The organism is Asticcacaulis sp. P2_B1 (assembly GCF_056404915.1).
This window is the reverse complement of record NZ_JBFUDD010000017.1, coordinates 56,435-109,468: the sequence shown is the minus strand read 5'-3', so window position 1 is coordinate 109,468 and position 53,034 is coordinate 56,435. Positions and strand designations below refer to the sequence as shown.

Sequence of the window (53,034 nt, the reverse complement as noted above, 5' to 3'; positions counted from 1 at the left end):
GGCAATCGGCTGAACGGCTTGGCTGGCAACGACATTCTGATCGGTGGGCTGGGCGACGATACGCTCGATGGCGGAAAAGGTATCGACACTTTGAAGGGCGGCCTTGGCGACGACCGCTATTATCTCGACAGCGCGTCGGACAAGGTCACCGAATATTTCCAGCAGGGCAACGACACCGTCGTGATCAACGGCACCTATACCCTGGGCGCCAGCGTCGAGAATCTGATCATCACAGGCACGGCCGACCGTTTCGGCACCGGCAACAATCTCGACAACCACGTCACCGGCAATGCCGGCAACAACACCCTCGGCGGCGCCGATGGCAATGACACGATCGATGGTGGCCTGGGCGCCGACATCATGCGCGGCGGCACCGGCGACGACACCTTCATCGTCGACAACACAGGCGACACGGTCACCGAATATACCGGCCAGGGGACAGACAGCGTCCTTTCAAGCGTCAACTTCACGCTCGATGGCAATGTCGAGGTCCTGACCTTGACCGGCGCCGCCAACATCCATGCTACCGGCAACAGCCTTGCCAACAATCTCTTCGGCAATAGCGGAAACAACATCCTGGATGGCAAGGCCGGCGCCGACCTGATGGGCGGCGGCATGGGCAACGATACCTACTATATCGACAATTCCGGCGACGTCGTCTTCGAACTGCCCGGCAACGGCACCGACACGGTCATCTCCAGCATAAGCTATACCCTGGCCGACAATGTCGAACGCCTGACCCTGACAGGAATGGCCGATCTCAGCGGTGTCGGCAACGGGCTGGCCAATGTCCTCATCGGCAACGATGGCAACAATGTCCTGGACGGGGGACGCGGCAAGGACACCATGATGGGCGGCGCCGGCAATGACGTCTACTATGTTAATGCGGTGGGCGACGTCGTTATTGAAGCGGCCAATGAGGGTATCGACACCGTGCACTCCGCTGTCGACTTTGACCTGGGCGCCAATGTCGAAAATCTCATCCTCGGCGACAAGGCCCGTATAGCCAACGGCAATGCCCTCGATAACGTCATAACTGGTGCGAACGTCACCTTGCATGGCGGCGACGGCAACGACACCTTGACAGGCGTCACCCGCAGCACCCTGTACGGCGATGCCGGCGACGATGTTCTGCTGGCCGTCTATAACAGCGCCAGTGTGGACGGCAGCTATCTCGACGGCGGCGCGGGCGCCGACATCATGACCGGCGGCACAGCCAACGACTTCTATATTGTCGACAGCCTTCTCGATGTCGTCAACGACAATAGTGCCACCGACAAGGATTTGGTCATGAGCTCGGTCGGCTATGTCTTGGGGACCAACCTTGAAAACCTGACCCTGACCGGCACCGATGCGATCAACGCCACCGGCAATAGCGGCAACAATATCCTCATAGGCAATGCCGCCGACAATATCCTGACCGGCGGCGGTGGTTCCGACACGGTGAGTTACAAACTATCGACGGTCCGCGGCGTTCATGTCGACCTCGGCACCGGTACGGCCACGGGTGCGGATATCGGCCATGATACCTTGATCGGTTTTACAACCGTCATTGGCAGCGACGGCAACGACGTTCTGATCGGCTCGTCGGGCAGTGATCACCTTGCGGGGAACGGCGGTAACGACGTCATCGACGGCGGCCTGGGCGCCGACACGATGACTGGCGGGGGCGGAAACGACACATTCTATATCGACAATACGGGTGATGTCATCGGTAGCCACGCCGGCGGCATCGACATCCTTTATACCTCGATCGATTTTACCGTCCTCAACGGGCCATGGAGCGAAGTTCACCTGACCGGCTCGGCCGACCTGCGCCTTTTTGGTTCAGATGATCCGGATCATCTGTTCGGCAATGACGGTGACAATATCCTGGACGGCGAAAACCGCAGTGATGTCCTGACTGGCGGCGGTGGCGCCGACACCTTCCAATTTGTCGACACCAACATCTGGACAGAAGTGATCACCGATTTCTCGTTGACCGACAACGATCATATCAACGTCTACGCTAACGCCTCGATCTTTCCCGACGAACCGGTGATCGCGCAATTCGGTTCGGACGTTAGGATTACCCTTGCCGATAACCGCGTCATCACCGTGCAAAATGTCCAATACAGCGAGGACTTCCTCAGCCACGTCACGGTCTTCAGATAGCGCTTAGCTCACAGACACGGTGGGTTTGCGGTAACCGGCAACAACCCCCAAATGACGAAAGGCAGGCCCCCACGGCCTGCCTTTTTCGCGTTTCAGGTGGCATATCCCTTGCATAAACCGTTACCAAACGGGGAATTTGTCCGGAAAAGCGCCAGCCATTAACCGGAGCCTAAACTCGTTGCGTTAGCTTGTCTGCCAGCACAGAAAGTAGCCGTCACGGTCATGAACGCCGCCCTCTCCCCCGAACAGCTCGCGAAAGCGACCGCTATCATGGATCCGCGCGACCGCCGCGGCCCCTTCCGCCCGGAAAAACTGGTGTCGCGCCGCGAACGCAAGAGCGGCGACATGTTCGTCCGCCTGTTCCGCACAGTCGACCTGTTGGGCCTGATCTTTTTCGGTGGACTGGCTGCCCTGCCCGCCGCGCCTTCGGGCTTGCTCGACGCCCCACTCGGTAATATCGTGCCCTTTATCGTCGTCACGGCCCTTACCTATTATGTCCTCAATGCCTGCAGCCTGTACCGTTTCGGCCGCAACGAACACCTGGTCAAACACCTGATAAAGCTGTTCTGCGTCCTGGCCGGCGCCTATGCCTGCGCCCTCTTCCTGTCGCGCTTTGCACCGGACGCCATCGCCGTCGAAACCTCACTGCGTTTCTGGTTCTTTTCGACCTTAAGCTTCTTCGTCACCCTGCATATGTTGTGGTGGCTGGTCGTCGAACGCTGGCGCCGCCAGGGCAAGCTGACGCCCAATATCATCATCGTCGGCGCCACCCGCCACGCGCAAAAACTGATCGAAGCCGCCATCGACCAGCGCGACGTCAATATTCTCGGCGTCTTCGACGACCGCCTGGCGCGCAACCCGGACGCCCTGGCCGGCGTGCCGATCCTCGGCGACGTCAAGGCCTTGCTCGGCCACAAGGTGACCCCCTTCGTCGACCAGATCGTCGTCGCCATCGATACCTCGGCCAAGATGCGCGTCAAGGACATCATCGAAAAGCTGCGCAGCCTGCCCAACGAAGTCTCCCTGATGGTCGACGTCGAAAGCGAAAGCCAGCGCAAAGCCGCCCTGTCGCGCATGGCCGACATGCCGCTGGCCCGCGTTTCCGGCATTTCCGAAGACGAGCGCAAGGAGCTGTTCAAGCGCATCGAGGACCTGGTCATCGGCACAATCGCCCTCCTTATCTTCGCCCCGATCATGCTGGCGGTCGCCGTCGCCATCAAACTCGACAGCCCGGGCCCGGTCTTCTTCCGCCAGCGCCGCCACGGCTTCAACAACGAAGCCATCATGGTGTGGAAATTCCGCTCCATGTACACCCACATGACCGACCACACCGCCGCCCAACAGGTGACCAAGGGCGACCCGCGCGTCACGCGCATTGGCCGCTTCATCCGCAAGACCTCGCTGGATGAATTGCCGCAACTGTTCAACGTCCTGGCCGGCGAGATGTCCTTGGTCGGCCCGCGCCCCCACGCTATCGGCATGAAGACCGGCCTCGACGACAGCGCCGTCCTGGTCGCCGAATATGCCTGGCGCCACCGCATGAAGCCCGGCATGACCGGCTGGGCCGCCATCAAGGGCTCGCGCGGCGCCCTCGACTCCGCCGAAGACGTCCGCCGCCGCGTCGTGCTCGACGTCGACTATATCGAGCGCCATTCGCTGTGGTTCGACCTCTATATCATGGCCATGACCATTCCCTGCCTCCTCGGCGATGCGAAGACGGTACGCTGATGATCACTGCCGACGCTACCCTTCTTTCTTACACTCCCCCACCCGTGGGGGAGGTGGCTTTGCGCCCCTTCGCGCAGAGACGGAGGGGGGCCTTGCTTCGCCGCGCTCGCTCACCGGAGGCGCCTTATGTTCTTTAAAGGCCTCTGGGGCTACCTCCCCGCCAATATCCTGCAAGGCCTCATCGGGTTCGCCACCCTGTGGGCTTTCACCCGCATCCTGACACCGGAACAATACGGTATCTATGCCCTGACCTTCGGTATCTCGTCCCTCGCCCAGACCGTCTTCTTCACGTGGATCGAGTCGGCCATGGCGCGCTTCTATCCTGTTGAAGGCCGCGACACCCCCGAAGCCCCGGCGCTTTACGGTACCCTCTACCGTCTGTTCGCCATCGTCGCCGTCATTTTCACGCTGGTCTGCGCGCTTGGCCTATGGCTGTGGCCGGCCGGCGGACCGCTGAAAATGGCCATGGGATTGGGTCTCGGCTGCGTCGTCTTCCGCTCGCTTGGCAAACTGGTCCAGGAACAACGCAAGTCCGAAGGCCGCGTCGGCCAGGCCTCGTTGCTCGACATGCTGCAAACCGGCGGCGGTTTCGCGCTTGGCGTTCTGTGCGCGATCTTAGGCATGGGCGGCGCCTCGCCCGTCGTCGGCGCGGCCCTGATGGTCGCACTGTGCCTGCCCTTCTTCGCCCGCGAAGACTGGGGCCGTGCGGCGAAAGGCGTCTATGACAAGGTCCGTGCCAGCCAATACGCCCATTACGGCTTCCCTGTGTCGGCCAGCCTGATCCTGACTCTGGCCCTCTATACCGTCGACCGCTTCCTCATCGCCCACTATCTCAACGAGGCCGAGGCCGGCGCCTACCATGCCGGCTTTTCGCTGGCCTCGCGCGTCCTCGACGTCCTGTTCATCTGGTTCGGCGCCGCCGGCACCCCGGCCATGGTCAATGCGCTCGAATCCGGCGGCGAAGACGCCCTGAAACTGAGCGCGCGCCAACAGATCAACACCATGGCCTTCGTCCTGTTCCCCGCCGTCGGCGGCCTGATCATGGTCGCCCCAGCGCTCGGCGGCATCCTGATCGGCGAAGGTCTCCGCGCCGATGCCTTAAGCGTCACCCCGCTGATCAGCCTGGGCGCCCTACTCTCGGGCCTCAACACCTACTATTTCCTCCAGGCTTTCACCCTCGCCCGCCGTACCAAACTGCTGGTTGTCGCCATGGCCGTCCCCGCCGTCAGCAATATCGCCCTCAATGTCGCCCTGATCCCCATCATGGGCCTGACCGGCGCCGCGCTCGCCTCCTGCCTCAGCTTCGGCCTCGGCCTCGCCGCTTCCTATCTGCTCGGTCTGAAGACCCTCAGCCTGCCCGTCCCCGTCCTCGACCTCCTCAAGACCGCGGCTTGCGTCGCCGTCATGATGGTCGTCCTGGCCGTTATGCCCGCTACCGGCCTCCACGTCTTCGATCTCGCCGTCAAGGCCGTCAGCGGCGTCTTCATTTACGGCACCCTCGCCTGGCTGCTCGATCTCAACGGCATCCGCGCCCCGGCGCAACGCATTTTTCACCGCCTGCGCGCTAAGGTAACCGCCAAGGTAACAGCATGACGCAACATATCCCTTTCCGCAGTGCGGCCTTCACCACCGCCGAGCCCCGGCTGTCGGTGCTGATTCCGTTCTATAAGGAATCCCCGCTCGCCCTGCTGCGCGCCCTGGCTACCCGCGACCCGCACATGGTCGAGATCATCCTGATCGACGACGGTTCCGCGCGCCCCGACATCACCGCCGAGGTCGAAGCCTTTATCGCCACGACAAGCTTGGCCTGCGAACTGATCACACTCCAAGACAACGAAGGCCGGGCGCGCGGCCGCAATCGCCTGACCAGCGCGGCCCGCGGGACCTATTACCTCTTCCTCGATTCCGACATGCTGCCCGACGACACAGCCTTCCTCGACCGCTGGCTCGACACCGCCGCCCTGCACCCCGCCGTCGTCTTCGGCGGCTTTTCCCTGCTCCAGGCGCCCACCGACAAGGCTTTCATCGTCCACAAGCTGATGGCCGGCCACAGCGATTGCCTGAGCGCCTCCGTCCGCGCCGAACAGCCGGAAAAATACGTCTTCACATCGAACCTCCTCGTCCGCCGCGACGTCTTCGCCGCCGAAGGCTTCGATGCATCGTTCACCGGCTGGGGCTGGGAAGACACCGAATGGGGCATGCGCGTAGCTAGCGCCTATGGCGTCTCCCACATCGACAATACCGCCACCCATATGGGTCTCGACACCCCGGCTTCGCTCGCGCGCAAATACGAACAGTCGGTCGGCAATTTCGCCCGCGTCATCGCCAAGCACCCCACCGTCGTGGCGCAGTACCCCAGCTACAAGGTCGCCCGCCTGCTCAAAAAGGTACCGGGCCTCCCCCTCCTCCGCCCCATGATCAAGGCCGTCGGCACCACCGCCTTGCTCCCGGCCAAGCTCCGTGCCTTCGCCCTGCGCCTTTACCGCGCCGCCCTCTACGCACAGGTGGTCTGATGCCAGATAGTCTGACGCCAGGTAATCCGATGGAAGAGACGCCCTATTCGGCCGACAGTTCCATATTCGGCAAGCTGCGCCGGCGTCTGGCGCGCGTCATGATGACCAAGCCGGCGCGCCTCGACGGCCTGACGCGGCCCATGTTGACCGTTTCCTTCGACGACGCTCCGACCTCGGCCGCCAGCTTCGGCGCCAAGGTACTCGAAAAACACAATGCCCGCGGCACCTGGTTCATTGCCGCCGGCCTGATGGGGCAGGCCTGCCACCTGGGCGCCTATACCCGCGTGGACGAGGTCAAGGCCCTTGCCGCCGCCGGCCACGAAATCGCCTGCCATACCTATTCCCACATCGACTGCGGCAAGGCTTCGGCGGGCAAGATCGCCCGCGAACTGGACCGAAACCAGCAGTCCATGAAACTCATGGGCATAGCCCCGTCCCAGACCTTTGCCTATCCTTACGGCGACGTTTCGCCCCAGGCCAAGGCCGTACTCAACCACCGCTACCTCGCCTCACGCGCCCTGCACCACGGCCTGATCGAAACCGGCACCGACCTCAACCAGGCGCCGGCCGTCGGCATCGAGGGCGAAAACGGCGAGCAGACCGCCATGACCTGGCTGCGCAAGGCAGCGGCGGCCCCGGCCTGGCTGGTGCTCTACACTCACGATGTCCGCGAAAATCCGTCCCAATGGGGCTGCACGCCCGACGCCTTCGCCCGCGTCGTCGATGAGGCCGTCGCCACGGGCTTCGAGATCGTCACCTTCGCCGAAGGGGCTCGCCGAGCTTTGGGTTTGCCGGCCGCATCTGCGCGTGCGGATGCCGCCTGATCAAAACCTCATCAGCACCGCCGCCGGTCCCGGATCGCCCTGCCCCTGGCTGTCGAGATCGTCGGGCAGAGACAGTTTCACCGCCACGATGACCAGCAAGGCCCACCGCAGGTCGTTCCAGCCCAAGGCCATACTCTCGGTCAGGCTCGACAGCGAATAGATGGCCAGCATCGGCAAGGCGAAATAGCCGCCATCGCCCTTGAAGCTGCGATAGAACGCCTTCAACCACGTCCCGGCAAACGTCACCGCCCACACGCACAATCCGACCAGGCCGAGCGCCAGCCACACCTCGAACCAGCACGAGTGGGCGTGGTAGGCACGAAATCCCGCCACCTGGGTGATCTTGGCGAGCGGCGCATACGGCTCCTCATCCGTCCACACGACGCCATAGCCATAACCCAATAGCGGCCGTTTCTGCATCACCCGGGCGATGCCGTCCCAGATAAAGGTCCGCCCGGTCAGGGTCGGATCCTTGCCCAGCAACAGGAAGATGTGGTCCGGCGCATAGATCATGAAGGCCGCCAGACACATCAACAGCGTCACCCCGAGCCAACTCAGCGTGATGCCCCATACCGGCCCGCGCTTGGACAGGAAGACGAAGATGATGCCACACGACCCGAGGATGGCGGCGACCAGGGCGGTCTTCGAGGTCGACATCAGCAGGGTGCCGACCATGCACAAAGCCATGAAGCCCCAAAAATAGCGCCGCTGCGGGTTATGCAGGGCCGCCGCGGCACACGATACGAAGCCGATCGCCATATTGTTGCCGAGGCTGTTCTTCTCCAGCCACACGCCGCGCCAGGCCCCGACGAACAGTTCCTGCATCTTGCCGAGGTGGGGAAAAAGGATCGCCAGCATGACCGACAACGACATCATGATGATATAGGCTATGCCCAGAACCTCGGTCAGGCGGCGCCAGCTGAACCGTGCCGCGATGGCATAAGCACACAGGATAGTCATGAGGAGCGCGATCAGACGGCGCAGCGTGCCCGACGGATCGACCGACCACAGGTATGAGACCGCGCACAGGCTGATCAGGGTCACCATGGCCGGCGTCCGCCACGTCGCCGACCACAGCCGGCGCCAGGCCTGCCACGCGACAAACAGGCCGCACAGGTAAAACGGATAGTAGAACACGCGGATAATGGCGCCCCAGCGCAACTGGTCGGTGCTGTAGCCGAACAACGGCGCCTGCCAGGCCTGGGAAAAGGCGAACAGGACGGCGACGCTGCACAGCAGGGCCAGCCAGGCGCCCCGCCAGTCGTCCCGGAAGCGATCGACAAACCTGGCGACGGCGCCTGTCAAAGAGCGGCAAACCGCCCGAGCGGCCGCCTCGTCGCCGATCCGTTGATATGGCGCGCGCGATTATAGACGATGCCCATCAAACGGCCGCCGACCTGTTCGAGATCGTTTTTGAGATTGATGCGGCTTTGCACATCGCCCGCGCCTTCGCTGACGACCAGGATGACGCCGTCCATATGCCCGGCCAACTGCAGCGCCGTCTTGGCGCGATCCATGGCCGGCACGTCGACGATAATGGTCTGGGCGTGCTGCCGCAACGCCTTCCAATAGGTCGTCTGGTCGAACAGCTTGACCCTTTGGCCGGGCGCCAAGTTCTGCTGACGAAAGCGCGTCACCCACAGCCGGCTGTCGAGAAACGGCCGCGCCGTCAGATATTTGTCGTCGCCGATCGGGTTGCCGCGGGCATCGCGGCCATGCGGTGACAGCTTGAAAAAGACTGAGCCGTCGGGTGAGGCCTGGTTGAGCGAACCCGGCGGCCCGAACCGCCGCGCGTCCTGGCCCAGCGCCACCATCTGGGTTTGGTTGCGCAGGTCGGCGTCGATCAGCCATACCGGTTTCTTGGCGAAGGCCGCCTCGCAGCGGGCATATTCGCGCGCCACGGTCGACACGCCCTCGCCGGTCAGGGCCGAGACGAACATCAAGGCGCGTCCCTGCCGCGTCTGCGGCCGGCCGAGCGCCGACATCAGGTCGGCCATTTCGCGTGTGAGATCAACCATAAGGCTCAAACAACTCTGGCGTATTCCGGCCGGACAACCGCCGAATCGCTGCCTTCACTGTGACAAAGCCGGGTGACGGGATCAAGGCACGATTACCGCGTCTTGATCTTCCCTGCAGGCTTATCGAAGTGAAGGGAAGCGATCCACAGATTACACAGATTGCGCAGATTAGAGAGGCGTCGCCGCCTCGGAACTCCGGGCTGGTGAAGAGCATGAATGATTTTAGATTCGATCGCCATACATGTCCCCTCGCCGCGTCTCTTTACGGGGAGAGGGTGACAGGCTTTAGCCTGTCGGGTGAGGGGCCGCCGACATGGACAAGGTGTATGGCGCCGGCCTTGAGGCCACCCATCCTAGCTGAAGACATTTGGCTTTAACTCTGAAAACCGTCCCAGAAAAATCTGTGCAATCTGTGTAATCTGTGGATGTCTAAATCCTACGCCGCCTTGACCCCCGCCTGCGCCAAAACCGGCAAATCCAACGCCCGGCCGGCCATGGCTGCATTGACAAAGCCCTTGCGCGTAAACACCCGCAGCAGCCCGGCGCACAACGCGGTAAATCCACCGAACAAAAACGCCATGATCAGCACCAGCTTGCGCATGCTCTTGGGCTTGTCCGGCTGGGTCGCCTTTTCGACCACCCGCACGGTGTCATCCGAGCCCTTGGCCATGGCGTTGGCGGCGTCGTTCTGTTGTATCCGCTGGGTGAAGGTCTTGATATTGTCCTGCAAAGCGTTCCGCTCGGTCGACAGGTTCGTGTACTGCCCCTCAATGCCCTGCATGTCCTGCAGCTTGCGTGTCACCTGGTCGGCCTGGGCCTGAAGCTGCGCCCGCCTGCCTTCCTGTGACGCCATATCGGCTTCGAGATCGAATTTCTGCTGCAACACCGCCTGATAGATCGGATTGCTGCCCAATTTATGGGTGGCTTCGCCGACGCCCTGGCCGCTGGCCATCATCGCCTGATAGGAAGCGATCTGGGCGTCGATATCCTTGACCGGCTGGGCATCGGGCATATAGCGCGACAGCAAGTCGGCGCGCTGCTGCTGCAGGCTCAGTATCTTGGCCGGCACGGTCAGGTCGAGATCGCGCTCGATGCTCATTTCCGGCGACAGGGTCCGCAGATTGGCCTCGACCTCGTTCAGCTTGCTGCGGTCCTGCGACATCTGCGATTCCGCCGCATAAAGGTCGCTCTGCACCTGATCGTAGATCTTCGAATAGGTCGCCTTGGCGGCTTCGAAATCGCCGACGCCGTTTTGCGCCAGGAAGCTTTGATAGGCCTGGTCGGCGACCGCCAGCTGGGCATCGAAATCGGCCTTCTGCTTTTGCAGGGCCGGCCCGATCGCGTCATGATAGACCTCGCGGCGATAGGTCTGGTACTCGTCGATCAAGGTATTGAGGATCAATGACGCCGACTCGGCGTTCTCGTGCTTGAAACTGAGGCGGACAACGCCGTTGCCGGGCGCCGTCGCGGCGGCAAAGCCCCCGTTCAGGACCTTGAGCGCCGCGGTATCGGAATCGTATTTGTCGGAGGGCGTTTTCGGCGACCACAGTTCCGCATCGTCGGGCAGGATGACCTTGTAACCCAACTTGGCAATCACGCGCTTTTTGACGTCGGTCGAGTTGAGGATTTCAGTTTCCGACTGCACGACCTCATCGACCGTGGCGGTGGCGCCGGCGGCGGCGTCGCCGACGGTCGGTTGATAGACATAGTCCTTGCCGAGCGACATCAAGAGGCTGGCGCTGGCGGTATAGCTTTTCGGCATTTTCATCGCGACCGCGGCGCCAAGGCCGAAAATGACAATGAAGACGAGCGCCATCACCCACCATTCGCGCAGCAGCAGGCTCAAAATGTCGCCGACACCGAGGTTCATGACGGCGGGACGCGGCACGGCCATACCGGCGCGCAGAGGCACGACCTTCGGCTCTTCCTCATCCCATCGCTCAGGACGCATTCTGTCTCAATCCTCTACGCACGCCGCACATTCGCCGATTCTTAAGAAAACCGTAAGATTAACTTTAATGACCGCCCTGTTAACGAATGTTTACCACTTCGTGGTTTTAATCGCTCAAGCGCCGCGGGGCTCGCGCAAACGTGCGCGGCGGGCGGTCGCCCTTGCCGAAACTTGGCGTTTCGGAATCTTTGATTACGGTGCTCCCATGCTGTCCCGCAGAACCCTCTTCCTGACCGGTCTTGGCGTCGCTGCCGCTTACGCCAGCGGCGCCGTCGCTCATGAGAAAATGCCACTGGCCGGCAATATCGCCTTCGCCACCTGGCAGGACGACGAGCCGCTCTATGTCTTCTACCCGGGCGACAAGCTTGAGATCTCCGTCCCGGGCGCTCCGGAACTGAGCCGCCTAACCCAGGTCGGCCCGGACGGCCGTATCACCCTGGCCCTGGTCGGCCAGGTCATGGCCGCCTATAAAACCATCCCCGAGCTCCAGGCCGGGATCGTCCAGGCCTATACCGGCGTTTTGCGCAATCCCCAGGTCATGATCTATCCCGGCGACACCGCGCCGATGCGCGTCTTGGTCGGCGGTGAAGTGAAAAACCCCGGTTGGGTCGATATGGGCGGCGATATGGACGCCCTTCAGGCGACGATCGCCGCCGGCGGTTTTACCCACAGTTCCAAGGGTCATCAGGTGCTGTTGATCCGCCGCGGCCGCGACGGCCAAGCCATGCGCCGCATTATCGACTTACAAACGCCCCTGTCGGGCCGGGCCACCCAAATGGTCGCGCTCCGCCGCTTCGACATCATCTACGTTCCCCGCACCAATATCGGCGAAGCCGGCGTCTTTATGGAACAGTATGTCAACAACCTGATCCCGGGCGGCATCCTCAACTACTTTACGTATAAAGCTTTCCAGTAAACATTGGGCCAGTAAGCTGACGGGCCGCTCTTGACAGCCGGGCGGCAAGAAGCGCAATTTTCGTGAAAACGCTTACGCGGGAAGAAATCGCCATGATCGATCGCCGCCGTCTCCTGGCCTCCGCCGCCGCCCTGGCAGGCGCCACCGCCCTGCCCGCCCTGGGCCAAATCTCTCCCGACACCTCCGGCTTGCCCGAAACGTCCAGCCTGAAAGTCGCCCGCTTTATCGACGCCGACCACGTCGAGCTGCAAAACGGCAGCGACAAACAAACCACCGCGCGCGGCGCGACCTTCGGTCCGTGGACCCTGGTCGAAATCACTGACAACTTCGTCGTGCTTGAGGATTTCACCACGCCCGATGGCAACCTGCTCCTGGTCACCACGGACGGCGTGATGACGACCTTCGGAAAGTCGCGCGAGGACACTACACTCGACTACGCCAAGGGCTTCCTTGGCCACACTGAGGCCGAGGTTCGCGCCAGTCCCACCGACCTGTTGGGCGGCCTCATCCTCGCCAAGCCGGGCGACCCGGACTATGCCGAGGTCGCCGCCGTCTTTCCGCCCATCCGCAAGGTGTGGGGCGACACCTATAATTTCCTCAGCACACCGGAGAGCCAGGACAAGGTCTGGTTCGCCTATGGCGGCCGCTCGCCCAATTTCAATCCTGCCGTCTATCAGCCCTCGATCGAAGATATCCGGAAGGACGGCAAGGTCCAGGACGGCCTCGTCGGCGGCTACCTGCCCTGCCTGCGCTTCGTCTATCCCGAAAGCGACGGCGTCTGGACCGAGCTCCTGGCCTTCGCGCCATTCCGCATGATCAACGACAATCCACGCATGCAGCCCGTGTGGTATCGCATCAGCCGCATCGAAGGCGGCAAACTGGCCTGGACAAAGCACGTCGATTCCTACCTGCCCTACCCGCCGCGCACCGGCGACGATGCGCGCGACTTCTATAACGACCTGATCAAGTTCAAGGACGAATGGGACGCGCGCCTGGCCCCTGGTTTGCAACTCGACCTGCCCGATACCCGCATGATGAACCAGGCGCGTCACAGCCTGATCCGCGCCATGATGGGACGATCGGCCGGCTATCCCAAATACGGCACGGTCGACAAGAATTACGGCGGCAGCGAACACGACGGCTTCCCCGACACCTTCACCGTCGAAACCGCAGCCATGATCGAATGGGGTCTGATCGACCGCGCCGGCGCCTATATCGACAACTATTTCGGTCAATTCGTCCGCGACGACGGCGTCATTCTTTATCGCGGCCCGGAAACCGGCCAATTCGGCCGCATGCTGACCGTAGCGGCGCAATATGTCACCGCCGGCGGCGACCCGGGCCTGCTGGTCAAACACCGCAGCCGTATCGACGCCATCACCGATGTCCTGCTTTCCATGCGCGCCAAGGCCCTGCTGCTGCCGAAGGACGATCCGGCCTACGGCATGTTATCGGGCTGGAGCGAGGCCGACGCTGTCCTCGAAGCGGATCCGCAACGCTATATGCAGCCCTATTTTTCCAACAGCACGGAGGCGGCGCGCGGTTTCCGCGATCTCGGCCGGGTATGGGTATCGACCGGCGCAACCACGAACGACCCCGACCTCACCGCCTGGGGCCGGCAACTGATCGCGGAATCGGAGTCCTTGAATCAGGATGTCCAGACCGCCATTACCCGCTCGATCCTGCACGTCGATGGCCAGACCATCATCCCGACCATTGCCGGGGTGAAAGAGCCTTTCCACGTCGTCCTGCAACGCGACAAGTCCGACCCGCAATGGCGCAGCTACCGCTCTTACATGGAGATGCTCTATTCCGGCAATCTGACGAAAGACCAGGTCGACCTGATCGTCGACTACCGCACGAACAACCATGACATCGTCCTCGGCATGCCGATGGCCTATGGTTACAATACCGGTGAGATGGCGGGCTTCCTGTCCTACGGCCACGGTTATGGCCTAATCCGCAACGATCGCATCCGCGAAGCCCTGCTGATGACCTGGTCCGACATGGCGCACCAATATACCCGCGGCATGTGGCTCGCGCCGGAAACCCGGCGACCGCTATCGGACGACTGGGCCTCGGCCTATTGCAGCCCGGCGCAACTGGTGGCGCCCCTGATGACGCGCTGGCTGCTGGTGTTCGAGGATCCCGAATCGGACACTCTGTGGCTGGGCAAGGGCATGCCGCGCGCCTGGCTGAGGGATGGTGAGTCGGTAAAGGTCGCCAATGCCACGACGCACTGGGGCCAGGTGGCCTTTTCAACGCGGGCTGGGAAAAAAGTCATTCAGGCGACCGTAACCTTGCCGGCCGCGATGACGGCGGAAATCCGGTTACGTCTGCGGGCCGAATCGAAACTCAAGGCCGTGACGGTCAATGGCAAAAGGTGGCAAGCTTTCGACCCGGTCGGGGAGTTTATTTCTTTACCGGCGGGTATATCGGGCCAGGTCGAGATCGTCGCGCACTATGCCTGACAACACACCCAAGAGTCGCCAAACTCACATCTCCAAAGTCCGCAGGACTTTGGCAAGGGCGACCGCCCGCCGCGCACGTTTGCGCGAAATCTCTCACTAAAAAGCGCGGCTTAAAAAAGCCATCGGCTTTTTTAAGCCGCGCAGCCGATGCGGCCGGCATCGATCCATTGACGGGCCGCTTTCTGCGCCTCGGCAATGTCTTCGCGATCCATCTCGCGCGACAGCTCGCGGCGGTAGATGGTCGCTTCGACCGAACCGCGCATGGCGGCCAGGTTGAACATCATATGGGCCGAAATCAGGTCGAGCGGCGCGCCGCCCTGACCGGTCGAATACATCATGCCGAGGCGGAACAGGTCGTCGCCGCCCATTTCGGGGGTCGGCAGGGGCAGGCTGTTGGCTTCGAACGCGTTATCGGTATACATTTGTGTGCCGCGCTTTTTGCGCGTCTCCTCACGGGTTGATAGGACGAGTTCACCACCACGCGATAAAATTAGAGTTAACAACGAAGTTTACGCTAAATATTTTGTGTCAATGAGAGTTTAATATTAATAATGGTGTTAATAAATTTCTATACACAAATTAATATGGCGATAAAATCTCAGTAAAAATAGTTTCCAACTTGGTAATTACTCAATTCAATAGACACAGCATGAGCACAATAGACGTTAACACATGACAATTCGCTAAACAATTATCCAACACCACCTAAGCAGACTCACAAATTTAAACCCCTGCTTAATCGCCTTGGTCGCCCCGTACCGCGGGTTTCAACTGACAACTTCATTCAGCTTCAGTTCACACAGAACCTGTCATAAAGTGTCCCAAGGAGATAATTTTTATCGCCACGCGTGTCAGGTCCGCTCAAAACCCCCAACTGGGGTGACCTTTTTTGACTGTGAGGACATAGATGAACAGCAAACTTGCTAAAAAGGTGGTCCCCGGCCTGGCCCTGGGACTCATCCTGGGGCTGGCCGCGGCCCCAAATTTCGCGGCGGCCTACGCTCCGCCCACCCGCGACGATGACGGCAACAGCAATCGCACCATACCGCAACACGCCCGTGGTAATAACAATAACGGCGGTGGAGACCGTGGCGGCAACCGCGGCGGCGGCGGCGACCGAGGTGGTAATCGCGGCGGCGGTGGCGGTGGCTGGCAAGGCGGCGGCAATCGTGGCGGCAACACGCCCGCCCCCGCCCCGTCCCAACCGGCGCCTCAACCCCATCAAGGCGGCGGCAATAACGGCGGTCAGTTGAACGGCTGGCAAGGCGGACGCCACGACAATGGCGGCGGCGGTCGCGATCATGGTGGTGGCGGTAACGGCGGTGGTTGGCAAGGTGGCGGCAATGGCGGCGGCTGGCAAGGCGGCGGCGGTCGCGACCACAATCCACCCACGCCACAACCAACACCGACACCGCCCGTGACCAATGACCACGGTAATAATGGCGGCGGAGGCCGCGATCATGGCGGCGGCGGTGGCGGCTGGAACAATGGTGGCGGCGGCCGCGATCACGGTAATAACGGCGGCGGCGGACGCGACCACGGCGGCAATGGCGGCGGCTGGCAGGGTAACGGCGGCCGCGACCACAATGGCGGAGGCTGGCAAGGCAATGGCGGCCGTGACCACAACGGCGGCGGCTGGCAAGGCAATGGCGGCCGTGACCACAACGGCGGCGGCTGGCAAGGCAACGGCGGCCGTGACCACAACGGCGGCGGCTGGCAAGGCAATGGCGGCCGTGACCACAACGGCGGCGGCTGGCAAGGCAACGGCGGCCGTGACCACAATGGTGGCGGTTGGCAGGGCAATGGCGGTCGTGACCACAACGGCGGCGGCCGCGATCACGACGGCAATCGCGGCCATCATGGCGGCGGTGGCGACTGGGGTCACCATTATGACTGGCGCAACAGCCGTCACTTCCATGGCTACAGCGGCGTTCGCTTCGGCTTCTATTACGCACCGGACTACGGCTATTATCAGGTGCCGCAGCAATGGTACGGCCATCGCTGGATGGAAGGCGAGTATCTGCCGAGCTACTTCCTGACCTATCGTATCTCCAACTGGGACGATTACGGCCTGCCCTACCCGCCCTACGGCGCGGCCTGGTTCTTCGTGGGCCAGGACGCCGTGCTGGTCGACCTCAGCGACGATTACATTCTCGAGGTCATCTATAACGTCTACTAACGTAAATTTCGACCGATCCCGATACCCGCAGACCTCCAGGTCTGCGGGTATTTCTTTGCCTGGAGCGCATGGCCAGCCCAAATAAAAAACCCATAAACGATAATGTAAAAGACTATTTTTTCGCCCCCTCTAACTTATCGGCCCCTTATTTAAGCGACAAATTTCCGCCCGCATACAGCGCGAAGTTAACGACGTTGATCTCCGGCCACAATGGTCTGAACAATCTTTAGGCGTTTGAGTTTGTTCTTGAAATTGTAATGCCGAATGCGAGCGCCATCTCTCGCCTCCCCTTCCGGCATTCATAAAACAAAGAGGAATATCATGAAAAATGCTTTACACATGACGGCTGCTTTCGGCCTTATCCTTGCCCTCGGCACCGTCCCCGTCATCACCAATGCCCAGGTCCTGGGCGGCAGCCTCGGCGGCGGCGGATCGCTTGGCGGTTCTTTGGGCGGCGCCGGCGGCGGCCTGACCGGTAACGGCAGCCTGACCGGCCAGGCCGGCATCGACGGCGCCGATCGCCTGACCGACCAGGCGGCCCAGGAGGCCCGCGACAGTGCCGCGGCCGCCAGACGCGACGCCCGCATCGCCCGCCAACAAGCCAGGGACCTGAGCCGTGACGCCCAGGGTGCGGCCTCGGCGGACGTCAATGCCAACGCCAATGCCGACGGCTCCGCCAATACCAACCTGCGCAACATGATCGATGCCCAGTCTCGCACCGATGCCCAGGCCGACGCCTCCGTCAGGGTCGACCCCGGCGCGGCGACCGCGACGGCGCGCGACGGCGTATCGGCCGCCCGCCAGGACACCGCCCGCGTGGCGCGCCAGGCCGGTAATGCCGTACACGGCGCCGTCGATACCGCCGCCGACGCCGATGTCGGCGTCAATGCCGACGTTTCCGCCTCCGGCGACGCGTCAGCCACCGCCTCCCCGCATTAAGCGCTTCCACGCTTTAAGTCTTCCGGCTGTCGCGGCAAGAGGCGGCGGCCGGCTCCCTTGAAAGGAGACCACGATGAAATATACAGCCCTCATTCTGTCGACCGCCCTGGTTACGGCCGGCTTCGCGCCTTTCGCTCTGGCTCAGGACGCCACGGCGCCCGCGGCCAGCCAGCAGACCCCGCCGACGGCGACCGTGCCGGCCTCACCGGCCCAGTTGAAGCGTGAGCACGATCGCGCCGTCAAGGCTGGCGACACCGCCAACGATCCGTTCGACTCGTCCAGTTCCGACGCCCTTAACCGTCAACAGTTGGAGTCCGCCCAGGCTGCCCTGGCCGCCATGCCGGCCAATGGCACCGTCCTGCCGCCGGAACAGTCCGTGCCCGGCAATGCCGACGTCGAAGCCGTGCCCGCCCCTAACCCGGACATAACGCCCGACGCGACGGCGCCCGATACATCCCAGCCCGGCACGCCCGACACCGTCCCGCCGATACCGTCGACCGACACCCCCGACAGCGTCCCGCCGGCCCCCGACTCATCGCCACCGGCGACGGACGACTCGCTCAAACCAACCAGCCCTATCGAGCCTCACAGCAACTGATACAGGATAACTGTTACAGTAAGGGTGGCGGTTTAAAGCCGCCACCCCTCACGTTTAGAATAAAAATGTGTAGTCAAAGGCAGTCAATAAAAATAAAAAACCTGTAAATATTGACATATATGCCAATAAATTCCCCCCAAAATAGACCAAATCGACAAGATACGGCCAAAATTGCGCCCGATTCTTACGAAAGTTTCATGTTCGTCGCTATTTGCCGCCTTCCGCACAGGTGAATAGTCTTCGGATACTTGTACTGTCTTTGTGTCCTCCCCCAACCGAAAGAGAACTGACCATGACATCTTTTGCCCGTATCGCCGCCGCCGGCTGTTTCGTCGCCGCTCTCGGCATCGCTCCTGTGCTGACCATGGCGCAAACCACGACGGCCACCGATCCGGCCACTGATCCGGCCGCCGCCGCGACGACCTCCTCCAGCACCGATTGCTCGAGCACCTCGTCGTCCGAAAGCACCTCCGACTCCGCCGCCGCCAGCAGCAGCGTCTCGTGCTCGACCTCGACCAGCGACAGCTCGTCGTCCGACAGCAGCTCTCCGACAGCTGATGTCGTGGCGCCCGCCGCTCCGGACGCCGCCACCCCGGCTCCGGACGCCACCGCGCCCGCTCCGGATGCAACCGCTCCCGCGACGACTCCGGATGCTGGCGCCGCCACGTCCCCCCAGGCGCAATAACGACCGGCCCACAAGCCAATAAAAATCCCCGCATCGTCATCGATGCGGGGATTTTTTATCGTCCCGTCGCTAACCGGAACACCGTGCCCCAGGTCAGCTTGCCGCCGGTCAGCACCCCCTGCTTGAACGCCCTGCGCCCAAGATTGATCATCAGGGCCGCCACCAGCAGCATGTCGAACAGGGTCAGGGCAATTTCCCACAACGGCAGGGGATGCGCCAACCGCAGCGGCATGAGGAATGGCGTGAAGATCGGCACATAGGACAGGTACTGGATGATCGGCGTATCCGGCGCCACAAAGGCCGCCTGCATGCACAACATGGGAATCATCAACACGATCATCATCGGCCCCATGATCGCCTGGGCATCCTTCTGAGTTTCGCAGAAGGCGCCGATCGACGCAAACGTCACCCCGAACATCAGGTAGCCGCCGATAAAATAGGTCACGAGCAACGCGATCTGCGCCGGCGAGAACAGCCCCGACACCACCATCTGAATCTTACCGGCCCATTCGGGCGGCACCACCGCCATGCCGTAGGACATGACGCCGAACCCGGCCACGCTCCAGATCAGCCCCACCGTCGCCAGGACCGCCGCCACCCCCAGGACCTTGCCGACCAGCAGCGCCTCGGTCGAGGCCGAGGCCAGCAACACTTCCAGCACCTTGCTCGACTTCTCCTCGATCACCCCGCCCAGCAGGATCATCGACGACGAGAAGATGGTCATCCACGAGATATAGCCCATCACGGCGCCGATCAGCAAAGGCGCCTTGTCGCGAACACCGTCCATGAAGTCGTCGTGCGCCACGCCCGGGGGCACCGGCGTCAGGTTCTGGATGTCGGCGCGCGATTCACGCATGTCGTGAGCCAACCGGGCATCGATGCCGTGCACTTGCGCCACCTTGTAATATTGCAGGCCGTGCAGGTCCCACTGGATGAGGTCGGCGAGCTTGCCCTGTTGCTTGGGCGTCGACCAGATATGAAAATGCAGGACATCGTCCCGGTCATAGACCACGATAACGGTCGATGCCGTCGCATGAGGATCTTCGAGCAGGGCCGGCAGCTTCGCCTCGGCCTCTTCCACGGTCATCGCCGTCGTCAGGCCGGCCGGCACGGGCACCACGCGGATGTCGTCCTTCCGCACCAGGTTCCGCACCATATTGCCGGCCTCGCCACGCTGGCTGGCCGCCAGCCCCTGCTGTCGCACCGACGCCGCGACCTGCGACCCCAGGTTCTCGCCACTGAGGTCCAGAACCGCCACCGACATCACATCCTTGGGCGCCGTCGTGCGCAACAGGATCGGCACCGAGATAATGGCGCAGATCATCAGAGGCAGGGTGACCAGCGACAGCCAGAATCCGACCGTGCGGACAAAGGCGAGATATTCGCGTTTGGCGATGAGAAATGTCTTACGCATGTGAGTCACCCAATGGATCGCCGCCGGTCAGCACGATGAACGCCTCGTGCAGGCTGGGCTCGCGCGCCTCGAACCGGCGTACGTCCAGCCCCTTCAAAAACGCCGCCTTGAGCGCATCATTGGCCGTGTGCCCTTTGGCCAGGGCGCAGCGCCACATCGGCACGCCCTCCTCGCTCAAGCCCATATCCGTCGCACCCGCAATCCCCGGCAAGGCCAGCACGTCGGCCTCGCCGACCATGCCTTCTATATCGAGGAAGCGCGGCGCCGCTGCGCGTGCGGCCTTCAACGTCCCTTCGAACACCTTCTGCCCCTTGGTCAGCATGACGACGTTTTCGCACAGACGCTCGGCGTGCTGCATGACGTGGGTGGAAAATAGCACCGTGGCGCCGCGCTTCGCCAGGTCGCGGATGATGGTCTCCAGTCCCTGCTGGTTGACCGGATCGAGCCCGGAAAACGGCTCGTCGAGAATGACCAGGTCGGGCTCATGCACCAGGCACGAAATCAACTGGACCTTCTGCTGCATGCCCTTGGACAGGGTGCGGATCTGCTTGTCGAGAAAGCCGCCCAAGCCTTGCGCCTCCAGCATCGTCTTGGCGCGCGACCGCGCCACAGACGCCTTGACGCCCTTCAGTCCAGCCAGGAAGACGATGACGTCGACCGGCGTCATTTTGCGATAAAGCCCGCGCTCCTCGGGCAGGAAGCCGATCCGGTCCAATGCCTTGGCGCTGGTCCCGCCCAGGACGGTGATGCGGCCCGAGGTCGGCGCACTTAGTCCCAGGATCATGCGCACAGTCGACGTCTTGCCGGCGCCGTTCGGCCCCAGGAACCCGCAGATCGAACCGCGCTTGACCGCGAAGCTCAGATCCTTGACCGCCTGGAACTCGCCATAGCTCTTCGACACGTGGTCGAGGCTCAAGGCTAAATCACTCGTCATGCACATCCCCCATGGTTCGGCCTACCTATTGCCCGAAGACCGCTTAAGACATTCATAAGACCAGCGGCGAGTGAGCTTGGCTCTTCGCCGCTGTAGCGGGAGACCGCCCGCCCGAGCCGTTGCGAGGAGCCATGCGGCGTTTGAGCTCAAGGAATGGCTTATACCACGGGTCATACTTTATGACCCGTGGTATAAGCCATTGGGAGCCCGCAAACCAGCCGGAAGGGTCTTGTGATAGGGATTGGCCGGATCGGCCGCCGGCGACCGCGCTAAAAAGCCCGCCGCGGCCGGCTCGCGCTGGACCATCGCCGCCATGCCCAGCAGGAAATTGGCATAGGGCGCGTCCGGCCGCGCCGCCAGCTTGGCGATCGTCTTCATCAATGGCGCCATCTCGGCAATCCGCGCCTTGCCCTGCGGCAGCATGCGGTACAGTTCGCTGCTCGCCATGGCCCCGCGCGGCGGATAGCTGGTCTGGAACAAGCGTTCGATCTCGCCCTCCGCCATTTTCCACCGCCCGGCGGCAACAAATTCGCACGCCTTGGTGATGCGGTAAAAGGCGTTGTGGCGGTCGTAGTGGATAGCCCGCCCCAAACGGTGCAGCTTTTCGTCGCTCGACGCCGTTTTGGCGCCCAAACGATAGGCGGTGAAAAAAGCGAAGGCGCGCTGCAGATCGGGCAAGGCGACGGCCGGATCATCGATATCCTCGTCGCCCATGATCAGCTCGACAGTTTGCTCCGGCGGCAACAGGTTGGCGGGGTTGTCGTGCACGGCGCCGCTGAGGCCGGCCGCCAGCATGGCGAAGCCGCTATGGCCTGCCAGGATGCGCTCGCAGCGCGACATCAGCACGATATCGGCGATCGCCGCTTCCAGCGCGTCCGCGTCCTCCATACCCAGCCAATCCGCCGCCGTGCGCACGCCGAAGCGTTCCGCCAGCAGGTTGCACGTCACGGCGTCCTCGCCGAAGATCAGCGGATATTTGCCCTGCTCGACCAGGTAGCCGATCAGCCGCTTGGCCACCGGATAGGTCACCACCTTGTTGCTGTAGAGATTGCGGAAGCGATTCTCGCCGAAGACGATATCGCCGGCGCGCAAATGGATGGCGACGCAATGCTCCGGCATGTCGAGCCGGCGCGCATGCTTCTTCGCCGCCTCGGTGCCGGCGCAAAACGGCAGGCTGTCGAAGGCCCGGCGGAACCGCGACGGCCAATCCGGCTGCGCTTCCACATCCATGATCTCGCTCAAGTCACCGTGCTGGACCAGAAGACCGTGCCCCGACTGAGCCGCCAGGTCGCGCAGGGCGTCGGGCGTATAACGGGCTTTCGCCACTTCGGTAAAATCGGCGGCCGTCAGGGTTTCCACCTGGTGCGCGGCAATGAAATCGGGCGAAAAGGTCATATCCGCCGGACGCACGGCATGGACCTCGTCCGTCATCCCCGCCGCCCAGGAGAATTTGAAGCCGAGCCCGAGAAACTCCGCGATCGCCAGAGCGTTGCACAGGGCCAGCAGCCGCTCGCCGAGCTCATGCGTGGCATGACAAACCACATATTTACCGGTTCCGCCCGGCGCGACCCAACGCTCGGCGAAGCTTTTCCGCGCCTCTTGCCAAATCTCATCCATCCCGCGGAACGATTCCTTTCGAACTCTTGCGGCGACCCTACAAAATAGCGCAGGGCGTGTGAAGGCAAAACCGCGGGCTTACTTCGGCAGAACGCCCGCCGGCACAACCTTGCAATAGGTATTCTCCGCATCGACCAACGGCGAGCGCGCAAACCACGCCTTCGCCCCCTTCGCGTCGCGATTGCCATAGGCGATCATGCCCAGCAGGAAGTTGGCCCACGGCCGCCCGCTCCGCGCCGCGAACGCCTTGAGCGTCGCCATCAGCTCCGCCGCCTCCTCCAATCGCCCAGCCCCCTTCGGCAGCATCTTGTACAGCGGACTGTCAGCCATGGCCTGGGTCGGTCGCCATGTCGCTTCGAACATCCGCTCCAGCTCCAGTTCGGCGCTGCGGCCGCGGTTCTGCGCCATGAAGAGGGCGGCGCGCACCATGCGGTAATGGGCATTGCGCCGGTCATAGCGGATCGCCTTGGCGAGAATGGCGAGCAGCTCTTCCGGCGGCTTGACCTCCGCCGACAAGCGATAGGCGGCAAACCAGGCGAAGGCCCGCTGCAGATCCGGCACCGGCGTCGCCGGGTCGTCGATATCGTCGTCATTGACGATGATGTCCGCGGTCTCGGCCGGCGTGAACAAGGTATCCGGATCGATATGCGGCGCCATGTCCAGGGCTTCGGCCATCAGCGCGAAACCGCTATTGCCGGCCAGGATGCGCTCGCACCGCGACATCAGCACGATGTCGGCCAGCGCGGCCTGCAAGGCCGTCGCCTCACCCAGATCCAATATATCGACAGCCAGCTTCGCCCCGTACCGTTCCGCCAGATACCGGCACGTCACCAGGTCCTGGCCGAAAATCACCGGCGTCTTGCCCTCCGCGATCAGATCGACGATCAGCCGCTTGGCGACGGGATAGGTCACCACCTTGGCGCCGAAACGTCCGCGGAAGCGGTGCTCGCCGAAGACGATATCGCCGGCGCGCAGGTGCAGCGCCACCGGATGCGCCGGCAATGCCGCCGTCAGCGCCTTTTGCCGCGCCGCCTCGACCGGCGCCACGAACGGCAGGCTGTCGAACGCCTGCCGGAAACGCTGCGGCCAGTCCGGCTGGGCGCTCAGGTCCATAATATGGTGCAACCCGGTCTGCTGCATGATGATGCCCTTATAGGGCGCCTCCATCAGCGCGCACAGCTTGGCCGGCGTATAGCGCGGAAAGACCAGGGCGGCATATTCGTCCGACACCACCTTCGCCGCATGGTGATCGCGCACGAACCCGGCCTCGAACGTATCCTCGACCGGCTGGATGGCGTGCAGTTCGGGGTGAAAGGGAATCGCCTCCCATTCGAATTTGAAATCGGCGCCCAGGAAATTGGCGACGGCGATGGCGTTGCACAGGGCCCGCAGCCGTTCGCCCAGCCCGTCCTCACGGTTGCTGACGACGACCTTGTCGCCCCACGGTGAGTCGTAACGGGTAAATTGCTGATCGTGCATTAGCGGTTATCCGAAGTGATATCTGCGACCCTATAGTCTTCGTCAAACGACGGGAAGAGGCAAAGTCGCCGCCCTGCGTCAACCTGCCACAGGGGGCGGAAACGGCAATTGCGGCTTATGTCTGGCCGTTTGGCCGTTTAGCCACAAAGCCGCCGCGAAGGACGTTATTTCATAACAAATTGACACAAACACGGTCCCAATTCCACCAAAGGCCGGGCGCTACATCATCACCGTCACCAGGGAATAACCCCTTGATGTCGTTAATGAAAGGAACCCTCCACATGTCCAAGACCATCACCGCCGCCGCTATCGTTCTGTCCCTCAGCCTGGCCGCTGCCGGCGCCATGGCCGCCCCCGCGCCGGCCACCGCGACCGCTTCGACCACCGCCACGGCCAAGGTCGCCGCCAAGCCGCATCATCATCATCACTGGCTGAAGAAGGCCTCGGCCAAGACCACCGCCAAGGCCTCCACCGCCGCCAAGCCGGCCTGATACCTGGTACAGACCCGAACCAGTACGCCTTTGGGTGGGCTCCCTCCCATCCCCTCGCCCCTTTCAAGGGGAGAGGGTGGCAGGCTTCAGCCTGCCGGGTGAGGGGTTCTTTCTTTCGGGCGCCACAAAACAGGCTTGAGTTGATAAAACACTCTCCGAAAATAAGCCCCTCGGATTCCCGGACCCGAGGGGTCTTTCTTTGCAGAATCCCAACACACCAGGCTGTGCTTACCGCTGTCATTTTTACAGCCACATCTCCTAAGGTTGTGCCGAGGGGAAAGCACCTGAGGAGTTTCACCCATGACTCGCACCGCCATTTCCATCGCCGCCCTTGCCGTCGCCCTGGCCGGTCTTTCGACCGCGACCATCGCCAAGCAAACCGTCGGCCCCAAGACGGCCAAGGCCAACGCCGTCACCGCCCAGCTCAACCAGCAGCAAGTCCAGGGCCAGCCCCTGACCGCGACACCATCCGATCCCATGGCCACGCCGACACCATCGACCGTGCCCGACGGCAGCGCCGCCACGACCCCGCCGCCCCTCCTGCCCCCGGCCACAGCTGACACCGGCGCCAATGCCTATGTCAATCCGGACACCGGCGCCGCCGCCAATGACAGCACCAACACCACGACCGGCACCGATACCGACGATTCGACCGGCATGACGACCGAGCCGACTCCGGGCGCCACGACACCGACCCCAGACGCCTCCGCTTCGAGCAGCAGCTCCAGCGACGCCGCTTCGCCCCAACCCGACCCGGCGATTCAATAAGCTTCCCCACCCCCGCGTTACCCTGGCGCGGGGGCTTTTCTTTGCCGGATTCCAATAAAACCCGGCGGGCTTCCATCTGTCGCGCTTACACAACCGCCGATAACGTCGTGTCGGGGGTTCCGCAGGACATCCGATCATGAGCAAGACAGCCATTTTCCTCGCCGCCCTTACCGTGGTCGTCGCGGCCGCCGCGTCCGGCGCCTGTGCCCAGCAAACCGCCAACCAGATCACCGCCCAGCTCAACCAGCAACAGCTCCAGGGCGTCCCCGCCCCGGCCACCCCGCCGGCGCCCCAGCCCGCGGTCACCACCGAGCCCGACCCGAAAACCACCACCGACGTCGTCATCGCCGCGCCTCAGCCCGACACCAACGCCCAGGCGTCCGTGCCACCGGCAACCGATCAGCCCTATGTCGCGATCATCCCGGCCCCCAACGGCCAAACCGACGACGACCCCGCCCCACCGCAGTAATCCAATCCAGATACCACAAGACCCTCGACCTATGTGGTCGAGGGTCTTTTGATATCCGAAGAGCCTCCGGCGGCCAGGGTCCAAGGACCCTGGACCCATAAATATAAGTGCAGAGCACCTTTCTATCCCTTCTCCCCTTTCAAGGGGAGAAGGTCGGCCAACGGCCGGGATGAGGGGTCCTTTCTTTCCGCAAACTCGGACCTCGTCCCCCTACAACCCCAGCTTCGCCTTCAGCAATTCATTCACCGCCGCCGGATTAGCCTTCCCCCCGGTCGCCTTCATCACCTGCCCGACAAACCACCCGATCGCCTGAGGCTTGGTCGCCACCTCAGCCGCCTTATCCGGATTAGCCGCGATAATCTCATCCACAGCCTTCTCGATGGCGCCCGTATCGGTAACCTGCTTCAAACCATGCTTCTCGACGATCTCCGCCGGCGACATGATCCCCTTCTCGTCCCACATATGCTCGAACACCGTCTTGGCGATCTTGCTCGAAATCACTCCAGTCTCGATCAATTCCACCAAACCGGAAATATCAGCCGGCTTCAAAGGCGACTCAGCAATCTCCTGCCCCGACTCAGCCAACCGCGACAACAACCCGTTGGTCGTCCAGTTGGCCACCAGCTTGGCATCCCGGCCTTTCGCCGCTGCTTCATAATAATCCGCCCGCGCCTGTTCCGAAATCAGAACCTGCGCATCATACGACGACAAGCCGTATTGCGAAATAAACCGCGCCTTCTTGTCGTCGGGCAGCTCGACCAAAGACCGCCGGATATCCTCGATCCACGCTTCCTCCAGCTCGACCGGCAAAAGATCCGGATCGGGGAAATAGCGATAATCGTGCGCCTCTTCCTTCGACCGCATCGACCGCGTCTCGACCTTCACCGCGTCGAACAAACGCGTCTCCTGGTCGATCTTCCCGCCGTCTTCCAAAATCTCGATCTGCCGCCGCGCCTCGAACTCGATCGCCTGCTGCATGAAGCGGAACGAATTGACGTTCTTGATCTCGCACCGCGTCCCCAGCTTCTCGCCCGGCCGCCGCACGGAGACATTACAGTCGGCGCGCATATTGCCCTTTTCCATGTCGCCGTCGCACGTCCCGAGATAGATCAGGATAGTTCGCAATTTCTTGAAATAAGACACGGCCTCGTCCGACGACCGCATATCCGGCATCGACACGATTTCCATCAAAGCCGTCCCAGCCCGGTTCAAATCGACATAGGTCGCATTCGGATCGAGATCGTGGATCGACTTGCCGGCGTCCTGCTCCAGATGCAGCCGCTCGATACGTACGTCAAAAGACGTCCCGTCATCGCGCTCGACCAACACCACGCCCTCACCGACGATCGGATGGAAAAGCTGGCTGATCTGATAGCCCTGCGGCAAGTCGGGATAGAAGTAGTTCTTGCGGTCGAAGCGCGAGAACTTATTGATCTCGGCCTTCAGCCCCAGACCCGTCTTCACCGCCTGCTCGACGCAGAACCGGTTGAGCACCGGCAACATGCCGGGCATGGCCGCGTCGACCAGGCTGACCTGCTCGTTCGGCCCGGCCCCGAAGCCGACCTTGGCCCCGGAAAACAGCTTGGTGTTCGACGCCACCTGGGCGTGGACTTCCAAACCGATGATGATTTCCCACGGACCGGTCCGGCCCTGAATGAACTTCGCCGGCTCAGCGGCGCGAATATCGAGATTTGCCATAAGGGGGATATAGCGGGAGCGAGTGCGCGGGGGAAGAGGGCGGATCATGTTTTCGCAACTTCGTCAATTTGGAGATAGCGATCCAGCATTCAACGTATTATGAGATATTTATCATCGGCACAACTAGCGCGCTAATGCCTTCCTAAACGACCACTTGCAATACAATCAAACAGTTAGATTCCGAAACGCAAAAAAGCACCGCTTTTAACAAGAAAATCACGATCTATTAGCCTGCTAATCACCATGCAAAGCATGCATGTATAATAATATATAGGAGTGTATATTTTGGCTGGAATGACAGATATGGAAGAACTCCTTGCTTTAGTGCCGGATAAAGATATTTCCGATTACCTTAAAGAGGCTTTCAGATGCTACGGAACCGGCGCGTACAGAGCGTGCATCGTCCTTACAAATATTGCGTTGTTCGAGGATTTGCGGCGCAAGGTTAAGAAACTCGCGCCCGTAAACTCCGTTGCAAAGAGCGTGTCAGAAGAAATTGAGCCATTGGCTGAGRCCCAAAAGGTCTTTGAAACCCCTTTAATCCAGAGAATGAGGAAAGCATCATTACTTACTGAGCTTGAGGCTCAAATATTGACGGAAATAAACAGTCATAGGAATAAGGCAGCACATCCGTCTGGCCATGAAGTCTCAGCTGAGGAAGCTAGATACGTATTTTCCGAGTCTATTCGGAAATTTGCGAGCCAACCAGTTCGTGAGACATCTTACGTCATTGACCAAATTCTGAGCAGGATTGAAGACAAGAATTTTTTTCCGAGTCGGATTTTGTCCCAGATGGAAAATATTGTTTCGGATGAAATGTCTAACCTAGATGACTTGGCTATACCCTTTTTAATTGCACGGCTTACAAACGCCCGAATTGACGGCGTTAAATCGGCCCAAATTAATGCTCAAAGCTTCTTTTCTGTTTTGGCGTCGAAAAAGGATAAGGGAATTCGCTCATCACTGTTGAAAGAATTCATTGATAAATATGCCACTAACACAGACTACAATCAATCTATAACAGAACTAATAACATGCGATCCACTTCTTCTAAAAGAAGCAAAATTAGCTACTAGGCAAAGATTATTAGCGCTAGTTATAAGATTCTCAAAAGATGCAAAATTAACAAGCCCTTATAGATTATTTAAAAATCCCGCACATTTATTTTGCAGTTGCATGGCAGATTTGGGAGAAGAATTCATGCTTACTGAAATGAAGGATTTTACTGATTGGATAATATCTGAGACTCCCTATTACCACCAATTTGTCACTAACATTGGCCCGTATAAAAAAATATTGAAGCGAGTAATAACGAAATATGTAGAGAATGCCTCATCGCGAGATCACAATATATCGGATCGCTTCGCTAAAGCTGTTCCTGATTTAGATGTAGCTCTGTCAGACGTAATATCTGATGAAGAAGCTTTCAGACTCATCGCGGCCATTTGTAGCGGTGCGGAATGGAGAGGATTAGAAACATCGTCCTTAGTAAGCGATAAATTTAGCGCCATTCCACAGCTAAGAATAAAGGGTAAAGATTTTTCACATGAAAATGAAACTCTTGGCGCCAAAATATTAAAAGTTCAAAATTTGTCTATAGAATATGATAATTTTAATTCAGATTACTTAGAATAATATTTAGAGTTACGGTAAGGCAAACAAAGAGGCCAAACAAAGGGGGTGGAGTTATTTAGCGATCTCCGGGGCGCCTCATGAATTGTCGAATTCATTTCCCGGCGACAATCATCTTGTGCAAAAACGACCGCACCTCAACTCAACTCCCCCACCCGCCGTCCGAAACGTCAGACCGACTACGGAGACAACTTATGAACCCCGCCATGTCAAAAGCTTAGCTCCGCTCTCTCCACGCCATCGCTGACGCGGTCTCCAGGCTCATATTTAATCGATGTGATCCGATAACCAGCCGGCATGCTCTGGACTTGTCGATGCAATTGGCCCGCGATATGAACCTTAAGAACGAAGGACCACAATCACGCCCCCTCTAATGGACAAACACACCACTCGTGTAGGAGTGCCCCTATTACTATGAAACTCTCAAGAGTTTTATATTGACGGTTTTTCCTAGTACTACGTATCCGACCACTACACGTGGCCGGCCGGGCAAACCTTGATCCGCAAATGCGTGCAGACGAGCGCCGCGCGCAAGCCGCTCCTCTGGAGATCCAATTCTATGCGCAACAAATTTTAAGCGCTCAATTATGTCGCCCCAATACCGCTCAAACTCGGGGTTCTTCGATATTTCATTCTCGATTAACGCACGAACGTTAGCTGAAATTGATATTTCAAAACCGGTGGCTGGGCGAGCAATATTCATTAGTGCATCAACGATCGATGAGCCAATGCCCACTCGAAATCGTCGGGTTCCAATTCGCCGTCCGACACACTTGCCGCACGCACAGGCATCGCCTCCAAATTGTCTATTTCATCCCACAACACATCGTGAGTTTCATCGCTTGCTCTAGTGGCTGATAGCGCACAAATCTCTCTTATTGCTTCATGCAAAATTTCGACTTGCGTTGCAGAAAAGTGCTCCGCAGAAGCTTTTTCAAGCCACAAAAATTCACGCCTAGTTCCAACGAAAGTCTCAGATAACCGTTCAAGAATTTTATTCTCATTTTTAAGTTCTTGTATAGACCAATTTGAATCACGAGGCACTGGCCCACGATCCATCCGGATATAGGAATCCAAACCGGTTATTGTCTCGCCATAGCGCTTATAATGCTCAACGTCAGCTCGCCACATGACCTTATTTAATTTCACAGCACCTAGCTGCTCAACAGCAGCATGAGTAATTATATAATGCACCACGGCCTTAACTCTTGGGTCAGCTTTCATGATAACCACCTACCGGCTGCGACGGCTTCTCCCGCTTCCATTCGTTTCCCCTGTTTGAACATTCTTGCAAATAAATTGCATCAACAACACCTCCACACCGCATTGTGGCTTCTTCAGTTTGGTCGGTTGCAATGTGCGGTGTCTCAATGGTACGCGCTATTACGTAACCAGCACTCATTTTGCTGTTTGCGCCGTTTGGCATGGCGGCTGTGGATCCTCATTACAAAAACATTGAATAGTGTACGCGATTCAACGTTTGATTTTACGTTAAGATATACGGTCTCATGCAGGAAATGCAACATCAGTATCGCATTAGGATAATCAAAGGTCCATGTGAAACCTATGAGCCACATTCGGCGCGTTCGGTCGATACGGAAATGGCCACGGTGCATAGTTAACGGTGGGAATACATAATTGGCGGAATATCGCAATGGATGACACCATAGTTCGGCGTTCATCTCATTTGTGGCACAGGGCTCCGCCGTCAGACTTTTCGATTTACGGTGACATGATATCAATTGCGTTATTTGCTTTTTTGATTTCACCCATCCATGAGCCGCCGGTCAATGGCGCCCGACCGCCGACCAAACCATGCCCATATTGCCGAGTACCACCGCTGGTCAATCCGCGTACCAACCTATAATCTGACCATTTGGAAACGGCTATGACCCGATTGAGCCTTATGTTCGCATTCGCAATCCTGGCGGTGAGCGGGACGGTGCGCGCCGAAGAAAAGTCCCTCTACGTCGACTACGAAGTCCGCCAGCATATCCAGACGGCCGGCGACGATCGCGACATTACGACCACGATCTACTTGGCGGGCGCCAACGGTTTCGGCTATCGCCGCCAGGAGTGGATCCGCGGTGCCATTGATCCCGTGGTGACGAGCACCGCATTTTCCAACGAAGGCCTGATTATGTCTGAAAAGGACCAGGAGGCCTTCGGTCAGGCGCTGCTGGACGCTGGCGTGTTCAGCCTGACCTCAACGCCACCGGACAACGACCATAGGGACTATAGCTATCGGTTATATGTCAGGATCCATAACCGTGAAGGCGATGTCCACGGCTATAGCGCGCCGACGGCGGGTGTCGCCCAGGCCATTGATACCGTTATCCGCGATTTCGCTCACCGCATGAACGCCGACAAACCGCTCGAAGCCGCCAAAGTCTCCGAAGGCGACCGTCAGCCGGCGCGCGCCGTAACCCTGGCACAGGTGTTGGCGCACCCTGACGACTACGACGGCAAACGCGTTTCGCTAACAGGTTATTTTCACTGGGAATTTGAAGGGTCTACCTTTTGCCCCGATGAAAAAGCGGTTGCCGAGCACAGAGATGACGACTGCGTGTGGCTGGGCCAGGCATCGACGTTCGCGGAGCCTGAGGACGTACAGTTTGTGAACGACGCCTGGATCAAGGTCGAAGGCGTGTTCTTCAAAGGCCCCGGCGGCCATTTTGGTATGTGGCCCGGCGCACTTCGGCGCCTGACCGTGCTGCAACCGGCCTCGCCACCGCGCTAGGCGCCTCGTTATTGCGGCTACTCAGCTGCAATGAACACACCCAATTCAACATTGTGACCGTAAAAATACTTCACACCCTGCTGCCAAGGCATCTTCGCAATTCTTGAAACGTAATCAAGTATACTCTCAAATTTCGCGTCACTAACTAAATCGCCGTAATAAGCTGGACACTGCTCACCGCTCCATATTGATAGCAATGTCGGAATGTTTGCCATTGGAAACTTTATTTTCCTGTGCCTTGCATTGGCCGCAGCTTGAACGAGTGATTTACAAAGATTTTCGGGATGTGAGAGCATGCCCGCGTAGTAATAGGAGCCCGGATTTAACTTTATCGCAAACCCTGAAAAGCGTTCTGCTAACCAATCTGGATCGAGCTCGTTTCCATCGTAGCCCCATGGAAACAATCTGTTAATAGCCGTAAGAATGTCAATCTTTATTGACGTCTCAGCGTATTCCCCCAACAAAGCAAACAAAAACGGCACAATTTCCGGGGATAGCGTATCAGCAGCAGTGACAACGACAGTAAGTACGTCATCATGGTCCAATTGGTTTAATAACTTTCTAATGAATCCAATATCTTCGTGCCGACAGGTGTGACAGAAAAGGCGAATCGCCTGCTGCCTGACATCGGGCAACTTGCTGGATATGAGCAACTCTTGAAGGCTTGTACGAACGGAGAAATCGCCGGCCTTCATATGCATGCCAATTATCCGCAAAAGTTCAACTTCGCTTGAGACTCCTTCTAGCGAGTCGACCTCCGATAACAGAGGTCTGGGACCAAACCAAACTCCAGGATGAAGAACATCGAAACCATCCATCAGTTTAGCCTCCCAAACAGCTTTTTGAACATCGCCCGGCCTCCTATCAATCACCCCACTATTTCATAAAAAGAGGCGGCTGTCTTACCGACCCTTTGCCGCCGCCGTCACCCCCGACTGCGCCACCAGTTTGGAGACAATAAAAGCCTTCTCAAACCCGTGCGGTTTCGCTTACCCATAGCTTGGTCCCAATGGGCACCATCGCCTTGGTGAGACCATGGCCGAGCATAATCGGAATAAAATCGGGATGTGACGGGGAAGCCATTTCGATGCCACCGAGAACCGTTTCACGAATCGTACCGTCGGGCGCCTCAAGCGTGATGGCCATTCCAATTCTGAGGTTCCATTTTTGCGCATCACATCGCGGCAAGCCTGGGACAACCACAAGCGAACTTCTGCCCGACGGCGCGAAGACCTCTTCCACTGTGGATAAATGCAGCAGCAATTCGAACCTTCTTCCCCTAAGCATCAACGACGGATTTTGGGGACAGGATTTTGAGGACAGGTTATGAAATCCCTATTTCAAAAGCTCAATCCGCAGGCGGACCGGCAACCATATCCAGCGCAGCCTCATAGTCCCCACCAAAACCGACACGCGTTATCGACTTAAGCGCATAGCAGTCATACTAATAGTCCCAGGTCGCATCGGGCGCCACGGTCCGCATCAACACCTGGCCCTTGTGGATATCGCTCATCTTGCCGATCCAGCACGCATTCGTCTTTTTGCACTCGCGATGCTGCGTGATCAACGGATAGAGCTCTGAGGCCGTTCGCAATAGCCCTTCCACGGAACCGAGGTCGATAACCGGGTCCGGCGCCCTCTCGGGATATCGCAGGGCCAGAACCGCCGCCATGAAAGAAGCCGTCGGGGCCGGCTTCAGACCACGGACGTCCTTGATGCGAAAGCATTCGAAGCCATTGTACCGGATGTCGTCGCTGACCAGCCGCAACAGAAACAACTTCGGCCCGACATCACTGACATAACCATGAACATGGCCGTTTTCGAACCGGCTGCGAAATCGCACCAGCGTCCCATTCGCCTTGGCGTCCAGAAGCCGTTCGCGCCTGTCCTTGGTTGTTGTCTGCGCCATGATCGCTCCCCGAGAAGGCTTGAGCTCCCCCATGACGGCTTGATATCACACACCTGCCATATGGCAACCGACGCTAGCCAGCCTCTCAACGCCCCTTCGCCGCCGTCGTCACCGCGATCATCCCGACAAAGTCCCCATCCGTATCCGTCCGTCCCTCGCCCGGCGCGTACATCCGCGAAATCACCCCATCCAGGAACATGGCGTCCGCGCAGTGCAACTGATCGCGAAACTCAGTCGCGAATTCGTAAAACGTCACCTCGCCCGAACTGATCGCAAACACCACCTTGCCGTTCGCATCGACTCCGACACCGCTGCGCACCAATCGGTTCTTCGACACCTTCGAAAACTGGCTATTGATCACGCCATGGTCGACCAGCATCGGCCCCGACTGTGTCGCCATCTCGATACCTGGACCGGCCTTGAAAGCCTCCGTCCGCACCACATGGCCGCCCTTGTCGTCGACATAGAAGACCGCATTCGGCATCAGATAGAAATTGCCCCCGCCGGCGCCCGTATTCAACGCCCGCAAGGTTCGGCCGTTCTCGATGTAGAGCCCAAGCGGCGTATAGTTTTTCTCAAAAATCCCGCCATTGGTCGCAAACACCAGGGTCTGCCCCCGCGCCTTAATCTCCGCCGCCAACCGCCCGATCGAGCCGATCCGCTGACCGTTGGCCTCTTTCCAATGCAGGCTGATGTCATCCTTCGCCGGATCGACGACATGCACCGTGTAACCGCCCGGCCCAGCCATCGCCGGCGCCGCGCCCCCCACAAAAATCGACATCAAAATCGCGACGATCGCTCTTCGCATCCTGCTTTCCCCCAACATTTGATCGCCACGGCGACCTTGCTTTGCGCCGGCCTCAAGAATAACCTGACCGGACGGGCGCTACAATACTGGGAGTAAATAAATTCGGTTACATGATACCACTCTCGCATAATTAATCTTGGCGGAATATCGCAATGGATGACATTACAGTTCGGCATCCATCCTAATCCTGGCCTATAGCTCCGCCGTCAGCCGTTTCGACGCATAATCGCTTGGTCGCCCGTTCGAATCCGCCCGCCGCTGCGCCTTAGCAGATCAGATCATCGAGGGTCTTGTACATAAACGGCTTGCTCTTGCGCTTGGGCGGCTTGCTGACAATTTCGCTCGCTTTCTTCGGCGACAGCCACGCAATCATCCGGCACTGCACGTCGATCACCAGTTTGGCGGCTTCATTCAGCGCCTTGGTTTTCGCCGCCAACTGCGGATCGCTCGCATCGACCAGGACCTTGACATCCTTTTGGTAGTCTTCGGCGATCACCTGACACGCCGCCCATCGCGCCTCGGCCTGGGCTTCCCTGGCTGCATGATACTTGTCGTGGAAGTCGGGATAGAGCTGGACCCACAGATAGATGGTGCTTTCGCTCGGCAGCGTCATGTCGGCGGCCACCATGCGCTTCAGCCCGATTGTGCTGACCGCAATCAGCTGGCACACCCGCTCGGCCAGTTTTTCCGAATAGGTGCTGCGCGGACGCCGCTCTGTCTTTGTCTCTGTGGTCATGGAATTCCCTCCTCTGGCATAAAAAAGCCCCACCGGCCAAAGACCGTGGGGTTGATTTCGTTCGCAACACTGGATGCTGAGAAAAACCTACCAAGCTTGCCCTGCCATGTCAACGATAAAATACGAAGCATGATAATAAATTTCACAAATCATAATTATACGGCAATATAATACCTTTCAAAAGGCGCCACATTGAGATTCGGAGCGTCGGTTTTCCGCCAATCCGGACACAGCCAGTCCGAATCTGAATCTTTAGAGCGACCAACGGTAGGAAAACTTTTTCCGGCATCCCGGAACAAGGCCGCCGGGAATGGAGGCCGGGTCGACATGGGCGCCCTCCAGAAAGATTTTCACGGTCGCCGCGCCAAATCCATAATCCGCAGGCGTCTCGGAGACAATATCGCACGATATCAGCTTGCCGATTACGTCCACCAGGCAGTCGATCATCGCGATCCCACTCACCTCGTCCTGAAGGGCCTTTTCTGGATAGGCCCCCTCTCCCTGCTCAGCGCTTGGATAGGTCCAACTGCCGGCAATATAGGTACCCGCATGGTTGGGCGGCGAAGCTTGGGGTGGTCCGGACGGCACCGGCGGCACCAGTATAACGTCGTTCCTGTATGTGGTGGTCTGCAACAAGCCGACCGCTGCCGTGAGTGCTAGAATGATCATAACCCCTCCCAATATAGCCACGACTATGGCTCAGCCTGTGTTGCGCCACAAGGGCTGTTGCCGACAGCAATCAGCGCGCCCAATCATACCTCTCTGAAAATCTGCGTAATCTGCGTAATCTGTGGATAGTCCTTCCCTTGCGGTGTCGTCACAAAGTGCCCGGACGAACGGACAAGACAATCCGAGATGCAAGGAAGAGCGCCCTAATCATCCAGCCCCTTGCCGGCCATGATCAGCGGCACGCATTTGTCGATCCGGGCCTCACGCGTCTTGGCCTGCTTGGCGCCCGAAAAATACAGCAAATACCCGCGCTGCCGGCCTGGCGTCAGCCCCTCGAACGCCGCCTTCAGCGCCCCATCGCCCTCCAGCCTTGCCTTGAACTCATCCGCCACGGCGAACTCGGCCGTCGTCTTCTTCTCGACCTTGGCGCCAGACTTTTCGACCAGTATGGCTTCGTCGATATAGGCCTTGAGCAGATTGTCCATCCGCTTGATCTCGTCGACACTGGTAAAGCGGATCTGGCGCGCCGACTGCACATTCTCGGTCTGCTGGACCAGGACCTTATCCTCGTCCTTCAGAAGCGCCCCCTTCATGAACAGTAAGGCCGCATAGTCCTTGAAACCGTGCATCAGCACGACATTCTGCCCTTCCAGCGTATAGGTCGGCTTGCCCCATTTCATCTCTTCGCTGAGGCCGCTCGGCAGCACGACTTCCCGCAGCGCCTCGAATTCCGGCCGCCAGCGTTCCTCCTGCTCGAGAAACGCATCGACCGTGGGGTTCATCACGCATTCCATGTTTTCACTGCCTCTGTCTGCCGATCCTGGCCCAATTGTACGATATCCAGTCGAGCAAACAAGCACTCAGTCTCAACCAATCGCACGAATGACCCGCGCCGGATTGCCGCCGATTCCGCCGTCCGCCTGGGGCTAATCCTGGCGCCATCCTCACTCGACATGCGTGCCTTCCCGGGCAAAAAAGCCCTTGTCATTATTGCGATTCCAGGCAGGTTATCGCGAAGCCGTCGCTAGCGGCAATGGGGGGCATGATGGGTTTTGTCGAAGCTAGCCATTGCCGCAGCTGCTGGCAGCTCAGTCCGCCCACCGCAACCGGCTGGCATCGACCGCCTCCGCCCCCATATGCTCGACAAACAGACCTCGCAAGGCCCGGAGCTGCCGGAGCGGCGCCAGATCTTTCCGCAGCCCTTCCGCCAAAAACAGCCACTCGACAAATTGGTCGGCGGAGACCTGACCGGACTCAGGAATATAGTCCGTGACATGAACGGGCTTATCGTCCTGCACGCTGCCACAATACCCCCAACCAACACAGACCGCGTGCATGAGCGTATGGAAATTACGCATGGCGTCCCTCTATAGCCGGTCCTTGCGCCATACAGACACAGTCCCTACAAGGTCCATTTGTAGATGAATTTTTTCCGTGCGCCCGGCTGAATACCCCCCGGGACCGACGCCGGATCGACATGGCAGAACTTGACGAACGCATTGGCCGTCGCCTCGCCGAAGCCGTAACCTGCCGGCTCTTCCGACATAACATCGCACGCCGTCAGGGTACCGTCTGCGCTAACCAGGCAATCGATCGCCACCCTTCCCTCTATCCCGGCCTTGAGTGCCTCGGCCGGAAAGGCGGAGAACATTTGGTCCGAATCCGGATAGGTCCAGTTGCCACGGATATAAACCGCCGGATCGTCGGGAGGCGTGTTTCCGAACGGCACCGGAGGTACCGGTATAGTCTGTTGCGCGTAAGATGATGACGCGAGCGTCAGGCCGGCCAGCACGGCGATTGCATAATATTTCATAGTCCCCTCCCAAGTGAGCGGAAACTATGCCTCAGCCGCTCGCTTGCTACAAGGGCCGCCGAACACCACCTTGCCCGAGTTTCAATCGATCATGGCCGTCGGCATCAGCAGGGCGCCGGCCAAATCCATCAGATCCTCGGCGGTGAAGGGTTTCTTGATCTGGGCATCGGCGCCCAGGGTACGCGCCGCGTTCAGGGCCTCGTCTTCCGTGACCTTGTTTTCGATTCCGGCCGACATGGCGATGATTTTGACCTTGGGCCACACCTTCTTGATCATGCGCATGCCTTTGAAACCGGCCATGCCCGGCATGAAAATATCGCACAGGATCAGGTCGACCCGCGCAATGTCGACATTATCGAAGGCCTCTTCCATCATCCCGGCCTGGGAGACGCGATAGCCGGCCGTTTCGAACATCTTGCTGGCCACGCTGCGGATCGTCCGGCTGTCGTCGATGACCAGCACATGCTTGCGGCGTTCACCGCTGCCGAGATCGCGATAGGCGGAGTCGAAAACTTCCTTCAGCTGCGCCTCGCTGAACGGCTTGCGCAACACGTAGTCGGCATTGGCCTGGCGCGCATGTTTCAGCGTTTCCTCGATCGCTTCGCGGCCGGAACCTGCCGTCATGATGATGATCGGAATCCCGGGCGCCAGGGTACGGAACTGGTCGATATTGGTGATGGAATTGAACATGCCGACAAAGACATCGAGAAACAAGGCCTGGACGGCGCCGCGCTTCAAGGCCTCAGCGGCCTCGACCAGGGTAGCGCAATGCAGGGTCGACCACCCTTGCGCCTCGATCATCCTGGTGATGATACGCGCCTGGATGGGACTGTCTTCCAGGATCAGGGCGGTGGCGTCGGTCATGGGGCGGATCTCTGGGGCACGCTACTTAATCTCAAGCCCCCGATTCAACCACGGAAAGATGTATGACATGAAAACAGCGATATTTTCCGACCTATTGGCGTGCACATTCCCGTGAACGCCGCAAACGCGTCCTGGTGCGACGACCTTGCCAAATCTTACATTTTCCCGTTATCTATTTGCCAGGGCACGTTCAGGGGGAAAACATGAAACGCATAACCTTCCTGCTTATGGCGACACTGGTGCTCGGCGGTTGCGCCGCCATGGTTACACCCTACCAAAAGGCCGGCCTCCGCGGCGGTTACAAGGACACAAAGCTCGCCGACGACCGCTATCGCGTCGACTTCATGGGCAACGGTTTTTCGACCAACGACATGGCCCAGGCTTTCGGCATCATGCGCGGTGCCGAATTGTGCCAGACCGCCGGCTTTGCCTATGTCCAGGTGACGCACGCCGACGTCCAGACCGTGCAAACCTATGTCTATTCACAATATGGCGGCGGCACGACGATCCTGTCGCCCACAGCCCATGTCACGGTCCAATGCAGCCATGATGCCGGCCCGGACTCACGCGCCGCCGCCGACATCATGGCCCAAACTCACGCGGACTATCCGACCGCGACCTTCAAACCATCTAAAGACCAGCCGGAGACCTAAACCGCCACCTTGGCCCCGCCCTGGTCGGCGCTACGGTATATGGCCTGGATCACCCGTATATCGCGCAACCCCATCTCGCCCGGCGTCAGGTGCGGCTTGTTGGTCATGGCCGCCATTGAAAACGCGTCAACCTGGTTACCGAACTGATCGATCGGGTTACCGGAGCGAAGCTGCACCGGCCCCTGCCCGCTTTTTTGCATCATGATGCGTTGTTCGTAATAGTCCGACGCCGGGTCCATGGTGATGGCGCCGTCGGCCCCGAATATCTTCTGCCGCGTGCCGCCGGCATAGCAGTAGGACGACGAGCCCTGGGCGCTGATCCCCGATGGGAAGGTCATGCGCCAATCGACACCGCCCTCGACCTCGGCAAAGCGCGGATCGTCCTTGGGATAGGAATAGACGGCCGAAACGGATACCGGGTCTTCGCCCAGGCACATCATGGCGGCGTTCATGGCATAGATGCCGATATCGTACATCGACCCGCCGCCGGCCAAACCCTTCTGCAACCGCCATTTATGCGGCGGCCAAGCCGGATTGGCGCTGAACCCGGCATCGCCGGTGAAATAGCGCAGGGTACCCAGTTCACCAGTCTGGCAACGCTTGGCCACATCGACATTGTTGGGTTCGAAATGGACCCGGTAAGCGACGCCCAACTGCCGGTTGGCTGCCTTGGCCGCGGCGATCATGGCTTCGCATTCTTCCGGCGTCGAAGCCATCGGCTTTTCACACAGCACGTGCTTGCCGGCCTTCAGGGCGCGGATGGTGTATTCGGCATGCAGACCGACCGGCAGGGCGATATAGACACAGTCGATATCCGCATCCCCGGCGATCTTGTCGAAATTGCTGTAATCATAGAACTTGTCGACACCGTAACGCGCCCCCAGATCGCGCGCCTTTTGCGGATTGCCGGAAACGAAGGCCGTCATGCGCGACCGGTCCGAAGCCACGAACCCGGGCATGACCTGGCCGACGGCGAAAGTGCCCAAGCCCACAATCGCCCATTTGGTTTTCTCGCCGCCTGGCAAAGGCAGGTTGGGATTACCCAACAAGGGTTGCCCCTGCGCCGTGTTCGGGGCTTGCGGCGTGGCGGAAAACGCCGAGGTGGCGGTGATGGGTAGTAGGCCCGCAGCCATCAGCAGGCTGCGACGATCCATTCCGGATGTGGTCATGACGTTATCTTCCCTATTATGGTTATTCTGGTAACGCTAACAGAGATTTCGAAAACGTCAAATGCCGGTTGCCCGCCCTACAGGTTCGCATCCATCCAGGCGATGCGATGTGTCATCCAGTTGCGGAAGAAATCGACCTCGCCCTGATAGGATCCCGCCACTTCCGAGTTCGGCCAGACATAGGTGTTGAGGATCGGCCACTTGGTGAAATTGCGCTTTTGCGCCGTATCCATCAGAGCCGCCTGCTCGTCGATCCAGGCCGGCAGCGTATCGATCTGGCTGGCCTTGACGGCGTTCCAACGCGCCCGGATACGGGTCTTGATCGTCGGATCGATGGCCTCCATTTGGGCGATCCACACGCCGGTGGCGGTCTGGAAACCCTGTGGCGTGGCGTCGAAATAATCGGTATTGCCGGCGCCCAGGTCGAAGTCCCAGACCGGCCCGTACATCAGCTTGCCGCCCTTGTCCTTATAGAGATAGTTGCTCGAATAATCGGCGGAATCGACATTCTTGAACAGCTCCTCAACGATGTACCAGTTGATCATGCTGTCGACGTCGATATAGGTCTCATATCCCGTGGTCGCATTGGTCGGATCGGCGGAAAATAGCGCGTCCTCCGCTGCCTGGACATAGTTCTGGATATAGGTGTCCTGATCCGTCGTACCGGGATCGGGGTCTTTCAGGCAGTACGGGATGTTCTTGCCCGTATGCCAGCACACGGCCTCGTCGAAATGCTGATCCATCTCGATGAAATAGCCGCCGTCAGCAGGTGCGGTCGTGGCGTCGCTGGCAGTGATATTGATACGGTCCTTGCCGAGGCGCGGCTGCTCTACCAGGTCATATTCTCCAACATAAACGCCGTTCAACGTCACTTCCACCGGCACATCGCGCGGCGTCCACGCCATGCCGAGGCGCTGGCTGACTTCGAAGGCGGCGCGGTTACGCAGCAAGGTCTTATCGGAATAGTTGGCCAGCAGGATCCAGTTCTTGTCCTTTGGCATACCCAATAACGACGCCTTGTCACCCAGTTTGATGCGATAAGCCTTTTTGTCGAACATCAGTGTCGAATTGCCATGCAGCTTGATCGACATGGCGCCCGAAAAGGCCGGGTTGGCGCCGGATGCCGGAAGGCTTAACGTGCCGGTGACGTATGTGTCCTTGTCGGCAATGACAGCGCCACCATCGGTCGTCAGGGCCAGTTCCGGGAAGTCAGCGACCGCAACTGACGAGGAACTGGATGATGAAGAACTGGAACTGCTGCTGGAACTGGAAGACGATCCGCCTCCGCCCCCTGAATATCCGCCGCCGCTCCCACCGCCTCCGCAGCCGGCAATCAGCAACATGACACCACACACGGCGAGCACGCCCAAAGGACGCACCGGCAATACTTTCAACATGGATTCCCGCCCAGAGATAATTGCAATGGCAGCTTCTTGATCGGGCTGCCCTTTCGCGCAACTCTACACGGGTTTTCCGTCATGTCCATACCGTGCGGTGCGCCCCTATTGCGTTACCCCCGCGGCCTTGAGCTCGCCCCGGGCGGCCTCGAGATCGGCCTGGAACTTCGGCGCGTGCAGCAGTTCCTCACCGATCGCCGTACCAAGGACCTGGCCGGCGACGATATCGGCGCGATAGTGAACGCCACAGACGAGGCGATTTTCGGCATAGAGCTGGGCGCGCGCCAGGATGTCGCCGCCCCTGGCCGGCACAAGGTCGGCCAGCACCACCGCCATGGAGTAGCCCATGGTGGCATGGCCGCTGGGATAGCTCGACGGCTTGGTGGTGTTGTCGGACGGATCGCAGGTCACGATCGTCGTATCGACATTGTACGGACGGACGCGGGCGAAATACGTCTTGAAAATCTTGGCCTGGAGATCCTCGTCATTGCGCACCTCGTCGAACAGCTTCCTGGTCGCTGGCTGCTTGGTCAGGTCGAAACCCGGCACGGCGTCGGCGAAAAAGCCGGCGCTTTCATCCTTGCTGTCCGCGGTTGCCTGGGCCAGGCGGTCAGGCGTGGCGGCGGCCATGATCGCCTTGACCTCGGCCAGTTCCGCCTCGGCGCGGGGCGTACCATCGGCTGGTGGTGCCGGCAGGGTCAGGGCCGGCGGCAACGCGGCCGGGTCGATAAACAGGAAGGCCTTGTCCTCGGCATGCGCCGTGGCGACGGAAAAAGCGGTAACAGCGACCATGGCAAGCAACAGCTTTGAGCGAATCATGACTGGACCTTTCAAGGGAAACGGCACCGGCCATGATAACCGGCGCCGCTGAGTTCAGGACGTGGTTTAGTACTTGGCCGACAAGGTCAGCATGACATTGCGCGGCGCCTGCCAGTAATACTGGTCGTACGGCGCGCCATTGAGGGTGATCTTGGTGTTGTCGCGATGATCGAACAGGTTGTCGACGCCGATCTTGGCGGCGATGCGGCCGAAGTCATAGGACACGGCCAGATCGGTGACGTCATAGGCGTCGATCTTGTAAGCGGCGGTTTCCTTGTTGTCGGCAAACTGCTCACCGACCAGCTTGTAGGTCAGGGCGACCTTCAGCGGCCCGGAATGGTAGATGCCGCCCAGGCCGAGCGTCGATTTCGGCGCCTTGGCGAGGGTTTTGCCGGCCGTGGCGACGTTGTAAAACGCTGGTGACGTGTCGGTATTGGCATCCTTGGCCGAATTGAGCGAGCCATTGACGAAGGCCGTCAGACCGAAATCGAAGGCATAGGCCGCCTGGCCTTCGACGCCCTTATATTGGACCTTGCCGCCATTGGTGAAGAAGTCGCCGGTGGCGTCATCGAAGAACTTGTTGTCGACATCGATCTGATAGATGTCGCCGTCGATCGACAGGTGGCTGCCGTTATAGACCGTACCCAATTGATAATTGGTCGAGGTTTGCGGCTCGACCGTGTTCTTCGAGGTATCGAAAACATAGAGCGAGCTTAACGGCGGGATCAGGAAGCCGGTGGCATATTGGCCGTAGAGCGACCAATTCGGCATCAGCTTGTAATTGACCGTCAGGAATTGCAGTGTCTTGCTGTAGGAATTCTTCATCGGCGTCGCCATGAACAGTTCGTTCTTGACGTTGGCGGCCTTGACCTTGCCCTGGTCGCTGCGTTCGAAATCGACGACCTTCAGGCCCGGCGTGATGGTCAGCTTGTCGGTCGGCGTCCAGTAGAAGTCGGCAAAGAGCTGCGACTGGGTCCAGGACGAAATTTCCTCCAGCTGGATATGGCGGTCGTCGACCGCGCAGGCCGTCGCCGTGGCGGCGGTGACGCCCGGACCGGCGTTTTTACAAGCCTTTTCCTTAAAGTCGAAAATCGAGCTGTTATAGGGGTTGGTCGTGTCGATCTGATAATCGTAGCGATGGCGGCGAGTGTTGGAGCTCTCGACCAGGCCGCCCACCTTCAGTGTCCCGAAGTCCCAGGCCTTGTTCAGGCGCAGGATATCGCCGCGGACCGTATAGTGGTTAAGCTTGTCATAGCCCAGCATGCCCGACGGATTGCTGCCCGACGGCGAACCCGGATGGGTACCGTATTCGCCACCCAGATCTGAACCGGCCACCCCATAGGCGCCAAATGTCGTCGCGTCCGCGGCCGAGAAGGTGCTGTTGGAATAGAAGTAGGTGTAAAGCGTGTCTTCCAGCGTAAAGCCGTTGCCGAGGTCACCGTTCAAGCGGGCATAGGAAAAGTCGGTATGCTTACGCACACGGTTGTTCTTGTAATATTGTGGGCTGTTCGGGTCGTTGTTCATATAGTAATTTTTGCCGAAGGCCTCGACCTGGCGCAGAGTGGCGCCATCGTTGTCCGGCTGATAGGCGAAGTTGAAATTGTGCGTCGCCAGGACCGTCAGGTTCCAGTGATCGTTGATCGGCAATTCCGCCTTGATCGACTGGTTTTCGCTTTTCAGGCTGAAATAGCTGAGCGCGCCGTCGGTGTTGCGTTCCTGCAGGTTCACCAGGACCTTCAGGCCGTGCAGGGCCTCGATACGGCCGGTTTGCAGGATCGACACGGCTTGCCACGAATTGAAACTGCCGTAGCTGAGCTTTTGCGTGAAGCCGAAATCGTCAGAAACCTTGTTGGAGAACATGTGGATCGAACCACCGAAGTTTTCCTGACCCAGGTCGCCGGCCGCTCCCGGACCGCGGTCAACGACAACAGCGCCGATGGTCGAGGCCGGGAAGAAGGTGTTGGAATGGTGCGTCGGGTCATTGGTATCGCCATAGGCGACGCCGTCATAGGTGACATTGTATTCGCCGTCCTGGAAACCACGCATGACCAGCTTGGCGTCGCCATAGCCGGCGCCATTGCCCTGGGTACCCGAAATGCTGGGGGCGATATGGATGACATTGGTGAAGTCGCCGGTTTCCGGCACGGCAAGTTCGATATAGGGCCGCGAAATGATCGATTGCGGCTGAGTAGCATCGACAGAAGCCTTAGTCGGGGCATTGGCGGCAGCGCGGTTGCGCTCGGCCTTGATGATGACGGTCTTGATATCCTTATCGCCGACGTCGGTATTGTCCTGGCTTGCGGCGGGGACGACTGTGTCCTGGGCTCGGACGTGCGGCGCGGCGGCGCAGGCCATCACGGCCGTGGACAGCAAAAGCGCGGATTTAAGATGAAGGCGGTTAAGTAAAAACATGTGTAGCCCCTGGGGAGGGATCGCACCGTCCAATACGGCCGCGACCTTGACGCAGGGGCAAGTGGCAGGCTTTCATGACAGCCTGTTACAAGTTACGTGACGTATTTTTTACGCCATACTGTTACGCTATAACCGTGACATTTAGCGCGCAGTCGGAAGCTCAGCCATTGGATTGTCGTGCGTTGCTCCACACAATCTGAGCGACGCCGATCGCGGCTAGGATCGCCCCATAAAGGGTCCACTTCGGGTCGCCGACCATAAATCCAACCTTGAAGGCCAGGTTCAACCCCTGCAACATCCAGATGCCACCGATGGCGACCAAGGCCAGCCCGAGCAGGCTGCTGAAGATACGCATGACGATATTGAAAACTTTCCACATGGCCGCCTCCTTGTTTTCAACAATGTGACAGATGGACGGGCTCGCGTCATCCTCCCCTTTACAAATTCTCTTTTGTCCGACAATATGCAAAAAATGCAAATGTCCTACAAAAGGATACAGGGAAATAATGATGAAAAGGGTTCTTGCTTTCCTCTTTACGGTCTTAATCGGGGCCGGACCGACCACAGGCGCCGTTCAGGCCCAGACTTCCCCACAGCCGACGTCTCCACAACCGGCTTCCCCGCAACCGACCTCAGTCGGCTCGAAGTTCATTCAAAACTTCTGCCTCGAAGCCAGAGATGACGGCAGCGTGGTCGTCAACAAGTGCGATGCCCAACCGCATCAGGCCCTGAGTTTCGACGATATTACCGGCCAACTGGTACAGGGTGCCAACTGCCTGGCCGCTCCGACCAAGGGTCAGGGTCTGGTCGTGAAGACCTGCGCCGATATCCCGGAGCAAAAATGGAACTTCATGCCCGACGGCACGCTGAAAAGCGATGGCGGTCTGTGCGCCGATATCCTCAACTTCTGGCGCGATCCGGGCACCAGCGTCATTGCCTGGGATTGTACTGCCACCGATAACCAGAAATGGGGCCTGACCCGCGTCAAGCTGGCCCCCTCTTCTGGCACTGCCCCCGGTGCGCCTGCCCCTGCGGCGACGGCTCCGGCCGCGGCGCCCGCGAGCATTACCGGCGTGCCGTTGATCGCCAGCTATTTCGTGCAAGGCCTGTGCCTTGAGGCTTCCGACAAACACGCCTCCATCTCGATCGAGACCTGCGGCCGCAAAACCAGCCAGTCCTTCCACTTCGCCACCGGCAATAGCGGTCAAATCCGCCAGGACACCCAATGCCTGGCCTCGGCCAGCCAGGGCGCGCCGCTGGTCGTCACGACCTGCGACAACTCACCTTCGCAAGACTGGACCTTTACGGCCGACGGCTCGTTGCGTAACCGCGCCAATCTATGCGCCGACATCTTCAAGTTCGGCACCCGCGCCGGCACCGATGTCATTGCCTGGGAATGCACCGGCACGGATAACCAGAAATGGTACCCGGCCATTGCCGCCGCCGCCGGTTCCTTCGCAGTCGCGCCGCAAGTGGCGGAGATGCTGAACGATGGCAAGACGACGACCGTGTCGCTGACGCCCGGTTATTCCGTGCGTAACATGACCGGCGCCGGCGGTAAGGCCATGACGGCCGACGCCAATAATAATGTCACCGGCGGCGCCAATGACACCATCGTCGTCGGTGGCGCCGGCGTCAAAACGGTCAACTTCGTCAAGGGACTGGCCGCCGCCAGCGTCACCGCCGCGGCCAAGGGCAGCGGGGGTGACCTGCTGCCGACGGATTGGGCCTTCTTCTCGGGCGCGACCGCCGGTACCATCGCGCAATAATCTTAAACCGCCAGACAAGGCCCGGCCTCCCCCGTGGATGCCGGGCCTTTTTGCGTTCTCACCCCCCGCTTACAAATCGGTTATGGCTTCCCCATCGCTTTTTCGCCGCCGGCGATAGCAGTCTGTGGTCATGAAAACAGCCGCGCTTTTGTCTCCGGAGCCGTTCGAACCCCTGCCCCTCCCCGCCCAGGCGAAGGCGCAGGGTTTGCGTTATGTCAGCGATACCCGACCGGGTCTGACGCGCAAGAAACGCGGCAAGCATTTCCATTTCTTCTACCCAAATGGCGAACGAGTCACCGACGCCGGGGAGATCGCCCGCATCCGCAAGCTGGCTATTCCACCGGCCTATAGGCAAGTGTGGATCTGCCCCTACAAGAACGGCCATATCCAGGCGACCGGCTATGACGCCCGCGGTCGCAAGCAATACCGCTATCACAGCGATTGGCGCAGCTTTCGCGATTCCAATAAATTCAATCATATCCTGGCTTTCGGCGACCGCCTGCCCGACATTCGCGCCACCGTAAGACAGCATATGTCGCAGCGCGGCCTGACACGCGAAAAGGTGCTTGCCACCGTCGTGTCCCTGCTGGAAAAGACTCTGATTCGGGTCGGCAATGACGAATATGCCAAAAAGAACGAGTCCTTCGGGCTTACCACCTTGCGCGACGAACATGTCGATGTCACCGGCAACACCATCCGCTTCCGCTTCAAGGGCAAGTCGAACAAGATATGGAACCTGAAGCTGACCGACCGGCGCATCGCCGCGGTCGTGCGAGCCTGCGCCGATATCGAAGGCCAGGAGCTGTTCAAATATGTCGACGACAGCGGCGCGGTACGCGACGTTACCTCAGGCGACGTCAACGCCTACCTGCAAGAGATCACCGGCGAGGCCTTCACCGCAAAGGACTTCCGCACCTGGACGGGCACGATCCTGGCGGCCATCGCCCTGCAGGACTACACCCATTACGACTCCGAAGCCGAAGCCAAAAAGAATATCGTCTCCGCCATCGACCGCGTGTCGAAGTCGCTGGGCAATACGCCGACCGTCTGCCGCAAATCCTACGTCCACCCCGCGATCATCAGTTGCTATCTCGAAGGCAGCCTGATCGAGCAAATTACCGGCGAAATCGACAACTCCATGCAGGAACGCTATGCTGAATTAACGCCCGAGGAGATTCTTGTCCTCGCCTTTCTCAAACAGCGTTTGACCTGAGCGCGATCCCGTTCCAAGTTGCGCAACTTCAACCCCGCGCAACTTGGCAAGGCCGACGGCCGCCCGAGCATAGGCGAGGAGTCCGGCGGCCCTTGAGCCGAAAAAAGGAGCCAGCATGACCCTGTCCGTCGCCGTGATGATCGGCAGCCTGCGCGCCGAATCGATCAATCGCAAACTGGCCCATGCTGTCATGAAGCTGGAAGCGCCGGAGCTAAGCTTTCACGAGGTTCCTATCCGCGACCTGCCGCTTTACAATCAGGATTTCGAAGACGCGCCGCCCGCCGCCGTCAGCGACTTTCGTTCCGCGATCAAGCTGGCCGACGCGATCCTGATCATCTCACCGGAATATAACCGCTCGATCCCGGGGGTGCTGAAAAACGCGATCGACGTCGGCTCGCGGCCCATGGGTTTCAATGGCTGGAAGCACAAGCCAATCGGCCTGTTCGGTGCGTCAAACGGCGCCATCGGCACGGCCGCCATGCAGCAACATTTGCGTCCGGTCCTGGCCGCCGTCAGCGCCCAGGTCATGGCGGAAGGCGAGGTTTTCCTCACCGTCAAGGACGGCTTCTTTACTGAAGACGGCGACCTCAACGACGGTACGAAAAAATTCCTCCAGGGTTGGATGAATGATTTCAGTGCCTTCGTGAAACGGCAACTGGCCTGAGCCAAATCGGCCGGCAATACACGTTTACCTTGCGCAAAAACTGCGTTAGCTTACCGGCAACAAGACAAGTCCAGCATGATGGATATGTACGTACAGGGCGGCATTACCGAACAGCGTAAAGCCTGATCTCCGTTTCCCGTTCGAAACACCCTCACATACGGATTTGTCATGCCCTCAGCTCCCGTCTTTTCGGCGACCGGTTCGTCGATTCAGCAGATCGCCGCCGACGCCACCAACCCCGCCCTGTCACCGGACGGCACGAAGGTCGCCTATTACGTCCCTGTCGACGGTGGCTATCAGCTCTTGGTCACCAACCTGATCACCGGCGTCACGACCCTCTTGTCGAGCCGGTCCGACGGCACGCCTGGGAACGGCACTTCATTCGGTGCGTCCTTCTCAGCCGATGGCAATAAAGTTGCCTTTACATCGTGGGCCGACAATCTGGTCGCTGGCGACACCAACGGGTTGGGCGATATTTTCGTCAAGGACCTCACGACCGGTACTGTGTCCCTTGTATCGACGACATCGGGCGGGGCACAGGCCGACGTGGCGTCGTCGACCGCAAAGATTTCGGCGGACGGCACCCGGGTCGTCTTCGTGTCGGCGGCCGACAACCTGGTCGCCGGCGACACCAACAATTCCGCCGATATTTTCGTCAAGAACCTGACCACCGGCACGATCACACGCGCATCGACGACATCGTCGGGTGTCGAGGGCAATTATGATTCCGCTGTTTTCGCCGACATCTCCGACGACAATACCAAGGTGGTATTCGCGTCGAGCGCCACCAACCTGGTTGCCGGCGACAGCAATGGCGCCCAGGACATCTTCGTCAAGAACCTGACGACCGGGGCAACCACGCGGATATCGACCGACTCTGCCGGCCAGCAACTCAATATGGTGGCCGCCGCTCCGTCCTTTTCCGCCGACGGCACCAAGGTGGTCTTCGTCGGCACCCCGTTTGATACCGTGCCGGGAGACCACGGCTTTCGCAGCCAAATCTACGTCAAGGATCTGGTGACCGGAGCGCTGACCCTGGTGTCGACCAACGCGTCGGGCTTTGCTGGCGACAATTTGTCGGACCAACCCGCGATATCCGCCGATGGCACCAAGGTCATCTTCATGTCGGTGGCCGACAATCTGGTCGCCGGCGACGCCAATAATGTGTCGGACGTCTTCCTCAAGGACCTGGTGACGGGGAACATCACCTTGGTGTCGCAAAGTGGTGCCGGCGTCTACGGAAACCATGCGTCACAGGATCCGCAATTGTCCGACGACGGCACGCGTTTCGTCTTCACCTCATCGGCCGACAACCTGGTGCCCGGCTCAGGCGCCTACGGTATTGCCGTCTATGCCGGTACCCGCAGTCCCTACAGCAATAGCGGCGCGGTCAGCGAAGACCATGCCGTTACCGCGACCGGCAAGCTGGGTTTCAGCGACGCCGACCATGGCGACCACCACACCGTCACCGTGGCGCCGCCGGCGGCCGGGACGCTCGGGACCCTGACCGCCACGGTCAGCCACGATTCGACCGGGACCGGTTTGGGTGGCGAAGTCACCTGGACCTACGGCGTCAACAACGCCCTGCTCCAGGGCCTGAAACAGGACCAGACCAAGCTCGAGTCCTTCACCATCAACCTGAACGATGGCACGACCACCACGACTCAGACCGTCAATGTGACCATTGCCGGCGTCAATGACGCTCCGGTCGTGACCGGGGCACACGCCACCCTGGCCCACGGGGCGCAAGGCGTCGCCTATACCGTGACCGCGGCGCAATTGCTGACCGGCTTTACCGACGTCGATGGCGACACCCTGTACGTCAGTACGCGGACCTACAGTTCGGGCAGCGACGGCGACAATACCTATGTCGTCCCCGTGACCGCCAACCACGGCACGGTAACCGAAAATCAAAACGGCACCTACACCATCACGCCGGACGGTGGCTACAGCGGCACGATGACTCTGAGCTATGTCGTGAGCGACGGCTACGCCTTGGTGCGCAGTTCGATTACCTATGTCGTGGATTCCTCCAACAGCGTGTTCAATGGCACGGCCAATGCCGATTACCTGTTCGGCACCGCCGGCGGCGATACGCTGAAGGGCTTTGGCGGCAATGATTATCTCGACGGCAAGGCGGGTGCGGATCTGATGATCGGCAGCTCTGGCGACGATACCTATGTCGTCGACGACGTCCACGACGTGATCGTCGAGAATGCCAGCGAAGGCGCCGACATCGTCTATACCGGTCTCAGCTATACCCTGGGCGCCAACCTCGATAACCTGTGGCTGACGGGTACGGCCAACAGCAGCGGCACCGGCAACGCGCTCGCCAATGTCCTGTTCGGCAACAGCGGTAATAACAGCATCTGGGGCCTCGACGGTAACGACTTCCTCGACGGCAAGACCGGGGGCGACACCCTGTACGGCGGTTTCGGCGATGACGGCTATGTCGTTGACAGCTATGGCGACACCGTCATCGAAGACTCGCCCGCGGGCGGCACCGACAGCATCTATACGTCGGTCAGCTTCGTCCTCGGTTACAATCTCGAATATCTCTTCCTGACCGGAACCAACACCATAGACGGCACCGGCAATACGCTGGACAACCTTTTGTTCGGCAATGATGCCCAGAACCATTTGTCAGGTCTGGCGGGCAACGACTATATCGACGGCCACGGCGGCGCCGATATCATGACCGGCGGTACGGGTGACGACGGCTATTATGTCGACAACAGCGCCGATCTGGTCGTCGAAAATAGCGGCGAAGGCTATGACACGGTCTATGCCAGCGCCACCTTCGTCCTGGGCGCCAATGTCGAGAAGCTGTCGTTGCAGGGCGCAAACAACATCAACGGCACCGGCAACGGCCTCGCCAATGTTCTCAGCGGCAACAGCGGCAACAACACCTTGCGCGCCCTAACCGGCGACGATTACCTGCAAGGCGGAGCCGGCGCCGACAGCTTTGTTTTCGAGGCGGCGGCAACGAATGGCCACGACCTGATCGGCGACTTCACCAGCGGCCTCGACCATCTCGTCTTCACCGGCGCCAGCTACGGCTTTGCCGCCCATCACACTCTGACAGCGGCGGAATATAGCGAGACCGGTCTGGCGGTCGGGTCGTCGGCGCAATTTATCTTCGACCCGACGACCGGCGTGCTGTTCTGGGATACCAATGGAGACGGCGCCGGTGGCCAGTTTATCCTGGCGACGCTGAGAAACGTCCCCGACCTCGCCGTAACGGATTTTGACTTTACTTAGATATCGACTTAGATGTCGGCGCCCACATCCTTTACCGGACCGTCCTTGACCGGCACATGAGCCCAGAACTCGATCTCGACGGTCGCGTCATAGGCCAGGCCGATGACGCCGAAAGCCGTGCGCACCGGCAATTGCGCCGGATGGAAATAAGGCTTGTACAGCTTGTTGAACTCACCCCACTTGGTGATGTCCGACAACATGACCGTCGCCTTGAAGATATGCTCCATCCCGAGGCCATAGCGCTTGAGGATATCGGCCGTATTGCTCATGATATAGCGCACCTCGGCTTCGAAGCCTTCGGCCAGCTTGCCGTTTTCATCGAGACCGATCATGGCCGACAGGTATAGGACCTGACCGACCTGGACGGCCTCCGAAAAGGGCGAACGCGGATGCGGATGCAGGAAATAGGTGATGCCGTCGGCGGGGATCGGATTGACCAAGGGTCGGTTTTCAGTGTTGCTCATGAAACTATCTTAGCCCGATTTCAGGCCACCGCAACGCGTCGCACGTAATTTTTACCGATGGCTACTTACCGGTCTTGCCGCCGTCGCGGGCGAATATCACGCCCAGGATCGCGCTCGATTTTTTCTTGTCCTTACCGGCCAGGTCGTCCGGGCTCTGGCCGGGATTGGCGGCGGCAAAGCCCTTGGCCTTCAGCTT

Annotated in this window: 48 protein-coding genes (1 of these 48 running past the window's edge); 21 read left to right on the top strand and 27 right to left on the bottom strand. The window is 59.8% G+C overall.

The genetic code is table 11. From position 1 onward, the window contains the following. The 5 genes from AC1DX3_RS22670 to AC1DX3_RS22650 all read left to right on the top strand — a co-directional run. Window positions 1–2,154, top strand: a 2,154-nt coding sequence (locus AC1DX3_RS22670; protein ID WP_476991627.1) for a beta strand repeat-containing protein, incomplete at its 5' end; no start/stop codon positions are given. A gap of 222 nt (window positions 2,155–2,376) precedes the next feature. Further along, window positions 2,377–3,882: an exopolysaccharide biosynthesis polyprenyl glycosylphosphotransferase gene (locus tag AC1DX3_RS22665; RefSeq protein WP_476991626.1), complete on the top strand. Its 1,506-nt coding sequence runs from the start codon at window positions 2,377–2,379 to the stop codon at window positions 3,880–3,882. Between the two features lie 126 nt (window positions 3,883–4,008). After that, the gene (locus AC1DX3_RS22660) at window positions 4,009–5,475 is read left to right on the top strand and encodes a lipopolysaccharide biosynthesis protein (RefSeq protein WP_476991625.1); all 1,467 of its coding nucleotides are present in this window, start codon (window positions 4,009–4,011) and stop codon (window positions 5,473–5,475) included. After that, window positions 5,472–6,395 carry a glycosyltransferase family 2 protein gene (locus tag AC1DX3_RS22655; RefSeq protein ID WP_476991624.1) on the top strand — a complete coding sequence of 308 codons (924 nt, stop codon included), beginning with the start codon at window positions 5,472–5,474 and terminating at the stop codon, window positions 6,393–6,395. Before AC1DX3_RS22660 ends, AC1DX3_RS22655 begins: the two co-directional genes overlap by 4 nt. Further along, window positions 6,395–7,219 (top strand): polysaccharide deacetylase family protein, encoded by an 825-nt coding sequence (locus AC1DX3_RS22650; protein WP_476991623.1) that lies wholly within the window; start codon window positions 6,395–6,397, stop codon window positions 7,217–7,219. Before AC1DX3_RS22655 ends, AC1DX3_RS22650 begins: the two co-directional genes overlap by 1 nt. Here AC1DX3_RS22650 and AC1DX3_RS22645 read toward each other — a convergent pair whose 3' ends face one another. From AC1DX3_RS22645 to AC1DX3_RS22635, 3 genes are all read right to left on the bottom strand, one after another. Beyond that, a complete protein-coding gene (locus AC1DX3_RS22645) occupies window positions 7,220–8,524 on the bottom strand; it encodes an O-antigen ligase family protein (RefSeq protein ID WP_476991622.1) in 1,305 nt (434 codons plus the stop codon). Further along, window positions 8,521–9,237 (bottom strand): P-loop NTPase family protein, encoded by a 717-nt coding sequence (locus AC1DX3_RS22640; protein WP_476991621.1) that lies wholly within the window; start codon window positions 9,235–9,237, stop codon window positions 8,521–8,523. The genes AC1DX3_RS22645 and AC1DX3_RS22640 overlap by 4 nt, the downstream gene beginning before the upstream one ends. A 436-nt stretch (window positions 9,238–9,673) precedes the next feature. Then, window positions 9,674–11,188, bottom strand: a complete 1,515-nt coding sequence (locus AC1DX3_RS22635; protein WP_476991620.1) for a GumC family protein — start codon at window positions 11,186–11,188, stop codon at window positions 9,674–9,676. A 205-nt stretch (window positions 11,189–11,393) separates the two neighbouring features. On the opposite strand from AC1DX3_RS22635, the gene AC1DX3_RS22630 reads away from it, so the two are divergent. Both AC1DX3_RS22630 and AC1DX3_RS22625 read left to right on the top strand, forming a co-directional pair. Beyond that, window positions 11,394–12,104, top strand: a complete 711-nt coding sequence (locus tag AC1DX3_RS22630; protein ID WP_476991619.1) for a polysaccharide biosynthesis/export family protein — start codon at window positions 11,394–11,396, stop codon at window positions 12,102–12,104. A 62-nt stretch (window positions 12,105–12,166) separates the two neighbouring features. After that, the gene (locus AC1DX3_RS22625; protein WP_476991618.1) at window positions 12,167–14,575 is read left to right on the top strand and encodes a hypothetical protein; all 2,409 of its coding nucleotides are present in this window, start codon (window positions 12,167–12,169) and stop codon (window positions 14,573–14,575) included. Between the two features lie 131 nt (window positions 14,576–14,706). On the opposite strand, the gene AC1DX3_RS22620 is transcribed toward AC1DX3_RS22625, so the two are convergent. Beyond that, complete coding sequence (locus AC1DX3_RS22620; protein ID WP_476991617.1) at window positions 14,707–14,997, bottom strand: sel1 repeat family protein; 291 nt, start codon at window positions 14,995–14,997, stop codon at window positions 14,707–14,709. Window positions 14,998–15,482: 485 nt separating this feature from the next. Between AC1DX3_RS22620 and AC1DX3_RS22615 the strand changes: the two genes are divergently transcribed. The 4 genes from AC1DX3_RS22615 to AC1DX3_RS22600 all read left to right on the top strand — a co-directional run bounded on the left by AC1DX3_RS22615 (window position 15,483) and on the right by AC1DX3_RS22600 (window position 18,976). Further along, window positions 15,483–16,754 (top strand): RcnB family protein, encoded by a 1,272-nt coding sequence (locus tag AC1DX3_RS22615; RefSeq protein WP_476991616.1) that lies wholly within the window; start codon window positions 15,483–15,485, stop codon window positions 16,752–16,754. A gap of 321 nt (window positions 16,755–17,075) precedes the next feature. Continuing rightward, complete coding sequence (locus tag AC1DX3_RS22610; protein ID WP_476991615.1) at window positions 17,076–17,693, top strand: hypothetical protein; 618 nt, start codon at window positions 17,076–17,078, stop codon at window positions 17,691–17,693. Between the two features lie 73 nt (window positions 17,694–17,766). Further along, window positions 17,767–18,291 (top strand): hypothetical protein, encoded by a 525-nt coding sequence (locus AC1DX3_RS22605; RefSeq protein WP_476991614.1) that lies wholly within the window; start codon window positions 17,767–17,769, stop codon window positions 18,289–18,291. 292 nt (window positions 18,292–18,583) lie between these two features. Beyond that, window positions 18,584–18,976 (top strand): hypothetical protein, encoded by a 393-nt coding sequence (locus AC1DX3_RS22600; RefSeq protein WP_476991613.1) that lies wholly within the window; start codon window positions 18,584–18,586, stop codon window positions 18,974–18,976. 55 nt (window positions 18,977–19,031) lie between these two features. On the opposite strand, the gene AC1DX3_RS22595 is transcribed toward AC1DX3_RS22600, so the two are convergent. The 4 genes from AC1DX3_RS22595 to AC1DX3_RS22580 all read right to left on the bottom strand — a co-directional run bounded on the left by AC1DX3_RS22595 (window position 19,032) and on the right by AC1DX3_RS22580 (window position 24,420). Further along, window positions 19,032–20,390: an ABC transporter permease gene (locus tag AC1DX3_RS22595; RefSeq protein ID WP_476991612.1), complete on the bottom strand. Its 1,359-nt coding sequence runs from the start codon at window positions 20,388–20,390 to the stop codon at window positions 19,032–19,034. After that, a complete protein-coding gene (locus tag AC1DX3_RS22590; RefSeq protein WP_476991611.1) occupies window positions 20,383–21,324 on the bottom strand; it encodes an ABC transporter ATP-binding protein in 942 nt (313 codons plus the stop codon). Before AC1DX3_RS22590 ends, AC1DX3_RS22595 begins: the two co-directional genes overlap by 8 nt. A gap of 177 nt (window positions 21,325–21,501) precedes the next feature. Next, on the bottom strand, window positions 21,502–22,941 hold the full coding sequence (locus AC1DX3_RS22585; RefSeq protein ID WP_476991610.1) for a hypothetical protein: 1,440 nt from the start codon (window positions 22,939–22,941) through the stop codon (window positions 21,502–21,504). Window positions 22,942–23,019: 78 nt separating this feature from the next. Beyond that, window positions 23,020–24,420, bottom strand: a complete 1,401-nt coding sequence (locus AC1DX3_RS22580; protein WP_476991609.1) for a tetratricopeptide repeat protein — start codon at window positions 24,418–24,420, stop codon at window positions 23,020–23,022. A 281-nt stretch (window positions 24,421–24,701) separates the two neighbouring features. On the opposite strand from AC1DX3_RS22580, the gene AC1DX3_RS22575 reads away from it, so the two are divergent. The 3 genes from AC1DX3_RS22575 to AC1DX3_RS22565 all read left to right on the top strand — a co-directional run bounded on the left by AC1DX3_RS22575 (window position 24,702) and on the right by AC1DX3_RS22565 (window position 26,148). After that, window positions 24,702–24,911, top strand: a complete 210-nt coding sequence (locus tag AC1DX3_RS22575; protein ID WP_476991608.1) for a hypothetical protein — start codon at window positions 24,702–24,704, stop codon at window positions 24,909–24,911. A 300-nt stretch (window positions 24,912–25,211) separates the two neighbouring features. After that, a complete protein-coding gene (locus AC1DX3_RS22570) occupies window positions 25,212–25,679 on the top strand; it encodes a hypothetical protein (protein ID WP_476991607.1) in 468 nt (155 codons plus the stop codon). Window positions 25,680–25,815: 136 nt separating this feature from the next. Then, window positions 25,816–26,148, top strand: a complete 333-nt coding sequence (locus AC1DX3_RS22565; RefSeq protein WP_476991606.1) for a hypothetical protein — start codon at window positions 25,816–25,818, stop codon at window positions 26,146–26,148. A 210-nt stretch (window positions 26,149–26,358) separates the two neighbouring features. Here the strand turns inward: AC1DX3_RS22565 and gatB are convergent, their stop codons facing one another. Further along, window positions 26,359–27,846 (bottom strand): Asp-tRNA(Asn)/Glu-tRNA(Gln) amidotransferase subunit GatB, encoded by a 1,488-nt coding sequence (gene gatB, locus AC1DX3_RS22560; RefSeq protein WP_476991605.1) that lies wholly within the window; start codon window positions 27,844–27,846, stop codon window positions 26,359–26,361. A gap of 285 nt (window positions 27,847–28,131) precedes the next feature. On the opposite strand from gatB, the gene AC1DX3_RS22555 reads away from it, so the two are divergent. Continuing rightward, window positions 28,132–29,481 carry a hypothetical protein gene (locus AC1DX3_RS22555; protein WP_476991604.1) on the top strand — a complete coding sequence of 450 codons (1,350 nt, stop codon included), beginning with the start codon at window positions 28,132–28,134 and terminating at the stop codon, window positions 29,479–29,481. 699 nt (window positions 29,482–30,180) lie between these two features. Here AC1DX3_RS22555 and AC1DX3_RS22550 read toward each other — a convergent pair. Next, window positions 30,181–30,702 (bottom strand): Panacea domain-containing protein, encoded by a 522-nt coding sequence (locus AC1DX3_RS22550; RefSeq protein WP_476991603.1) that lies wholly within the window; start codon window positions 30,700–30,702, stop codon window positions 30,181–30,183. Window positions 30,703–31,384: 682 nt separating this feature from the next. Between AC1DX3_RS22550 and AC1DX3_RS22545 the strand changes: the two genes are divergently transcribed. Further along, window positions 31,385–32,218: a hypothetical protein gene (locus AC1DX3_RS22545; protein WP_476991602.1), complete on the top strand. Its 834-nt coding sequence runs from the start codon at window positions 31,385–31,387 to the stop codon at window positions 32,216–32,218. Window positions 32,219–32,235: 17 nt separating this feature from the next. Here AC1DX3_RS22545 and imm47 read toward each other — a convergent pair whose 3' ends face one another. The 10 genes from imm47 to AC1DX3_RS22495 all read right to left on the bottom strand — a co-directional run bounded on the left by imm47 (window position 32,236) and on the right by AC1DX3_RS22495 (window position 39,017). Continuing rightward, window positions 32,236–33,036 carry an Imm47 family immunity protein gene (gene imm47 / locus AC1DX3_RS22540; protein WP_476991601.1) on the bottom strand — a complete coding sequence of 267 codons (801 nt, stop codon included), beginning with the start codon at window positions 33,034–33,036 and terminating at the stop codon, window positions 32,236–32,238. A 151-nt stretch (window positions 33,037–33,187) separates the two neighbouring features. Beyond that, complete coding sequence (locus tag AC1DX3_RS22535) at window positions 33,188–33,481, bottom strand: hypothetical protein (protein ID WP_476991600.1); 294 nt, start codon at window positions 33,479–33,481, stop codon at window positions 33,188–33,190. Between the two features lie 181 nt (window positions 33,482–33,662). Next, complete coding sequence (locus AC1DX3_RS22530; protein ID WP_476991599.1) at window positions 33,663–34,127, bottom strand: hypothetical protein; 465 nt, start codon at window positions 34,125–34,127, stop codon at window positions 33,663–33,665. Between the two features lie 85 nt (window positions 34,128–34,212). Further along, window positions 34,213–34,935, bottom strand: a complete 723-nt coding sequence (locus AC1DX3_RS22525; protein WP_476991598.1) for a phosphodiester glycosidase family protein — start codon at window positions 34,933–34,935, stop codon at window positions 34,213–34,215. Between the two features lie 265 nt (window positions 34,936–35,200). Next, window positions 35,201–35,671 carry a terminase small subunit-like protein gene (locus AC1DX3_RS22520; RefSeq protein ID WP_476988968.1) on the bottom strand — a complete coding sequence of 157 codons (471 nt, stop codon included), beginning with the start codon at window positions 35,669–35,671 and terminating at the stop codon, window positions 35,201–35,203. Between the two features lie 252 nt (window positions 35,672–35,923). Beyond that, the gene (locus AC1DX3_RS22515) at window positions 35,924–36,340 is read right to left on the bottom strand and encodes a hypothetical protein (protein ID WP_476991597.1); all 417 of its coding nucleotides are present in this window, start codon (window positions 36,338–36,340) and stop codon (window positions 35,924–35,926) included. A 203-nt stretch (window positions 36,341–36,543) separates the two neighbouring features. Continuing rightward, complete coding sequence (locus AC1DX3_RS22510; RefSeq protein WP_476991596.1) at window positions 36,544–37,122, bottom strand: YdeI/OmpD-associated family protein; 579 nt, start codon at window positions 37,120–37,122, stop codon at window positions 36,544–36,546. A 306-nt stretch (window positions 37,123–37,428) separates the two neighbouring features. Beyond that, window positions 37,429–37,698, bottom strand: a complete 270-nt coding sequence (locus tag AC1DX3_RS22505; RefSeq protein WP_476991595.1) for a hypothetical protein — start codon at window positions 37,696–37,698, stop codon at window positions 37,429–37,431. 44 nt (window positions 37,699–37,742) lie between these two features. After that, a complete protein-coding gene (locus AC1DX3_RS22500) occupies window positions 37,743–38,153 on the bottom strand; it encodes an energy transducer TonB family protein (RefSeq protein ID WP_476991594.1) in 411 nt (136 codons plus the stop codon). Between the two features lie 81 nt (window positions 38,154–38,234). Beyond that, the gene (locus AC1DX3_RS22495; RefSeq protein WP_476991593.1) at window positions 38,235–39,017 is read right to left on the bottom strand and encodes a response regulator; all 783 of its coding nucleotides are present in this window, start codon (window positions 39,015–39,017) and stop codon (window positions 38,235–38,237) included. A 203-nt stretch (window positions 39,018–39,220) separates the two neighbouring features. Here AC1DX3_RS22495 and AC1DX3_RS22490 point away from each other — a divergent pair, with 203 nt between their 5' ends. Beyond that, window positions 39,221–39,670 (top strand): CC0125/CC1285 family lipoprotein, encoded by a 450-nt coding sequence (locus tag AC1DX3_RS22490; RefSeq protein ID WP_476991592.1) that lies wholly within the window; start codon window positions 39,221–39,223, stop codon window positions 39,668–39,670. On the opposite strand, the gene AC1DX3_RS22485 is transcribed toward AC1DX3_RS22490, so the two are convergent. The 5 genes from AC1DX3_RS22485 to AC1DX3_RS22465 form a co-directional block, all read right to left on the bottom strand. Next, entirely contained in the window at window positions 39,667–40,839 is a 1,173-nt protein-coding gene (locus tag AC1DX3_RS22485) for a Gfo/Idh/MocA family protein (RefSeq protein WP_476991591.1), read from the bottom strand. The two genes, AC1DX3_RS22490 and AC1DX3_RS22485, sit on opposite strands and share 4 nt — an antisense overlap. 77 nt (window positions 40,840–40,916) lie before the next feature. Continuing rightward, complete coding sequence (locus AC1DX3_RS22480) at window positions 40,917–42,236, bottom strand: CotH kinase family protein (protein ID WP_476991590.1); 1,320 nt, start codon at window positions 42,234–42,236, stop codon at window positions 40,917–40,919. Between the two features lie 105 nt (window positions 42,237–42,341). Continuing rightward, window positions 42,342–43,055 (bottom strand): phosphatase PAP2 family protein, encoded by a 714-nt coding sequence (locus AC1DX3_RS22475; protein ID WP_476991589.1) that lies wholly within the window; start codon window positions 43,053–43,055, stop codon window positions 42,342–42,344. Window positions 43,056–43,121: 66 nt separating this feature from the next. Further along, window positions 43,122–45,467, bottom strand: a complete 2,346-nt coding sequence (locus tag AC1DX3_RS22470) for a TonB-dependent receptor (RefSeq protein WP_476991588.1) — start codon at window positions 45,465–45,467, stop codon at window positions 43,122–43,124. 160 nt (window positions 45,468–45,627) lie between these two features. After that, entirely contained in the window at window positions 45,628–45,846 is a 219-nt protein-coding gene (locus tag AC1DX3_RS22465) for a hypothetical protein (RefSeq protein WP_476991587.1), read from the bottom strand. 130 nt (window positions 45,847–45,976) lie between these two features. Here AC1DX3_RS22465 and AC1DX3_RS22460 point away from each other — a divergent pair, with 130 nt between their 5' ends. The 4 genes from AC1DX3_RS22460 (at window position 45,977) to AC1DX3_RS22445 (ending at window position 52,374) form a co-directional block, all read left to right on the top strand. Further along, on the top strand, window positions 45,977–47,236 hold the full coding sequence (locus tag AC1DX3_RS22460) for a ricin-type beta-trefoil lectin domain protein (RefSeq protein ID WP_476991586.1): 1,260 nt from the start codon (window positions 45,977–45,979) through the stop codon (window positions 47,234–47,236). A 130-nt stretch (window positions 47,237–47,366) separates the two neighbouring features. After that, window positions 47,367–48,449 (top strand): DNA topoisomerase IB, encoded by a 1,083-nt coding sequence (locus AC1DX3_RS22455; RefSeq protein WP_476991585.1) that lies wholly within the window; start codon window positions 47,367–47,369, stop codon window positions 48,447–48,449. A 115-nt stretch (window positions 48,450–48,564) separates the two neighbouring features. After that, window positions 48,565–49,113: an NADPH-dependent FMN reductase gene (locus tag AC1DX3_RS22450; RefSeq protein ID WP_476991584.1), complete on the top strand. Its 549-nt coding sequence runs from the start codon at window positions 48,565–48,567 to the stop codon at window positions 49,111–49,113. Window positions 49,114–49,281: 168 nt separating this feature from the next. After that, a complete protein-coding gene (locus tag AC1DX3_RS22445; protein WP_476991583.1) occupies window positions 49,282–52,374 on the top strand; it encodes a cadherin-like domain-containing protein in 3,093 nt (1,030 codons plus the stop codon). Between the two features lie 8 nt (window positions 52,375–52,382). On the opposite strand, the gene AC1DX3_RS22440 is transcribed toward AC1DX3_RS22445, so the two are convergent. Both AC1DX3_RS22440 and AC1DX3_RS22435 read right to left on the bottom strand, forming a co-directional pair. Continuing rightward, complete coding sequence (locus tag AC1DX3_RS22440; protein WP_476991582.1) at window positions 52,383–52,838, bottom strand: RidA family protein; 456 nt, start codon at window positions 52,836–52,838, stop codon at window positions 52,383–52,385. Window positions 52,839–52,899: 61 nt separating this feature from the next. Next, a protein-coding gene (locus tag AC1DX3_RS22435; RefSeq protein ID WP_476991581.1) for a DUF4405 domain-containing protein crosses the window boundary here: on the bottom strand, window positions 52,900–53,034 show its final stretch. Its footprint extends 375 nt past the window's final position; only the last 135 of its 510 coding nucleotides appear in the window; the start codon falls outside the window, past its right edge — the gene reads right to left on this strand; the stop codon is at window positions 52,900–52,902.

What these genes read in the sequence shown, in the direction of transcription:
- AC1DX3_RS22665 (WP_476991626.1), top strand. Translation starts at nt 2,377, where the DNA reads ATGAACGCCGCCCTCTCCCCCGAACAGCTCGCGAAAGCGACCGCTATC.
- AC1DX3_RS22660 (WP_476991625.1), top strand. Translation starts at nt 4,009, where the DNA reads ATGTTCTTTAAAGGCCTCTGGGGCTACCTCCCCGCCAATATCCTGCAA.
- AC1DX3_RS22655 (WP_476991624.1), top strand. Translation starts at nt 5,472, where the DNA reads ATGACGCAACATATCCCTTTCCGCAGTGCGGCCTTCACCACCGCCGAG.
- AC1DX3_RS22650 (WP_476991623.1), top strand. Translation starts at nt 6,395, where the DNA reads ATGCCAGATAGTCTGACGCCAGGTAATCCGATGGAAGAGACGCCCTAT.
- AC1DX3_RS22640 (WP_476991621.1), bottom strand. Translation starts at nt 9,237, where the DNA reads ATGGTTGATCTCACACGCGAAATGGCCGACCTGATGTCGGCGCTCGGC.
- AC1DX3_RS22635 (WP_476991620.1), bottom strand. Translation starts at nt 11,188, where the DNA reads ATGCGTCCTGAGCGATGGGATGAGGAAGAGCCGAAGGTCGTGCCTCTG.
- AC1DX3_RS22630 (WP_476991619.1), top strand. Translation starts at nt 11,394, where the DNA reads ATGCTGTCCCGCAGAACCCTCTTCCTGACCGGTCTTGGCGTCGCTGCC.
- AC1DX3_RS22620 (WP_476991617.1), bottom strand. Translation starts at nt 14,997, where the DNA reads ATGTATACCGATAACGCGTTCGAAGCCAACAGCCTGCCCCTGCCGACC.
- AC1DX3_RS22615 (WP_476991616.1), top strand. Translation starts at nt 15,483, where the DNA reads ATGAACAGCAAACTTGCTAAAAAGGTGGTCCCCGGCCTGGCCCTGGGA.
- AC1DX3_RS22610 (WP_476991615.1), top strand. Translation starts at nt 17,076, where the DNA reads ATGAAAAATGCTTTACACATGACGGCTGCTTTCGGCCTTATCCTTGCC.
- AC1DX3_RS22605 (WP_476991614.1), top strand. Translation starts at nt 17,767, where the DNA reads ATGAAATATACAGCCCTCATTCTGTCGACCGCCCTGGTTACGGCCGGC.
- AC1DX3_RS22600 (WP_476991613.1), top strand. Translation starts at nt 18,584, where the DNA reads ATGACATCTTTTGCCCGTATCGCCGCCGCCGGCTGTTTCGTCGCCGCT.
- AC1DX3_RS22595 (WP_476991612.1), bottom strand. Translation starts at nt 20,390, where the DNA reads ATGCGTAAGACATTTCTCATCGCCAAACGCGAATATCTCGCCTTTGTC.
- AC1DX3_RS22590 (WP_476991611.1), bottom strand. Translation starts at nt 21,324, where the DNA reads ATGACGAGTGATTTAGCCTTGAGCCTCGACCACGTGTCGAAGAGCTAT.
- AC1DX3_RS22585 (WP_476991610.1), bottom strand. Translation starts at nt 22,941, where the DNA reads ATGGATGAGATTTGGCAAGAGGCGCGGAAAAGCTTCGCCGAGCGTTGG.
- AC1DX3_RS22580 (WP_476991609.1), bottom strand. Translation starts at nt 24,420, where the DNA reads ATGCACGATCAGCAATTTACCCGTTACGACTCACCGTGGGGCGACAAG.
- AC1DX3_RS22575 (WP_476991608.1), top strand. Translation starts at nt 24,702, where the DNA reads ATGTCCAAGACCATCACCGCCGCCGCTATCGTTCTGTCCCTCAGCCTG.
- AC1DX3_RS22570 (WP_476991607.1), top strand. Translation starts at nt 25,212, where the DNA reads ATGACTCGCACCGCCATTTCCATCGCCGCCCTTGCCGTCGCCCTGGCC.
- AC1DX3_RS22565 (WP_476991606.1), top strand. Translation starts at nt 25,816, where the DNA reads ATGAGCAAGACAGCCATTTTCCTCGCCGCCCTTACCGTGGTCGTCGCG.
- gatB (WP_476991605.1), bottom strand. Translation starts at nt 27,846, where the DNA reads ATGGCAAATCTCGATATTCGCGCCGCTGAGCCGGCGAAGTTCATTCAG.
- AC1DX3_RS22550 (WP_476991603.1), bottom strand. Translation starts at nt 30,702, where the DNA reads ATGAAAGCTGACCCAAGAGTTAAGGCCGTGGTGCATTATATAATTACT.
- AC1DX3_RS22545 (WP_476991602.1), top strand. Translation starts at nt 31,385, where the DNA reads ATGTTCGCATTCGCAATCCTGGCGGTGAGCGGGACGGTGCGCGCCGAA.
- imm47 (WP_476991601.1), bottom strand. Translation starts at nt 33,036, where the DNA reads ATGGATGGTTTCGATGTTCTTCATCCTGGAGTTTGGTTTGGTCCCAGA.
- AC1DX3_RS22530 (WP_476991599.1), bottom strand. Translation starts at nt 34,127, where the DNA reads ATGGCGCAGACAACAACCAAGGACAGGCGCGAACGGCTTCTGGACGCC.
- AC1DX3_RS22525 (WP_476991598.1), bottom strand. Translation starts at nt 34,935, where the DNA reads ATGCGAAGAGCGATCGTCGCGATTTTGATGTCGATTTTTGTGGGGGGC.
- AC1DX3_RS22520 (WP_476988968.1), bottom strand. Translation starts at nt 35,671, where the DNA reads ATGACCACAGAGACAAAGACAGAGCGGCGTCCGCGCAGCACCTATTCG.
- AC1DX3_RS22515 (WP_476991597.1), bottom strand. Translation starts at nt 36,340, where the DNA reads ATGATCATTCTAGCACTCACGGCAGCGGTCGGCTTGTTGCAGACCACC.
- AC1DX3_RS22510 (WP_476991596.1), bottom strand. Translation starts at nt 37,122, where the DNA reads ATGAACCCCACGGTCGATGCGTTTCTCGAGCAGGAGGAACGCTGGCGG.
- AC1DX3_RS22505 (WP_476991595.1), bottom strand. Translation starts at nt 37,698, where the DNA reads ATGCGTAATTTCCATACGCTCATGCACGCGGTCTGTGTTGGTTGGGGG.
- AC1DX3_RS22500 (WP_476991594.1), bottom strand. Translation starts at nt 38,153, where the DNA reads ATGAAATATTATGCAATCGCCGTGCTGGCCGGCCTGACGCTCGCGTCA.
- AC1DX3_RS22495 (WP_476991593.1), bottom strand. Translation starts at nt 39,017, where the DNA reads ATGACCGACGCCACCGCCCTGATCCTGGAAGACAGTCCCATCCAGGCG.
- AC1DX3_RS22490 (WP_476991592.1), top strand. Translation starts at nt 39,221, where the DNA reads ATGAAACGCATAACCTTCCTGCTTATGGCGACACTGGTGCTCGGCGGT.
- AC1DX3_RS22485 (WP_476991591.1), bottom strand. Translation starts at nt 40,839, where the DNA reads ATGACCACATCCGGAATGGATCGTCGCAGCCTGCTGATGGCTGCGGGC.
- AC1DX3_RS22480 (WP_476991590.1), bottom strand. Translation starts at nt 42,236, where the DNA reads ATGTTGAAAGTATTGCCGGTGCGTCCTTTGGGCGTGCTCGCCGTGTGT.
- AC1DX3_RS22475 (WP_476991589.1), bottom strand. Translation starts at nt 43,055, where the DNA reads ATGATTCGCTCAAAGCTGTTGCTTGCCATGGTCGCTGTTACCGCTTTT.
- AC1DX3_RS22470 (WP_476991588.1), bottom strand. Translation starts at nt 45,467, where the DNA reads ATGTTTTTACTTAACCGCCTTCATCTTAAATCCGCGCTTTTGCTGTCC.
- AC1DX3_RS22465 (WP_476991587.1), bottom strand. Translation starts at nt 45,846, where the DNA reads ATGTGGAAAGTTTTCAATATCGTCATGCGTATCTTCAGCAGCCTGCTC.
- AC1DX3_RS22460 (WP_476991586.1), top strand. Translation starts at nt 45,977, where the DNA reads ATGAAAAGGGTTCTTGCTTTCCTCTTTACGGTCTTAATCGGGGCCGGA.
- AC1DX3_RS22455 (WP_476991585.1), top strand. Translation starts at nt 47,367, where the DNA reads ATGAAAACAGCCGCGCTTTTGTCTCCGGAGCCGTTCGAACCCCTGCCC.
- AC1DX3_RS22450 (WP_476991584.1), top strand. Translation starts at nt 48,565, where the DNA reads ATGACCCTGTCCGTCGCCGTGATGATCGGCAGCCTGCGCGCCGAATCG.
- AC1DX3_RS22445 (WP_476991583.1), top strand. Translation starts at nt 49,282, where the DNA reads ATGCCCTCAGCTCCCGTCTTTTCGGCGACCGGTTCGTCGATTCAGCAG.
- AC1DX3_RS22440 (WP_476991582.1), bottom strand. Translation starts at nt 52,838, where the DNA reads ATGAGCAACACTGAAAACCGACCCTTGGTCAATCCGATCCCCGCCGAC.